General features: G+C 68.8%; 49 protein-coding genes, 1 tRNA gene and 1 pseudogene (2 of these 51 only partly in view). 19 read left to right on the plus strand and 32 right to left on the minus strand.

Annotation, left to right across the window (positions count from 1 at the left end):
* Together AC0IWM_RS12830 and AC0IWM_RS12835 are read right to left on the minus strand one after the other, a co-directional pair.
* Positions 1-1,569: the 5' portion of a monovalent cation:proton antiporter-2 (CPA2) family protein gene (locus AC0IWM_RS12830; RefSeq protein WP_471755500.1), read on the minus strand. The gene continues 345 nt to the left of window position 1, outside the view; only the first 1,569 of its 1,914 coding nucleotides appear in the window; its start codon is at positions 1,567-1,569; its stop codon lies beyond the left edge, outside the window.
* 189 nt (positions 1,570-1,758) lie between these two features.
* On the minus strand, positions 1,759-2,088 hold the full coding sequence (locus AC0IWM_RS12835; protein WP_471755502.1) for a DUF1127 domain-containing protein: 330 nt from the start codon (positions 2,086-2,088) through the stop codon (positions 1,759-1,761).
* A gap of 119 nt (positions 2,089-2,207) precedes the next feature.
* Between AC0IWM_RS12835 and AC0IWM_RS12840 the strand changes: the two genes are divergently transcribed.
* The 3 genes from AC0IWM_RS12840 to thrB all read left to right on the plus strand — a co-directional run bounded on the left by AC0IWM_RS12840 (position 2,208) and on the right by thrB (position 5,841).
* The gene (locus tag AC0IWM_RS12840; protein ID WP_471755504.1) at positions 2,208-3,632 is read left to right on the plus strand and encodes an aminotransferase-like domain-containing protein; all 1,425 of its coding nucleotides are present in this window, start codon (positions 2,208-2,210) and stop codon (positions 3,630-3,632) included.
* A 136-nt stretch (positions 3,633-3,768) separates the two neighbouring features.
* A complete protein-coding gene (gene ispH, locus AC0IWM_RS12845; protein WP_447676056.1) occupies positions 3,769-4,770 on the plus strand; it encodes a 4-hydroxy-3-methylbut-2-enyl diphosphate reductase in 1,002 nt (333 codons plus the stop codon).
* A gap of 90 nt (positions 4,771-4,860) precedes the next feature.
* Entirely contained in the window at positions 4,861-5,841 is a 981-nt protein-coding gene (gene thrB, locus AC0IWM_RS12850) for a homoserine kinase (protein WP_471755506.1), read from the plus strand.
* A 102-nt stretch (positions 5,842-5,943) separates the two neighbouring features.
* Here the strand turns inward: thrB and AC0IWM_RS12855 are convergent, their stop codons facing one another.
* Positions 5,944-6,426 carry a redoxin family protein gene (locus tag AC0IWM_RS12855; protein ID WP_471755508.1) on the minus strand — a complete coding sequence of 161 codons (483 nt, stop codon included), beginning with the start codon at positions 6,424-6,426 and terminating at the stop codon, positions 5,944-5,946.
* Between the two features lie 217 nt (positions 6,427-6,643).
* Between AC0IWM_RS12855 and AC0IWM_RS12860 the strand changes: the two genes are divergently transcribed.
* The gene (locus AC0IWM_RS12860) at positions 6,644-7,252 is read left to right on the plus strand and encodes a YqgE/AlgH family protein (RefSeq protein WP_471755510.1); all 609 of its coding nucleotides are present in this window, start codon (positions 6,644-6,646) and stop codon (positions 7,250-7,252) included.
* A gap of 10 nt (positions 7,253-7,262) precedes the next feature.
* Here AC0IWM_RS12860 and AC0IWM_RS12865 read toward each other — a convergent pair whose 3' ends face one another.
* Positions 7,263-8,234, minus strand: a complete 972-nt coding sequence (locus AC0IWM_RS12865; protein ID WP_471755512.1) for a hypothetical protein — start codon at positions 8,232-8,234, stop codon at positions 7,263-7,265.
* A gap of 440 nt (positions 8,235-8,674) precedes the next feature.
* Here AC0IWM_RS12865 and dnaK point away from each other — a divergent pair, with 440 nt between their 5' ends.
* The 4 genes from dnaK (at position 8,675) to AC0IWM_RS12885 (ending at position 13,175) form a co-directional block, all read left to right on the plus strand.
* Entirely contained in the window at positions 8,675-10,588 is a 1,914-nt protein-coding gene (gene dnaK / locus AC0IWM_RS12870) for a molecular chaperone DnaK (RefSeq protein WP_471755626.1), read from the plus strand.
* A gap of 154 nt (positions 10,589-10,742) precedes the next feature.
* Positions 10,743-11,903 (plus strand): molecular chaperone DnaJ, encoded by a 1,161-nt coding sequence (gene dnaJ, locus AC0IWM_RS12875; protein ID WP_471755514.1) that lies wholly within the window; start codon positions 10,743-10,745, stop codon positions 11,901-11,903.
* A 179-nt stretch (positions 11,904-12,082) separates the two neighbouring features.
* A complete protein-coding gene (locus AC0IWM_RS12880) occupies positions 12,083-12,718 on the plus strand; it encodes a class I SAM-dependent methyltransferase (protein ID WP_471755516.1) in 636 nt (211 codons plus the stop codon).
* 121 nt (positions 12,719-12,839) lie between these two features.
* Complete coding sequence (locus AC0IWM_RS12885) at positions 12,840-13,175, plus strand: hypothetical protein (RefSeq protein WP_471755518.1); 336 nt, start codon at positions 12,840-12,842, stop codon at positions 13,173-13,175.
* 70 nt (positions 13,176-13,245) lie between these two features.
* Here the strand turns inward: AC0IWM_RS12885 and deoA are convergent, their stop codons facing one another.
* The 4 genes from deoA to AC0IWM_RS12905 are packed head-to-tail and all read right to left on the minus strand — an operon-like array spanning position 13,246 to position 16,532.
* Entirely contained in the window at positions 13,246-14,559 is a 1,314-nt protein-coding gene (gene deoA / locus AC0IWM_RS12890) for a thymidine phosphorylase (protein WP_471755521.1), read from the minus strand.
* Positions 14,556-15,299: a deoxyribose-phosphate aldolase gene (gene deoC, locus AC0IWM_RS12895; protein WP_471755523.1), complete on the minus strand. Its 744-nt coding sequence runs from the start codon at positions 15,297-15,299 to the stop codon at positions 14,556-14,558. The genes deoA and deoC overlap by 4 nt, the downstream gene beginning before the upstream one ends.
* Positions 15,296-16,129 (minus strand): purine-nucleoside phosphorylase, encoded by an 834-nt coding sequence (locus tag AC0IWM_RS12900; protein ID WP_471755525.1) that lies wholly within the window; start codon positions 16,127-16,129, stop codon positions 15,296-15,298. The genes deoC and AC0IWM_RS12900 overlap by 4 nt, the downstream gene beginning before the upstream one ends.
* Positions 16,122-16,532, minus strand: a complete 411-nt coding sequence (locus AC0IWM_RS12905) for a cytidine deaminase (protein WP_471755527.1) — start codon at positions 16,530-16,532, stop codon at positions 16,122-16,124. Before AC0IWM_RS12905 ends, AC0IWM_RS12900 begins: the two co-directional genes overlap by 8 nt.
* Positions 16,533-16,679: 147 nt before the next feature.
* On the opposite strand from AC0IWM_RS12905, the gene AC0IWM_RS12910 reads away from it, so the two are divergent.
* Complete coding sequence (locus tag AC0IWM_RS12910) at positions 16,680-16,901, plus strand: DUF2093 domain-containing protein (protein ID WP_056473797.1); 222 nt, start codon at positions 16,680-16,682, stop codon at positions 16,899-16,901.
* Positions 16,902-17,193: 292 nt separating this feature from the next.
* Here the strand turns inward: AC0IWM_RS12910 and AC0IWM_RS12915 are convergent, their stop codons facing one another.
* The 8 genes from AC0IWM_RS12915 to AC0IWM_RS12950 form a co-directional block, all read right to left on the minus strand.
* Positions 17,194-17,418: a hypothetical protein gene (locus AC0IWM_RS12915; protein ID WP_471755530.1), complete on the minus strand. Its 225-nt coding sequence runs from the start codon at positions 17,416-17,418 to the stop codon at positions 17,194-17,196.
* An 87-nt stretch (positions 17,419-17,505) separates the two neighbouring features.
* Positions 17,506-17,856, minus strand: a complete 351-nt coding sequence (locus AC0IWM_RS12920) for a 4-fold beta flower protein (RefSeq protein WP_471755532.1) — start codon at positions 17,854-17,856, stop codon at positions 17,506-17,508.
* A gap of 7 nt (positions 17,857-17,863) precedes the next feature.
* Positions 17,864-18,214, minus strand: a complete 351-nt coding sequence (locus tag AC0IWM_RS12925) for a hypothetical protein (RefSeq protein ID WP_471755534.1) — start codon at positions 18,212-18,214, stop codon at positions 17,864-17,866.
* 62 nt (positions 18,215-18,276) lie between these two features.
* Entirely contained in the window at positions 18,277-19,092 is an 816-nt protein-coding gene (locus tag AC0IWM_RS12930) for a transglutaminase-like domain-containing protein (protein WP_471755536.1), read from the minus strand.
* Positions 19,093-19,171: 79 nt separating this feature from the next.
* Entirely contained in the window at positions 19,172-19,435 is a 264-nt protein-coding gene (locus AC0IWM_RS12935) for a hypothetical protein (protein WP_471755538.1), read from the minus strand.
* A 585-nt stretch (positions 19,436-20,020) separates the two neighbouring features.
* Positions 20,021-21,004 (minus strand): tetraacyldisaccharide 4'-kinase, encoded by a 984-nt coding sequence (gene lpxK, locus AC0IWM_RS12940; protein WP_471755540.1) that lies wholly within the window; start codon positions 21,002-21,004, stop codon positions 20,021-20,023.
* A gap of 10 nt (positions 21,005-21,014) precedes the next feature.
* Positions 21,015-22,331, minus strand: coding sequence for a 3-deoxy-D-manno-octulosonic acid transferase (locus AC0IWM_RS12945; RefSeq protein WP_471755542.1), 1,317 nt, complete (start codon positions 22,329-22,331; stop codon positions 21,015-21,017).
* Complete coding sequence (locus AC0IWM_RS12950) at positions 22,328-23,104, minus strand: lysophospholipid acyltransferase family protein (RefSeq protein WP_471755544.1); 777 nt, start codon at positions 23,102-23,104, stop codon at positions 22,328-22,330. The genes AC0IWM_RS12945 and AC0IWM_RS12950 overlap by 4 nt, the downstream gene beginning before the upstream one ends.
* 224 nt (positions 23,105-23,328) lie before the next feature.
* Here AC0IWM_RS12950 and AC0IWM_RS12955 point away from each other — a divergent pair.
* A pseudogene (locus AC0IWM_RS12955) lies at positions 23,329-23,916 on the plus strand (VIT1/CCC1 transporter family protein); the annotation flags it as partial.
* 99 nt (positions 23,917-24,015) lie between these two features.
* Positions 24,016-24,915: a metallophosphoesterase family protein gene (locus AC0IWM_RS12960; RefSeq protein WP_471755628.1), complete on the plus strand. Its 900-nt coding sequence runs from the start codon at positions 24,016-24,018 to the stop codon at positions 24,913-24,915.
* Positions 24,916-24,949: 34 nt separating this feature from the next.
* Here AC0IWM_RS12960 and AC0IWM_RS12965 read toward each other — a convergent pair whose 3' ends face one another.
* The 5 genes from AC0IWM_RS12965 to AC0IWM_RS12985 all read right to left on the minus strand — a co-directional run bounded on the left by AC0IWM_RS12965 (position 24,950) and on the right by AC0IWM_RS12985 (position 28,850).
* Positions 24,950-25,102, minus strand: a complete 153-nt coding sequence (locus AC0IWM_RS12965) for a hypothetical protein (RefSeq protein WP_200930052.1) — start codon at positions 25,100-25,102, stop codon at positions 24,950-24,952.
* 316 nt (positions 25,103-25,418) lie between these two features.
* A complete protein-coding gene (locus AC0IWM_RS12970) occupies positions 25,419-26,054 on the minus strand; it encodes a hypothetical protein (protein ID WP_471755546.1) in 636 nt (211 codons plus the stop codon).
* A 154-nt stretch (positions 26,055-26,208) separates the two neighbouring features.
* Positions 26,209-26,682, minus strand: coding sequence for a hypothetical protein (locus AC0IWM_RS12975; protein WP_471755548.1), 474 nt, complete (start codon positions 26,680-26,682; stop codon positions 26,209-26,211).
* A gap of 86 nt (positions 26,683-26,768) precedes the next feature.
* Positions 26,769-28,181 (minus strand): chromosome partitioning protein ParA, encoded by a 1,413-nt coding sequence (locus AC0IWM_RS12980; protein ID WP_471755550.1) that lies wholly within the window; start codon positions 28,179-28,181, stop codon positions 26,769-26,771.
* A gap of 402 nt (positions 28,182-28,583) precedes the next feature.
* Positions 28,584-28,850, minus strand: coding sequence for a hypothetical protein (locus tag AC0IWM_RS12985; RefSeq protein ID WP_471755552.1), 267 nt, complete (start codon positions 28,848-28,850; stop codon positions 28,584-28,586).
* Positions 28,851-29,181: 331 nt separating this feature from the next.
* Here AC0IWM_RS12985 and AC0IWM_RS12990 point away from each other — a divergent pair, with 331 nt between their 5' ends.
* Entirely contained in the window at positions 29,182-30,489 is a 1,308-nt protein-coding gene (locus tag AC0IWM_RS12990) for a polyhydroxyalkanoate depolymerase (RefSeq protein ID WP_471755554.1), read from the plus strand.
* Between the two features lie 83 nt (positions 30,490-30,572).
* On the opposite strand, the gene AC0IWM_RS12995 is transcribed toward AC0IWM_RS12990, so the two are convergent.
* On the minus strand, positions 30,573-31,358 hold the full coding sequence (locus AC0IWM_RS12995; RefSeq protein WP_471755556.1) for a PAS domain-containing protein: 786 nt from the start codon (positions 31,356-31,358) through the stop codon (positions 30,573-30,575).
* Between the two features lie 464 nt (positions 31,359-31,822).
* Here AC0IWM_RS12995 and AC0IWM_RS13000 point away from each other — a divergent pair, with 464 nt between their 5' ends.
* The 5 genes from AC0IWM_RS13000 (at position 31,823) to AC0IWM_RS13020 (ending at position 34,123) form a co-directional block, all read left to right on the plus strand.
* Positions 31,823-32,050 (plus strand): hypothetical protein, encoded by a 228-nt coding sequence (locus AC0IWM_RS13000; protein WP_471755558.1) that lies wholly within the window; start codon positions 31,823-31,825, stop codon positions 32,048-32,050.
* Positions 32,051-32,141: 91 nt separating this feature from the next.
* Entirely contained in the window at positions 32,142-32,315 is a 174-nt protein-coding gene (locus AC0IWM_RS13005; protein ID WP_471755560.1) for a hypothetical protein, read from the plus strand.
* Positions 32,316-32,536: 221 nt separating this feature from the next.
* Positions 32,537-32,803, plus strand: coding sequence for a hypothetical protein (locus tag AC0IWM_RS13010; RefSeq protein ID WP_471755562.1), 267 nt, complete (start codon positions 32,537-32,539; stop codon positions 32,801-32,803).
* Between the two features lie 162 nt (positions 32,804-32,965).
* Positions 32,966-33,847 (plus strand): alpha/beta fold hydrolase, encoded by an 882-nt coding sequence (locus AC0IWM_RS13015; RefSeq protein ID WP_471755564.1) that lies wholly within the window; start codon positions 32,966-32,968, stop codon positions 33,845-33,847.
* 120 nt (positions 33,848-33,967) lie between these two features.
* On the plus strand, positions 33,968-34,123 hold the full coding sequence (locus tag AC0IWM_RS13020; RefSeq protein ID WP_471755566.1) for a hypothetical protein: 156 nt from the start codon (positions 33,968-33,970) through the stop codon (positions 34,121-34,123).
* A gap of 231 nt (positions 34,124-34,354) precedes the next feature.
* On the opposite strand, the gene AC0IWM_RS13025 is transcribed toward AC0IWM_RS13020, so the two are convergent.
* Positions 34,355-35,365 carry an NAD(P)H-binding protein gene (locus AC0IWM_RS13025; protein WP_471755568.1) on the minus strand — a complete coding sequence of 337 codons (1,011 nt, stop codon included), beginning with the start codon at positions 35,363-35,365 and terminating at the stop codon, positions 34,355-34,357.
* 865 nt (positions 35,366-36,230) lie between these two features.
* Here AC0IWM_RS13025 and AC0IWM_RS13030 point away from each other — a divergent pair.
* Positions 36,231-36,440: a hypothetical protein gene (locus AC0IWM_RS13030; RefSeq protein ID WP_471755570.1), complete on the plus strand. Its 210-nt coding sequence runs from the start codon at positions 36,231-36,233 to the stop codon at positions 36,438-36,440.
* Positions 36,441-36,683: 243 nt separating this feature from the next.
* On the plus strand, positions 36,684-36,965 hold the full coding sequence (locus AC0IWM_RS13035) for a DUF2312 domain-containing protein (RefSeq protein WP_471755572.1): 282 nt from the start codon (positions 36,684-36,686) through the stop codon (positions 36,963-36,965).
* Between the two features lie 426 nt (positions 36,966-37,391).
* Here the strand turns inward: AC0IWM_RS13035 and AC0IWM_RS13040 are convergent, their stop codons facing one another.
* The 9 genes from AC0IWM_RS13040 to AC0IWM_RS13080 all read right to left on the minus strand — a co-directional run.
* Complete coding sequence (locus AC0IWM_RS13040; RefSeq protein WP_471755574.1) at positions 37,392-38,066, minus strand: response regulator; 675 nt, start codon at positions 38,064-38,066, stop codon at positions 37,392-37,394.
* Positions 38,059-39,189, minus strand: coding sequence for a sensor histidine kinase (locus AC0IWM_RS13045; RefSeq protein ID WP_471755576.1), 1,131 nt, complete (start codon positions 39,187-39,189; stop codon positions 38,059-38,061). Before AC0IWM_RS13045 ends, AC0IWM_RS13040 begins: the two co-directional genes overlap by 8 nt.
* 40 nt (positions 39,190-39,229) lie before the next feature.
* Positions 39,230-39,769 (minus strand): methanogen output domain 1-containing protein, encoded by a 540-nt coding sequence (locus AC0IWM_RS13050; RefSeq protein ID WP_471755578.1) that lies wholly within the window; start codon positions 39,767-39,769, stop codon positions 39,230-39,232.
* A 155-nt stretch (positions 39,770-39,924) separates the two neighbouring features.
* A complete protein-coding gene (locus AC0IWM_RS13055; RefSeq protein ID WP_471755580.1) occupies positions 39,925-41,271 on the minus strand; it encodes an HlyD family type I secretion periplasmic adaptor subunit in 1,347 nt (448 codons plus the stop codon).
* A 24-nt stretch (positions 41,272-41,295) separates the two neighbouring features.
* The gene (locus AC0IWM_RS13060; protein ID WP_471755582.1) at positions 41,296-44,133 is read right to left on the minus strand and encodes a calcium-binding protein; all 2,838 of its coding nucleotides are present in this window, start codon (positions 44,131-44,133) and stop codon (positions 41,296-41,298) included.
* A complete protein-coding gene (locus AC0IWM_RS13065) occupies positions 44,130-45,896 on the minus strand; it encodes a type I secretion system permease/ATPase (protein ID WP_471755584.1) in 1,767 nt (588 codons plus the stop codon). Before AC0IWM_RS13065 ends, AC0IWM_RS13060 begins: the two co-directional genes overlap by 4 nt.
* A 60-nt stretch (positions 45,897-45,956) precedes the next feature.
* A complete protein-coding gene (locus AC0IWM_RS13070; protein WP_471755586.1) occupies positions 45,957-54,806 on the minus strand; it encodes a peroxidase family protein in 8,850 nt (2,949 codons plus the stop codon).
* A 1,053-nt stretch (positions 54,807-55,859) separates the two neighbouring features.
* Positions 55,860-55,935: transfer RNA gene (locus AC0IWM_RS13075), tRNA-Ile, on the minus strand.
* A 114-nt stretch (positions 55,936-56,049) separates the two neighbouring features.
* Positions 56,050-56,305, minus strand: the 3' portion of a protein-coding gene (locus tag AC0IWM_RS13080) for a BLUF domain-containing protein (protein ID WP_471755589.1). Its footprint extends 185 nt past the window's final position; only the last 256 of its 441 coding nucleotides appear in the window; its start codon lies off the right edge, out of view; its stop codon occupies positions 56,050-56,052.

The raw sequence follows: 56,305 nt of genomic DNA on the forward strand, positions 1-56,305 counted from the left end.
CTGGAAGTCGACGTCCCGATTCATGAGTTCGACAGCGTGCATCCGGTCATAGGCCCGCACATAGGTGCGCACGCTTCCGAATTCCTCGTGCACGATATCGACGATCTTGAGCGCGGCCTCGGAGTCGTCGACACAGACGCAGACGAGTTCGGCCCGCCCAATTCCGGCGGCACGCAGCACGTCGAGGCGGGTGCCGTCACCGTAATAGATACGAAACCCGAAGCGCGCGGCGCTGCGGATCTGCTCGACGTCCTTGTCGATCACCGTGACGCTGATGCCCTCGGCGAGAAGCACCTGCGTGAGGATCTGGCCGAAGCGACCGAAGCCGATGACCAGGACGCGGGCCTCGGTACTCTCGATGGCTTCCGGCATCGCTTCGGGGCCTTCCGGGCGCCTGGCGAGCACGGCATCGAGAGCCTTCGCCGCCACCGGACCGACAAGCATGGTCAGCGCCGCGAGCGCCACCGCAAAGCGGGTGCTGGCCGGGTCGACGAGGCCGAGTTCTCCCCCTGCCGGCAGCAGCACGAAGGCGAATTCGCCGGCCGGCGCCAGGATGGCGCCGCCCCGCACCGCGTCGAGCCAGGGTGAGCCGAACAGGCGAAACAGGCCGGCCACGAGGGCGACCTTCAGCAGGATCGCGCCGGCCGTCGCACCGAGCAGGGTGGGCCATTCGGCCTTGAGCAGGCCGCCGTCGATCGACATGCCCACGCTCATGAAGAAGAGGCCGAGCAGCATGCCGCGGAACGGCTCGATATCGGCTTCGAGCTGATGGCGGAAGTTGGATTCGGCCAGCAGTACGCCGGCCAGGAACGCCCCCATCGCCATCGACAGGCCGACATGCTCCATCAGCATCGCAGTGCCGAGCACCACGAGGAGAGCGGCCGCCGTCATGACCTCGCGGGCGCCGCTGGCCGCCAGCAGACCGAAGAAGGGGTTGAGGCCGTAGCGCCCGACCAGCACCACGGCCAGGATCGCCGCGCCGACGGTGCCGGTGGATTGCAGGGCCGAGAGGAGCCAGCCGTCGCCACCGCCCGTGCCGGACGAGGCGACCAAGGGCATCAGCGCCAGGATGGCGACGACGGAGATGTCCTGGAACAGCAGCACCGCGAAGGCCCGCCCGCCATAGGGCGTTCCCATGTCACCGCGCTCCTCCAGCAACTGAAGGGCGACGGCGGTGGCCGAGAGCGCCAGCGCGATGCCGATGACGAGACTCGCCGAGGGCTTGGCGCCCATGAGGATGCCGACCCCCGCCAGGGCCGCCGAGCAGACGATCAGCTGGGCGGTGCCGAGACCGAAAATGTCCCTTCGCATCGAGACGAGCCGGGAAATCTGCAGTTCGAGACCGACGATGAAGAGCAGCAGTACGACACCGAGTTCGGCGACACTCGCGGCCGTTTCAGGCTCCGCGATCAGCGAGAAGCCGAAGGGCCCGATCACCACGCCGGCCACGAGGTAGCCGAGAACGGCACTCTGTCCGACGAGGCGGAAGATCGGCACGCCGATCACCGCCGCCGACAGGAACGTCAGCACGGGGGGAAGGAAGCTGACGTGGGTCGCGGCGCTTGCCATGAAAATCCGAGGTTGGATGGGAATCCAAGGCGGCGGAGGCCGGATCCGTTCGGAGCGATCCAAGCGTGCCAGCGGCCCCGTCTTAACCAGCGGGAGACCAGCCGTCACGTCCGTGGTGACGGGGCAGGCTCTCGCAAACACCCATGCAAGCCTCCCGCGGTGCGAATCGGCACTTTCCCAGACTCTGTCTCAGGCGCGTCGCGGCGGCCACTGACCACGCGGAACCCGGCGGCCGGCCCGGCGCTCGTCTCGGCGCCCTACCAGGAAGCTCGAAGCATCGCCTTCCAAGAGCAAGATCTCGGAATCGAGCACGTCCTGACGGACGAGGCCGATGTCCCGGAGTTCGCGGTCCGACATCACCGACAATTGCCGGACGACCCGGCGATTGATTGCGGTGCGCGACATCCCGGCGGCGGCGGCGGCCGCCCCACCCAGCAACCATGCCTTGACCGACGCCAGGGTGGTCGAGGTCCTACCATGAGCGACGGATGCAACGGGAGGAGTGGTGAAGCCGTCCATGATGCGCGTCCTTTCCTGATGCGCGTGTCGATGTCGGAACCATGCGGGCAGGCTTCTGGTCGAGACAGGGACAATCCAGTACGATATGACCGAATTGTCCGGTACGAGGAGCAGGACAGATGAAGGCCTCACCCCTGTCCGCGTCCACTTTGGTCGAGACTGTCGCGGCAGCGATCACGGAGCGGATCGCGAGCCGCCAGCTGATGCCGGGCGCTCGCCTGCCTTCCGTCCGCGCCTTCGCGGCGGCGATGGGCGTGTCGAAATCGACGGTGGTTGACGCCTACGATCGATTGGGTGCGGAGGGTGCCATCGTGGCGCGACGAGGCTCGGGTTTCTACGTGGCGGGTAAGACGCGTCCGCTCTGCCTCAAAACGGTGGGCCCGCAACTCGATCGGGCGGTGGACCCGCTCTGGATCACGCGCCAGTCCATGCAGGCCGGCCCCGACCTGGTGATGCCTGGCTCCGGCTGGCTGCCGCCCTCCTGGATGCCCGATGACGCGATCCGGCGCGGACTGCGCCAACTCGCACGCGGCTCGGAGACAAACCTCGTCTCGCACGACCAACCCCTCGGCTTCCCGCCGCTGCGCGCGCAGATCGCCCGTCGGTTGGCGGAGAGGGGGGTCGAGGCCGGGGCCGATCAGGTCGTCCTGGTCGACTCCGCGACGCAGGCCCTCGACTTGCTCTGCCGGTTTCTTCTCGAACCGGGCGACACCGTGCTGGTGGATGACCCCTGTTACTTCAACTACCACGGCCTGCTTCGCGCACAGCGCGCGCGTATCGTCGGCGTTCCGATGACACCGAACGGCCCGGACCTCAATGCTCTCGCGACTTTGCTGGCCGAGCACCGGCCGCGCTTCTACGTCATCAATTCTGCGCTCCAAAACCCGACGGGATCGACACTGGCACCGGCTATCGCGCACCGCATCCTGAAGCTGGCCGAAGTGCATGACACCCTCATCATCGAGGACGACATCTTCGGCGATTTTGAAGGTGAACCGTCCCCGCGGCTCGCGGGCTTTGACGGGCTGGAGCGCGTGATTCAGATCGGCAGCTTCTCGAAGACGCTCTCGGCGGCCGTCCGCTGCGGGTACATCGCGCTGCGCGAGGATTGGATGGAGCCCCTCATCGACCTCAAGCTCGCCATGAGCCTGGGCAACAGCTACCTGTCGGCGAGCCTCATGCACGGCCTTCTCACCGACGGGACCTACCGTCGGCACCTCTCGGAAGTGCGAGAGAAACTGGGGCGGGCGATGGCGCCGGCCCTGCGGCGGCTGGAGGGATGCGGACTGAGTGCCTGGCTGGAGCCGTCCGGCGGATTCTTCCTCTGGATGCGCTTGCCCGTCGGTGCAGATTCGGCGGACGTCGCCCGTCACGCCCTCGCGCGCGGGCTCGTTCTCGCCCCGGGGGGCGCCTTCAGCCCATCATCGCTCGGCAACAGTTTCCTGCGCTTCAACGTGGCCCAGTGTGCCGACCCGCGCATGATCCCCATGCTGGAGGCTTCCCTCGACGAATGCGCGGCGGCAACGTCCACCCAAGCGGCCTGAGGCTAATTTCCAGGGGACTTTCCGGGTCCTGCGCGCCACGCGGACCCGCTTTCATCGGACCGTGGGTGCCCGCGCAGGAGTTTTCCGCTATGACAGGTTGACAGGGGCGTCCCCGCCTCGCCACATCCCGGCTATCATGAGCGACGCGAATCTGACGACTTCCCCCGCCCCCGGCGATGCGGTCAAGCCGCCCCTGGAGATCCTGCTCTGTGCACCGCGCGGGTTCTGTGCCGGTGTCGTGCGGGCAATCGATGTAGTCGAGCGTGCCCTCGCCATCTACGGACCCCCGGTCTACGTTCGGCATGAGATCGTCCACAACAAGTACGTGGTCGAGAGCCTGAAGCGGAAGGGTGCCGTGTTCGTGCGCGAGCTCGACGAGGTTCCGGACGGCTCCGCTCCGGTGATCTTCTCGGCTCACGGCGTCGCCAAAACCGTGCCGCACAACGCGGATTCCCGCGGCCTCACCACTATCGACGCCACATGCCCGCTGGTGACCAAAGTCCACCGCGAGGCGGAGATTCACCACAAGCGCGGTCGCCACGTGCTGCTCGTCGGCCATTCCGGGCACCCCGAGGTGGTCGGCACCATGGGTCAGTTGCCGAAGGGCTCGATCACCCTGGTCGAGGATCTGGAGCAGATCGCTGCCCTGGAGCCGGAGAACCGCGACAACCTTGCCTGGGTGACGCAGACGACCCTGTCGGTTGACGACACGCACCACATTGTCGAGGCGCTGAAGAAGAAGTTCCCGACCATCACCGGTCCGCACAAGGACGACATCTGCTACGCCACCACCAACCGCCAGGAGGCGGTGAAGCAGGTGGCGCCGCTCGTCGACGCGGTCATCGTCGTCGGCTCCTCGAATTCTTCGAACTCGCAGCGCCTGCGCGAAGTCGCCGAGCGCGTTGGCTGTCCGATCACCCGTCTGGTGCTCCGCGCCGAGGAGATCGACTGGCCCGCCTTCGAAGGCATCCGCAAGCTCGGCCTCACGGCTGGCGCGTCCGCTCCGGAAGTGCTGGTGGAAGAAATCATCGATGCCTTCGCGGCTCGCTACACCGTGACGGTGGACACGGTCTCGACGGTGGTCGAGGACATGTCCTTCCCGCTGCCGCGCGAACTGCGCAGCGAGGCCGCCGAATAGGCGTGAGGCCTTCAGGAACACTAATCGTCAGCAGGGGCGCCGTTCGGCGCCCCTGTCCATTTCGTCCCCGAAAATTCAAGCGAACGTGACGTGGCTGTCTACACCGAGGTCCCCGACGCGGCGCTGACCGCCTTTCTGTCCGCCTACGACATCGGCATGCTGCTCTCCTACAAGGGCATTGCCGAAGGTGTGGAGAACACCAACTTCTACCTCCACACCACGGGTGGCTCGTTCATCCTCACGCTCTACGAGAAGCGGGTCCGGGCCGACGACCTGCCGTTCTTCCTCAACCTGATGGAGCACCTCGCCGCGCGGGGACTCGCCTGCCCGCAGCCAATCCGTGACCGCGCGGGCGTGGCGCTCGGAGAGCTCTGCGGGCGGCCCGCGGTCATCGTCACCTTCCTCGATGGCGTCTCGGTGAAGCGGCCCGGCCTGGATCATTGCCGCGCACTCGGCCGCGCCCTTGCCGGCCTGCACGCCGCTGGCGCAGATTTTGGCATGCAACGGGCCAACAACCTGTCGGTAGATGCCTGGGAACCGCTGTTCCGCCTCGCGGAACCCCAAGCGGACACCGTATCACTTGGACTCACCGACCGGGTCCTCGCCGATCTCGCCGTCCTGCAGGCCTCCTGGCCGACTGGCCTGCCATCTGGCGTGATCCACGCCGACCTCTTCACCGACAACGTATTCTTCATCGGCGATGAATTGTCGGGGCTGATCGACTTCTATTTCGCCTGTACCGACGCGTTCGCGTACGACTTGGCGATCTGTCTCAATGCTTGGTGCTTCGAGGCCGACGGCACGTTCCACCGCGACATGGGGGCGGCCCTAATCGCCGGCTACGAGGCAATCCGACCTCTCGTTCCGGCGGAGGTCTCGGCACTGCCGATCCTGTGCCGGGGAGCGGCCCTCCGCTTCATGCTGACCCGACTTGTCGACTGGCTCAACGTGCCGGCCGGCGCCTTGGTCCAGCCTAAGGATCCGCTGGAATATGACCGCCGGCTGACATTCCATCGCAGCGCGACCGATGCTCGAGACTACGGCCGGGCCGTCTCGGACCGGCGTTCCTGACTGTCTCCGCTTATCGATCGGCGATCCCTCCCGGCCTGCCTTCCGGCATCCCGGATGGTGCGGCTGAATGCCGACAGATATGCAGCATCCGCCGGCGAATGGTCAGATGACCTTGAGGAGCGCCTCAGCGCCGGAAAGCTCCGTCTTGGCCGGAGAGTCTTCTACGTTGAGAACGCGCACGACACCGTCCTCCACGAGCATGGCATAGCGCTTCGAACGGGTGCCGAGGCCGAAGCCGGCGCCGTCCATATCGAGGCCGACGGCCTTGGCGAATTCGGCATTGCCGTCGGCAAGGAACTCGAGTGCCTCGGCGCCGCTCGCCTTCTGCCACGCATCCAGCACGAACACGTCGTTGACCGAAGTGATCGCGATGGCGTCGACGCCCCGCGCCTTGATCTCGGCCTGCTTCTCCACGAAACCAGGCAGGTGATTGCGATGACAGCTCGGCGTGAATGCACCGGGCACGCCGACGAGAACGACGCGGCGGCCCTTGAACAGGTCGTCGGTGGTCTTGGCTTCCGGACCGTCCGCCCCACTCACGCGAAACGTGACCTGGGGGAGGTGGTCGCCAACCTGAATGGTCATCCGTCGTCTCCTTGAAGATCGTCGAGGCATCCGCACCAGCGGCGTCTCGGTCCTTGTCACATCGTTGCGCGCTGCCGGCACGACGTTCCGACACACGGAAAACCGTCTAGCTCGCGGGGGTTAGCCTGTCGAGGTTCGATCGTCGCAAAGCAATGGATATCGATCCGATGCCGTGCCGTGCCCTGGACAATGCGGCCTGCCCGCGTAGCATGGGTGGATGCAGTGTTCACAGGCCCGTGCGGGTGACCCCGCCTATCTCGACGGTCAGTTCCTCGTGGCGATGCCGGGCATGACGGATTCGCGCTTCGCCCGGTCGGTGATCTATCTGTGCGCGCACTCCGCCGATGGGGCGATGGGGATCATCCTCAACAAAGCCGTCTCTGACCTGAACATGCCCGATCTGCTGATTCAGCTCGACATCGCGAGCGAGACCGACGCGATCCGGCTGCGCGAGCGCGTAGGTCATATGCCGGTGCTGATGGGCGGTCCGGTGGACGCGAAGCGCGGCTTCGTGCTCCACACCGACGACTTCCACATCGATCAGTCCACGCTGATCATCGACGATGGAATCTGCCTCACGGCGACGGTGGACATCCTCCGGGCGATCGCGGCGGGAGAAGGACCGGCCAGCGCGGTCCTGGCCCTTGGCTATGCCGGCTGGCAGGCGGGCCAGCTGGAGAACGAGATCCTGGCCAACGGCTGGCTGGTCTGCCCAGCCGACCCCGACATGATCTTCCACACCGCCCTCGACGCCAAGTACGATCGCACGCTGCGCAACAACGGCATCGACCTGGCGATGCTCTCGGTCAGCGCCGGCCACGGCTGAGGATTCATGGCTATTGATCGGCGAAAGGCATGCTACCTGAATCCGGGTTCATGCCTTCGACCGGCGGTTTGCGTCGCGGGCGCGGCGGGGCCGCCGAGGCGCTCGGTGCCGCGGTGCTGGTGTTGACACCGAGGCGGGTGGCGAGAGCGAGGGCCCGCGCCTCGGTGAAGCGCAGGTTGCAAAACCCGTGCGCGCCCTCGCGGGCATAGGTTCGGCACATCTGCTCGCGATCGGAGGAGAAGGCCGCCTGCTCGGTCACGACGGGGCGGAGTTCCGGACCGCGCAGGCGCTGGCTCATCAGCTTGTAGTTCTCGCGCACTGCACGGTCGGCGCCCCCCCGTGAGGCCTCGAACTCGCCGGCCCGTGGGATGAGTGTCGCGGCGGCCGGTCCCCAGAGGCCGGTCGGTGTCGTCGCACAATCGGCTGCCGCGAAGGTGCAAACGGGACCGGAGAGCGACTGCACCAGAACGGCCCCCTCGAGCACATCGAGTCTCAGGGGACACTCGCCCCCCGAAACCTCGAACCGGCCTACGCCCTCGGGTCGCCCTTCCGACGAGAGAGGCAGCGGCGAGCCGGCGTTCAGCGGCACCTTGCAGGTCTCCACCGGCTGCGAAATCTTGTTCCCCGGCAGCACGATGCGCGCCGTGGCTCCAGTGCCCGCGCGCTCCAGCTTCAGGCTGCCGTTGAGCCCGTTGAGAAGCAATTCCTGCCCCATCACGTTGTCCTCGGACGGAGCCTTCAGAACAACGGGCTGTCGCGGAACCGGTGGCGCCCTGGGCGCCTCGACGGTGGACGGCGGGGCGGCGTCAATCGGCGCACCTGGCACCTGAGCGGGCGGAGCGCTAGGAACCCCACGCGGTGGCACGGGCGGCCTGGCCGCCCGCCCGATCCCGAACAATTCCTCGAAAAACGATTGCGCACAGGCCGGGTGCGGGACTGATGCCAGCACTGGCAGGAGAAGGAGTACGCGGATCAGACGCATCGAGACTTTCGGGCCCATTTCCGTGGAGGCGGCGGGATGCGCAGCCAAGCACGTTCACACACGACTTACCATGTGCGAACCAACCTGCCACGGCGGCGATGGTGGTTATCATCGATCAGGCTTCGGTGAGCGATGCCAGCTCCATGGGCAAGCGAACGGCCCTTAGGACGTCCGAAGGTCGCCCGAAGCCCAGGCCGATGAAGGGGATAACGCAGATCGAACGGTTCCGATGCACCTCGTCGCGGTGCATCGCCTTGCGGCGTCGCGACACCCTTCTTATATCGGCCGAGACGCGGGATTAAGACCCGGCTCTGCACCGTTCCGGGGTGCGAACCGGTGCCCAAACCCGTTCTCACACAATCAGTTTTGTACAGCCATGGGCCGAGCTGCTTCGGGGCTCGGCGGTCTGCTTGACCAAACGACAACAGAGGGATCCCACCATGGGTAAGGTAATCGGTATCGACCTCGGCACCACCAATTCCTGCGTGGCCGTCATGGAAGGCACGCAGCCCAAGGTCGTCGAGAATTCGGAAGGCGCGCGCACCACGCCGTCCATCGTCGCGTTCACCGACGAAGGCGAGCGTCTCGTCGGCCAGCCGGCCAAGCGTCAGGCGGTCACGAACCCAGAGCGCACCTTCTTCGCGATCAAGCGTCTCGTCGGTCGCACCTACGACGATCCGATGACGCAGAAGGACAAGGGTCTCGTCCCCTACAAGATCGTCCGTGGCGACAACGGCGATGCCTGGGTCGAGGCTGACGGTAAGAAATATTCCCCCTCCCAGATCTCCGCCTTCACTCTGCAGAAGATGAAGGAGACGGCCGAGGCGCATCTCGGCCAGCCGGTGACGCAGGCGGTCATCACGGTACCCGCCTACTTCAATGACGCTCAGCGCCAAGCAACCAAGGATGCCGGCAAGATCGCCGGCCTCGAAGTGCTGCGCATCATCAACGAGCCGACCGCGGCCGCGCTCGCCTATGGCCTCGACAAGAAGAAGGCCGGCACCATCGCGGTCTACGACCTCGGCGGCGGCACCTTCGACGTCTCGATCCTCGAGATCGGCGACGGCGTGTTCGAGGTGAAGTCCACCAATGGCGACACCTTCCTCGGCGGCGAGGACTTCGACAACCGCGTGGTCGAGTACCTGACGAGCGAGTTCAAGCGCGAGCAGGGTATCGACCTGACGAAGGACAAGCTTGCTCTCCAGCGCCTCAAAGAGGCCGCTGAGAAGGCAAAGATCGAGCTGTCCTCGGCGACGCAGACCGAGATTAACCTGCCGTACATCACGGCCGATGCAACGGGCCCGAAGCATCTCGCGCTCAAGCTCAGCCGTGCCAAGTTCGAATCCCTGGTGGACGATCTGGTTCAGCGCACGATCGAGCCTTGCCGCAAGGCGCTCAAGGACGCCGGCGTCTCGGCTTCCGAGATCGATGAGGTGGTTCTGGTCGGCGGCATGATCCGCATGCCGAAGATCCAGGAAGTCGTGAAGTCCTTCTTCGGCAAGGAGCCCCACAAGGGCGTCAACCCGGATGAGGTCGTTGCCATCGGCGCAGCGGTCCAGGCCGGCGTGCTCCAGGGCGACGTCAAGGACGTACTGCTCCTCGACGTGACCCCGCTCTCGCTCGGCATCGAGACGCTGGGCGGCGTATTCACCCGGCTGATCGATCGCAACACCACGATCCCGACGAAGAAGTCCCAGACCTTCTCGACGGCGGAAGACAACCAGAACGCGGTCACCATCCGGGTCTTCCAGGGTGAGCGCGAAATGGCGGCCGACAACAAGCTGCTCGGTCAATTCGACCTAATGGGCATTCCGCCGGCCCCGCGAGGCATGCCGCAGATCGAGGTGACTTTCGACATCGACGCCAACGGTATCGTGAACGTGACGGCCAAGGACAAGGCGACGAACAAGGAGCACCAGATCCGCATCCAGGCTTCCGGCGGCTTGTCGGATGCCGACATCGAGCGGATGGTCAAGGACGCCGAGGCGAATGCCGAGGCGGACAAGAAGCGGCGTGATCTCGTCGAGGTGAAGAACCAGGGCGAAAGCCTGATCCACGCCACTGAGAAGTCGGTCAAGGAGTACGGTGACAAGGTCTCGGCCGACGACAAGGGCGCCATCGAGACCGCGATCACGGCACTCCGCACGGCCCTTGACGGAGACGACGTGGAGGTCATCAAGGCACGCACTACTGACGTGATGCAGGCCTCGATGAAGCTCGGTGAGGCGATGTACGCCGCCAATCAGGCCGGTGAGGCGGGCGCCGAAGCCGGTGCTGGCGAGGCGAAGAAGGACGATGTTATCGACGCCGATTTCCAGGAAGTCGATGACAAGGACCAGAAGAAGCGGGCATAACGCCTGCATCTGAGGACGGGGCCGGAGCGATCCGGCCCCGTGCTATGTCCGGCTGGCGCCATGGGCGGAGCCGAGCGGGTATCAAGAGCACCGCGTGTGACGAGGACGGCGCGATCTCGTCGGATCGGCGCGCCGGTGGACTTTGAGGACGGGAATGTCGAAGCGGGACTATTACGAGATCCTGGGCGTCTCCAAGACCGCGACCGACGGCGAGATGAAAGTCGCCTTCCGCAAGCTCGCCATGACCTACCACCCCGATCGGAATCCGGGGAATGCGGAGGCGGAGCTCAAGTTCAAGGAAATCAACGAGGCCTATCAGTGCCTCTCAGACGGACAGAAGCGCGCCGCCTACGACCGCTTCGGCCACGCCGCCTTCCAGCAGGGTGGCGCCGGCGGCCCCGGATTCGGCAACGAGTTCGGCGACTTCATGTCGGACATCTTCGACAACTTCTTCGGCGACGGTCGGGCCGGCGCTGCTCCCGGGCGCGGCGGGACACGTGGAGGCCCGACCCGCGAGCGCGGCGCGGACCTGCGCTACAATCTCGAGATCTCCCTGGAAGAGGCCTTCAGTGGCAAGGCCGAGACCATCAAGATGGCCACCTCGGTCACCTGCGAGGTCTGCTCGGGCTCGGGAGCCAAGGCCGGATCCAAGCCGCGTCCATGCCAGACCTGTGGCGGCTACGGCCGCGTCCGCGCGGCGCAAGGCTTCTTCGCGATCGAGCGAACCTGTCCGAACTGCCACGGTCGTGGTGAAATGATCGACGATCCCTGTGGCGCCTGCAGCGGCGCGGGCCGGGTGACGCGCGAGCGCACCTTGTCGATTAACGTTCCGGCCGGTGTCGATGATGGCCTGCGCATTCGCTTGGCTGGGGAGGGCGAGACGGGCCTCCGCGGAGGCCCGGCGGGAGATCTCTACGTCTTCCTCTCGATCAAGCCGCACGAGTTCTTCCAGCGCGACGGGGCCGATCTGTTCTGCCGCGTCCCGATCTCGATGGTGACCGCGGCGCTATCGGGCGAGATCACCGTGCCGGTCATCGACGGCTCGCAGACCCAGGTCCGCATCCCCGCTGGGACCCAGACCGCGAAGCAGTTCCGCATCAAGGGGAAGGGCATGCCGGTGCTGCGCTCGCGTGATGTGGGCGACCTCTACATCCAGGTCTTCGTCGAGACTCCGCAGAACCTCTCGAAGCGCCAGCGCGAACTGCTTCAGGAGTTCGATCAGTCGGCCTCTGACGAGAACCACCCAGAGAGCGCGGGCTTCTTCTCCAAGGTCAAGGACTTCTTCGATGGGCTCGGTGGAGCGGCCAGGACGTAGACTTGCAATATCCTGCGGATCAAAATTCGTTCGGCCACGGTTATCGCATGTGGCGGTCTGGCACCGCTTGCGCGATCCTTGTGAGCGCTGGGGCGTGTTCGAGTGTTGCAAGCTTGACTGCCGGAGAGCTTCGTCGTCTAGCCTTTCCTTCCCAACCCGTGATCTGAGGACATAGGGTCTTGCCGCCGCTACGCCGCTCCAGCGCAAAAGCCGACCTCGCCTCCGGTGCCAGCCGTACGAAGCGGGACCCGCTGGAGGACGAGGCTCGCTTCCTGCGTTCTTGGTTCGAGCGGCCCCTCGTTACAGGGGCCGTAACGCCGTCGGGCAAGATGCTTGCCCGCACGATGGCTTCCTATGTCGATCCGCGCGTCGGTGGACCCGTGATTGAACTCGGTCCTGGGACTGGCCCCGTCACCGAGGCCTTGATCCGTCGCGGCATTGAGCAGGAGCGTTTGATCCTGGTCGAGTACAATCCCGACTTCTGCAAGCTGCTGCAGAAACGCTTTCCCCGAGCCACCATCCTGCGGGGCGACGCCTACAACATTCGCGAGACCTTCGGCGCGATGCTGACGGAGAAGGCGGCGGCAATCGTCTCGAGTCTGCCGCTGTTCACGAAGCCGCTGGAACAGCGCCTCGATCTCCTGAACGCTGCCCACGAGATGATGCATCCGAGCGCGCCCTTCGTGCAATTCACCTACGCCGTAGTTCCGCCGATCCCAGCACGTTGCGATGCCGGCACCTATACCGCCAGCCGCTCGAACCGGGTCTGGCTCAACCTGCCGCCGGCCCGCGTCTGGGTCTATCGGCGGCCATAAGCGCAACAGGGCTTTCCCGAACGCAGGCTGAAGGACGCCATCAGGCCCGGTTCAGTGCTGCCCTCCTATTCATGATCCGAGGGGTGCCATTCGCCTTCGCGATCGCAACAGGAGTTTCACGATGCCCACTTCACGCCCAGCCTCCTATCGGGGACTGAAGGCCCTGTTCGTCGCGATGAGCCTCGCCGGCGGTTTCGCAGCGACCACGGCGCAGTCCGCGCCCCTGGCCGCGCCCCTCCATGGCGATCCGCAGAGCGTCGTCACATCTGTCCAGTATTGGGGTGGCCACCGCGACTGGGGCCATCACCGGCACCATCATCACGATCACGGCTATGGCCACCATCGCCGCCATCACGGCTGGGGTCACCGCCATCACGGCTGGGATCATCACCGTGGCTGGGACCGGCACCACCATCACCACCATCATCACCGTGGACACGGCCGCTACGACTACTGAGCGCCACGGTCGTGGCGCTCGGGGCTCGGGGCTCGGGGCTCGGGGCTCGGCGCACGAGCTCAGCATGAGCCTATCCCGTAATCCGCTCCAGGATTGCGGGTCCTGGCCCGGACGGCGCCGGCGCAATGCGATACGCAGACCGCAGGATGGCTTCGGCACGCTCGGCCGTCTGGATATCCCGGGCATGGATCGTCGCGAGCGGCTGACCGCGGGCTATCCTGGCACCCACGCGCGGTAGATCGGTGAGGCCGACGCGCGGATCGATGTCGTCCTGCGGCCGGGTCCGCCCCCCGCCGAGCTCGATCACCGCGATGCCCAAGTCCCGCGCCGCGACGGAGGCGACGAAGCCGTCCGCTTCCGCCAGAACCGTCCGCACCACCGGCGACGGCGGCAGGTGAGCCCCCGTCCGTTCGACGAAATCGACCGGTCCTCCGAGCCCAGCGACCATCCGGGCGAAGATCTCGACCGCGCGTCCCGAATTCAAAGCCTCCTCCAGTCGCGCGGAGGCTTCGGCGAGGTCGCGGCTGAGACCGCCCACCACCAGCATCTCGGCGGCAAGCGCCAGCGTGACCGCGTGGAAGGCCGGCTCGCGGGCGCGGCCCGTCAGATAGTCGAGGGTGTAGGTAACCTCCAAGGCGTTTCCGGCGGCCGAGGCGAGGGGCGAATCCATGTCGGTGATCAGCGCCACCGTGCGCAGGCCCGCCCCGCCCGCGACATCGACGATGCTGCGCGCGAGGCCCTGGGCCTGCGCACGCTCGGCCATGAACGCTCCGGAGCCCGTCTTCACATCCATCACGAGTCCATCGAGGCCGGCGGCGAGCTTCTTCGACAGGATGGAGGCGGTGATCAGATCGAGGGACTCGACCGTTCCGGTCACGTCGCGGATGGCGTAGAGACGCCGATCCGCCGGCGCGAGGTCCGCCGTCTGCCCGATGATGGCGCACCCGACCTCCGCAGTGACCCGCCGGAAGCGGTCGAGACCCGGCATCGCGTCGTAGCCGGGGATACTCGCAAGCTTGTCGAGCGTGCCGCCGGTATGCCCGAGGCCGCGTCCCGAGATCATCGGCACGTAGCCACCGCAGGCCGCGACCATGGGCGCGAGCGCGAGACTGACGGCATCGCCGACCCCGCCTGACGAGTGCTTGTCGAGGACGGGCCCGGACAGGTCCCACCTCAGGACGGTGCCGGACTCGGTCATCGCCCGGGTCAGCGCCACGCGTTCCGACCGCGACAGACCTCGGAAATAGACCGCCATGGCGAAGGCGGCGGCCTGGCCCTCGGTGACCCGTCCCTCCGTCAGGCCGAGGACAAAGCCCGCGATCTCGTCGGGCGGGATCTCCCCTCCGTCGCGCTTGGCGCGGATGACTTCCTGAGGCAGCCTCATGGGGCGGCTTCGGCGGAGGCCGCGACCAGGGCCGCGTGCAGGCTGCTGGCGCCGAGGCGGAAGGTCCGGGGCGAGATCCAGTCCGGTCCCATGATCCGGTCCGCGAGGGCGAGGTAGGTTGCGGCATCGGCCACGCTGCGCAGGCCGCCCGAGACCTTGAGGCCGACGGGATGCCCCGCGGCGTGGTCCCGGATGGCGAGGAGCATCGCCTCGGCGGCCGCCGGGGTGGCGGAGAGCGGGCTCTTACCCGTGGAGGTCTTGATGAAATCCGCCCCCGCCTCGATGGCGAGGCGGCTCGCGGCGGTAATCGCCTCCGGGGCCGCCAGCGTGCCTGTCTCCAGGATGACCTTGAGCAGCCGACCGGCGTCGCAGACGTCTCGGACCGCGGCGAGCATGGCCTGCGACGGGCCGGTCTTGCCGGCCAGGAAGCTGCGATAGGGCAGGACGAGATCGATCTCGTGGGCACCGTCGGCGAGCGCCTCCGTCGTATCCTCGACGGCCCGTTCGATGTCGTCGCCGCCGGCCGGGAAGTTGATGACGGTGGCGACGCGCACTGGCGAGCCGGCGAGCAGCCGGGCGGCGCGGCTCACGTAATGCGGCCAGACGCAGACGGCGGCGACCGCGCTGGCCCGTGCGTCGTGGCAGAGCGTGTCGATGGCGCTTTCGGAGCAGGAATCGCCGAGGTCGGTGAGGTCGAGAAGGGGCAGGGCGCGCCCGGCGATGGAGGCGGCGTCGGTCATCGGGGAGCACTCGTGGACAGGCGGGCGACGAAGGCGGCGACGAGGCGGGCGAGATCGTCGCCGGCCCGGGCCGCGGCGGCCTTGGTCTCCGCGTGGTGGGGATCGCCGTCGCCGATGCCGGCGCCGAGGTTGGTCACCACCGAGAGGGCGGCGACGGGCAGGCCGTAGAAGCGGGCGAGGATGACTTCGGGGACCGTCGACATGCCGACGAGGTCGGCCCCGAGATGGCCGGCCATGCGGACCTCCGCCGGAGTCTCGAAGCTCGGGCCGGAGAACCAGGCATAGACCCCCTGGTGCAGGGCGATGCCGGATTCGCGTGCGGCTTCAAGGAGATGGGCGCGAAGGCCGGCATCGTAGGCCCCGACCATGGGCACGAAGCGGGCGTCGCCGGCCTCGCCGATCAGGGGGTTGAGGCCGGAGAGGTTGATGTGGTCGGTGAGCGCCACGAGGCTTCCGGGACCGACCGCCGGCCGCAGGGAGCCGGAGGCGTTGGTCAGGAGAAGCGCTTCTGCGCCAAGGACTTGGGCGACGCCGAGGGGCACCCGCATGACGGCGGCGTCGCCCGTCTCGTAGGCGTGGGCGCGCCCCTCGAAGACGAGGACCCGGCGCCCCGCGAGCCGCCCGGCATGGAGGCGGCCGCCATGACCGCTCACGCGCGGGGCCGGAAACCCCGGAATCTGCGCGTAGGATACCGAGAGGGTCGCGTCGAGGTCGCGCACGATTCCGCCGAGACCCGTCCCGGTGACGATGGCGCAGGCGAACGGTCCGCCCAACCCTTGCGCGCGCAGCAGGCCGGCGGCGGCCTGGACGCCCGGCTCCGGCTCACGCATGGGACACCAGGTTGTCCGGGCCGAAGGAATCGGGCAGCAGCGCCCCGACGGTGAAGGCGGCGCGGATGGCCGCCTCGTCGGCGACGTGGACCCGGACATCGGGCCCGGCGAATTCCCGGATGCGCTGGCGGCAGGCGCCGCAGGGGGTCACGAGGCCGGGACCCGGACCGAGGACCAGCATCGCGGCGATCCGGCGCCCGCCCGCCGCCACCATGGCGGCGATGGCGCCGGCCTCGGCGCAGGTCCCCACCGGATAGGCCGCGTTCTCGACGTTGCAGCCGGCATGGACGGCGCCCAATTCGTCGCGGAGCGCCGCGCCGACGGGAAAGCGCGAGTAGGGCGCATAGGCCCGCGCCTGCGCCGCGCGGGCGGCCTCGAACAGGCGGGACAGGTCCGGGCTCATCGGGGCGGAACGTTGCGCGGCATCGCCCGACTTAGGCACCAAGTGGGGGGCCTGTCGAGGGCCGGGTTCCGTCGCGGACATCCGCATCGACAGGGCGCGACCCGGCTCCTATGACGGAGCGGACAGGAGCCCGGAAGGCAGACGATCATGTTGGGACGTTTCGAGCGCGGAGCCTCCGGCGAGGCGGTGGTGGAGTACGGCGACGGCACCATGCGGGTGATCAAGCCCGGCAGCTTCGTGCGCTGCGCCGTGACGGGCGAAGCGATCGCCCTCGACGCCCTGCGCTACTGGAGCGCGACCCTGCAGGAGGCCTATGCCAGCCCCGAGGCGGTGATGAAGCGCCTCGCCGAGACCGGACGGCCGGGCTAGGATTTCTCGCGGATGATAGGAAAGCGAGCGGAGCGGTTCGTGATCCTTCGTTCTCGCAGAGCCTTCTGCGGGTGGGGCCGTATGTGCAGGCCGACCTTTACGACCGGGCCGGGTGGAAACGAGAGCCTTCGATTCGGGGCTGACGGTCCGGAGCCGGACGTTCGGCAAGCCTTCGCCCTGTCGCGAGCTTGCGCGTGACCCGGTGAGCGGGTCCGAGACAGGCGAACCGGACGGCAGCGACGGCTGCCGAGCGTCCTGAGACCCCCGATCCGGCCGATCGGCCGATCCTGACTTAGGACGGCTGCTCCTCGCCGACATGCTCTTCCTCGTCGGTCAGGTCGGGCTTTTCATCGGCATCGTCTCCGACCAACTCGTCGAGTTCGTCGATGAGGTCGTTCACCTGATCTTCGGTGGCGACGATCCGGAAGATCTCCCCATCCGAGGCTTCGAACGTCAATCGATAACCGCCCTCCGTCTCATCGGTCAGGACGCGAGCGAGCTTCTTCGTCGGTGCCATGCGGATTCCATTTCTCTGGACATCGCGTCACCGCAGGATCGCGCCGTGCAACCCGGCGCGGCGATGAGCGGATGGGTTCGGTATGAGTCAGATCAGGTCGGAAAAGACGCGATCGGACCACGCCGCCGATGCGGCGGGACGAGGCGGTGCGTGCTGCGGCTCGGCGCGCGCGGGCTTTACACCCCTCGGGCCGGGAGTCGTTTTCGCTTGCCGCTTGGGCTTCTGAGGGCCACCAACCGCGTCGTGTTCGAACAGGAGGCACGCTCCGTCCTCGTCCGAGATCCAGCCGCGATCCGCCCAGCCGATGAAGCGGCCATCGTAAGCGTAGACCTTATCGTCCTCGATGAAGGCTGCGGCTTTGCCGTTCCAGAGATAAAGCGAGTGTCCGTCGTGGCAGAAGACCGCCTCGCCGCCGGCTCTGTCAAAGAATTCGATCATGGATGGCTCAAGCCCCGATCTCGCTGTTGTGCAACGTGCGAAGGTCGACGTAGCTCATGGTCTCACTGCTCCAAGTCGGTCCGTCACAATCGTGCAGCCTCTTGGCGAGTGGCTTGTGCTTGTCGCCTTGATAGAAGCCCATGACGACGGTCTGGCCATCGGTGTCGTCGCGCTCGATCCGGTAGGCCGGCTGGGCGCCTGACCCAAGCCGGCTGAGACGAACGCGCAGCGTCGGATTGCGGGCCTGATCGGGGACCATGTTGAGGTAGACGCCTTTCAGATAATCGAGGCGGTCCGCTCTCCGTCCAGCGAGATCCGCGATCGAGACGTTCTGGGCGAGCATGTTGGGCTGAGTCATGAGGGATCTGCTTTCCGATGGATTCGAGGGGAAGGGGTCTGGCGGCACGGAGTGACGCCGCCTCATGAGGCGCTGGGGGCTTCCTCGGTGGTGACCTGGAACTTCGTCAGGGTGTTTGCTCCGAAGGTCAGCGTGAGGGGCACGTCGGCGGCGTCCCGGCCGTAGGAGATCAAGATGCGGCCGACCCGAGAGGCGTTGTTGCGCGGGTCGAACGAGTGCCAGCGGCCATCGAGATAGACCTCCATCCACGCCGCGAAATCGCCCGGTGCGTGGGGCAGCGGGAGTCCGATGTCGCTGACGTAGCCGTTGCAGTAGCGGGTCGGGATGTTGAGGCATCGGCAGAACGCGATGGCGAGGTGCGCGTAGTCGCGGCACACGCCCTGCTGTTCCTCGAACACGTCGAACGCGGTTCGTGTCGGCCGGGCATGTTCATAGCCGAACGTGATCCGATCATGGACGTAGTCGCAGATCGCCTGAACCCGGCTCCAGCCGGCGGGAAGATGTCCGAACAGGTCCCAGGCGATCTGCGAAAGCCGGTCGGTCTCGCAGTAGCGGCTGCCCAGCAGGAACAGGAGGCTGTCGGTCGGGAGCTTCGCGATCGGCGTCTCGGTGGCAGCGGGCACGGGCCGGTCGCCGCTGCCCTCGTCGCGCACGATCGTCTCGGTCTTCAGCGTGAAGGTGCCCGCCGGGGCCGTCATCCGCTGGCACCAGTTCCCATAACTGTCGCGGTAGCCCTCCAGCGGCACGGAGGGGCTGGTCACGAGGTGATCCGGACGCTCCAGGTCCGAGATCCGCGACGCGTGGACATTGAGCATCGCGATGACCGGCGTGGGCTGCGAAAAGCTGTAGGTCATCTCGCAGCCGACTAGGATGCGCATGGGCTCTCTCCAAAGAAGGAACGCCCGGGCCGTGAGCCCGAGCTCGATCGTCGACGGGCAACGGAGGACGTGGCTTGTGTCAGTGGAGGGTCGGCAGCGGTTCCAAGAACGCGCGCATGCCACCACCTTCCTCGACGGCATCGGTGAAAGCCTCGAGCGCGTCTTCGTCGGAGGCGAAGGTGGTGCTCCAGACGGTCGACCAACCTGTCTGATCGATGACTTCGAGGGTCCACGGATCCTGGGTATCCGCGAAGCGATAGACGTTCACCGTCACGGTGACGCCGTCCTGGGTCGCCCGACCCGTCAGGTCCGAGAATTCCATATCGGGCTTCTCGCTGGTCATGGGGTGTCTCTCTCGAACGACGAGTTCACCGCAGGAACCTGGAGGTGTCCCTATCTCATGAGCCGGATGGCCAGTCCTAGCAGAGTTCTCGAAGGAAAGGTTCGAAAATCTCAAAATCAACGCGCGATGGGCGCGCCGGGATTTTCGAACAGCGAAATCTTCGGACTCACAATTATGGAAATTAGGATGGTCACGAGCGAAGAAATTGCCTCTCTCGAACTTCCACCCGGGGCGCACACTCGGAATGGTGGGCTCTGAGCGGCCGGGACCGCGCGCCTCTTCGTTCCATCGGAGCGCCGCTGCCGAGAGAGAGGAAGCATGACGCGAAAAAAGGGTCGCGCTTCGGCTTGTGGCGGACCCGTCATCGCGATTCTGCGGGCGCACGGGACTCGGGTGCCGCCCCTCGCTGCATGAGCGGAGCTGAATGCGGGCAGACGCGCTTCGATCTTGACCGATCGGGCCGCCTGATCTTCCGACGGCCGCCGGAATTCAGTATTTCGTCCTCCGCGGAAAGCCCGCTCATCACCCTTTTGCGATCTATGCCTCCTCCGAGGCTTTCACCCCGAGCGGACCTGGCGCATCCCACTATCCCGGTGTCGCTCCCAGCAGGCTCCGCAACTGCACCCGCAGCGGGCCGTCGTCGGCGAAGGCGAGGGTGACAGGCAGGACCGCGACGCGGGCGGCGAAGGGGGCGGTGAGGCGGACATGGTCCTTCTCGGTGGTGACGAGGTCGGCGCCGAGGCGCGCCGCCTCGGCCGCGAGGGAGGCCTCGTCCGCGGCGTCGTAGGCGTGGTGATCGGGATAGGCGCGGCGGCCGGCGATCGTCGCGCCGGCCTCTTCGAGGCTCGCGAAGAATTTTTCCGGGCGGCCGATGCCCGCGAAGGCGAGGACGCGGCGGCCCGTGAGATCGGCGCCGGGGACCAGGCGGGCGCGGTGGACGGGCAGGCCGCGGGCCTGCGCCGCCTCCGCCACGGCCGCGCCGCGCGGTCCGGTCCCGATCAGCACCAGGCCGTGGACGTGGCGCCATTGCCGGGCGAGGGGCACCCGCAGGGGGCCGGCCGGGAAGGGCCGCCCGTTGCCGAGCCCGGCGCCGGCATCGACCACGGCCAGCGACAGCGTCTTGGCGAGGCTCGGGTTCTGCAGGCCGTCATCCATGACGATGACGTCGGCGCCTTCGTGGACGCAGAGGGCGGCGCCGGCCGGGCGGTCGCGGGCGAGGATGGTCGGCGCGGCCCGGGCCAGCAGCCGGGGCTCGTCGCCGGTCTCCTCCGCCGTCTGGCTCGACGGATCGACCCGGACCGGCCCGGCGAGGCGCCCGCCATAGCCGCGGGTCAGGAAGGCCGGGTTGGCGCCGAGCGCCCGCAGCCGGGCGGCCAGCGCCAGGGCGGTCGGGGTCTTGCCGGCCCCGCCCAGGGTGAAGTTGCCGACGCAGAGGACGGGGCAGGGGGCTTCGGCCCCGGGGCGGTCCATGCGCGCGGCGGTGTGCCGGCCGTAGAGGGCCCCGAGCGGCGCGAGCAGGCGAGCGGCGGGGTGGCCGGGCGCCGCGTCCCAGAAGGCGGGGGGGCGCATCAGCCGGCGCTCACGAGGCCGCCATGGCCTTCAGGGTCATCTGGGCGATGAAGGGATCGAGCACTTCCAGGGTGCGGGCGACGGCGCCCTCGAACGGCCGGAGCGCCTCCGCCCCCGCCCGGTTCATCGCCTCGATGCGGGGGCGGTCGCCGAGGAGGCCGTCGAGGGTCGCCGACAGGGCGTCGGCATCGGCCACCGCCAGGGCGCCGCCGGCCCCGTCGAGGGCGCCGTAGACCTGGGTGAAGTTGTGGACGTGCGGGCCGTGCAGCACCGCGGCCCGCAGGCGCGTCGGCTCGATCGGGTTCTGGCCGCCATGGGGCACCAGGGAGCCGCCGAGATAGACGATGCGGCTGAGGCGGTAGAACAGGCCGAGCTCGCCCAGGGTGTCGGCGACGTAGAGGTCGATGCCGCCATGGGGTCGGCCGCCCTGCGAGCGCCGGGCGCTCGTCAGGCCCTCGGCCCCGGCGCAGGCGGCGACGTCGCCGCCGCGATGGGGGTGGCGCGGCACGACGATGGTGAGGAGCCGGGGCCAGCGCGCCCGCAGGCGGGCATGGGCGCGGGCGGCCATGGCGTCCTCGCCCGGATGGGTGCTGGCCGCGACCCAGACGGGCCGGTCGCCGATGAGGTCGCGCAGGTGGGCGAGCTGCTGACCGTCCGCCGGCGGCACCTCGGAATCGTACTTGAGGTTCCCCGAAATGCTGACGCGGGGCGCACCGAGGCGGCGGAAGCGATCGGCATCCGCGTCGGTCTGGGTCAGGCAGATCGCGATGCGGGCGAGGAGGGCCTCGGCGGTGCGCGGCGTCCGCGCCCAGCCCTTCGCCGAGCGCTCCGACATCCGCCCGTTGACGAGGAGGAGCGGGATGCCGCGCCGGTGCAGGCCCAGGATCGTGTTCGGCCAGATCTCGGATTCGGCGACGAGGGCGAGGTCGGGGCGCCAATGGTCGAGAAAGCGGTCGACCCAGCGCGGCGCGTCGAGGGGCACATATTGGTGCACGGCCCCGGCCGGCAGGCGCCGCCCGATCAGGTCGGCCGCGCTGCGGGTGCCGGTGGTCACCAGCACCGAGAAGCCGCGGGCGATCATGCCATCGACGAGGCCGACCAAGGACAGGACCTCGCCGACGCTCGCCCCGTGCATCCAGACGAGGCGCCCGAGAGGCCGGGCCCGGCCGGGCAGCCCGCGCCGCTCGGCCAGGCGCCCGGGATCCTCCTTGCCCCGGCGCGCGCGCCAAGCGAGGAGGCCCGCCACCGCCGGTTCGCCGAGATAGAGCCCGGAGCGATAGGCCCGCAGGATCGCCGTCAGGGGCGGGGCCTTCGGCATCGCCTTCATGCCGGCTCCCCGACGCCGGGGCCGGCCCCGACCCGGTCGGGATGGGTGACGCGGTCGTGGGGGCCGACCCGGTCGGGCCGGCCGACCAGGGTGTAGGCCCGGTCGTGGACGCGGTTCATCTCGGCCTCCAGCCGCAGGCGCAGGGCCTCGAGGGCGTCCGGCTCGATCTCCCGCGGCACGGAAATCGGCTCGCCGAACACCATCGCCCCCCGTCCGAAGGGCAGGCCGAGGCAGGCCCGGTCCCAGCTGTCGAAGCGCCAGTGCCGGCTCGTCACCACCGCCACGGGGATGATCGGCCGGCCGGAGAAGCGCGCCAGGGTGAGGATGCCGGCATCGGCCCGGCGCGAGACCTTCGGCACGTCGGCGCTGAAGGCCACCGACTCGCCGTCCTTCAGGGCCCGCAGCATGGCGCGCAGGCCCTCGGCCCCGCCCTTCGCCTTGGCGTCCCGCAGGGCGCGGCCGCGGGCGCCGGAGGCCCGGATGACCCGCACGCCCATCCGGGTGAGCGCGATGGTGTTGATGTTGCCGTCGGGCGAGCGCGAGATGATCGTGGCGATCCGGTCGTGCGGCCGGCGCATGAACGAGATCATCGTGTGCTGGCCGTGCCACATGCCGGCGATGAAGGGGCTGAGCCCGTCGAGCCAGGCATCCGGCGCGGCCGGCTCCATCGTGAAGCGGTTGGTGCGCCGCACGAGCCGGAGGTAGCCGCCGGCGAGGATGCCGAGGGCCTGCTGGACCGCGGGCGCGCGGCCGATGCGTTTGACGAGGCTCATCACTTCGCTTTCGCGTCGCCGGCGCACCGGCGATGCCTTCGGGGAGGGGATGTCCACGGGGCCGGCCCGCTCGGCGCATGCGGGCGGACCGGGCGGGAAGCGGGCTGTCTAGCTCCGATCCCGCGGCCGGCGCAACGGCGTCCGGGGGGCTCGATCCGCCGTTTCGGAGACAGAAACCCGCCTTTGGCGCTTGTTTAGATCCATTCCAAGTTATAGATTGGAATCAATCCAAACAGTTCTCGGGCCGCGAAAGGGCGCTCACGATGCTGATCTCTCCCGTCCAGGGCGCGCCGGATCCGGTCGCCGCCATCGAGGCCGGCGCGGCCGAGGCGCACCGCGCCTTCGTCCTGCGCTACGTGCAGCCGGGCCTCGCCGGGCTCATCGACGGCTCGGTCTCGACCCTGGCGCCGATCTTCGCGGCGGCCTTCGCCACCCACAGCAACGGCGCCACCTTCCTGGTGGGGCTCGCCGCCTCCATCGGGGCGGGGATCAGCATGGGCTTCACCGAGGCGCTCTCGGACGACGGGCAGATCACCGGGCGCGGAACGCCCTGGATGCGCGGCCTGGTCTGCGGGGTGATGACCACGGTGGGCGGCCTCGGCCACACGCTGCCCTACGCGATCCCGTCGAGCTGGCCGAACGCCTTCGGCATCGCGACGGCCCTGGCGATCCTGGTGGTCATCGTCGAGCTGCTGGTGATCGCGGCGATCCGCACCCGCTACATGGCGACGCCCTTCTGGCGCGCGGCGCTGCAGGTCGTCCTCGGCGGCGCCCTGGTGCTGCTGGCCGGAATCGCCATCGGCAGCGCCTGAGGCGGCCGCACGGATTCGCGCCCCGAGGGTTGACCCCCGGGGCCGGATGGGGCGATGCGGAGCCCGAAATCCCGATCATCGACCATCCACCGGGGGATGATGTTCCGCCTCGCCCACCTGACCGATCCCCATGTGGGACCGCTGACGCGACCGCGCCTGCGCCAGCTCCTCAGCAAGCGCGCCACGGGCTACGTGAACTGGCAGCGCGGCCGCAAGGACGCCCACGACATGGAGGTGCTGGCCGCCCTGGTCGCCGATCTCCAGGCCCAGGGGCACGACCACATCGCCTGCACGGGCGACCTCTGCAACATCGGCCTGCCGAGCGAATGGTCGACCGCGAAGGTGTTCCTCGAAGCCCTCGGGGCGCCGGATGCCGTCAGCTTCGTGCCGGGCAACCACGACGCCTACGTGCGCGGCTCCCTCGAAGGCCTTCTCCTGGCCTGCGGCGCCTGGACGGCGGGGGACGACGGCATCCACGGGCACTTCCCGTACCTTCGCCGGCGCGGGCCGGTGGCGCTGATCGGTCTGTCCTCGGCGATCCCGACCAAGCCCCTGATGGCGAGCGGACGCCTCGGCCCGCAGCAGATCGCCGCGACCGAGGCCCTGCTCCGGACCCTCGGGGCAGAGCCCGAGCCGCCCTTCCGCGTGGTGATGATCCACCATCCCTCGCATCCCGGCGGCACGAGCGCCGGGCGCGAATTGAAGGATGCGGGGGCCTTCACCGCCATGGTCGCCCATGCCGGCGCGGAGCTGATCCTGCACGGCCACAACCACGTCCGCAGCGTCGCGTTCGTGGCGGGACCGGGGGGAGCGTCGATTCCGGTGGTGGGGGCCGCCTCGGCCTCGGCCCGGGGCGATGCCCGGCATCACCGGGCGAGCTACCACCTCTACACGATCACGCGCGGGGCGACGGGCTACGCCGTCGCCGGTATCGAGCGGGGCCTGACCGAGACCGGCATGATCGCGGATCTCGGTGCGCTCGCGCTGGCCCGGTCCTGAGGCGACGCCGCCCGGGCATCGCCTCGGGCATGTGTCAGGCGTCCTCCAGGACCTTCGCCTGGGCGTCGATGCTGGCCTGATAGCGCTCCGCCTGCAGGCGGGTCAGGCCGCTGACCAAGACGGCCTCGCCGCGATAGACCGTATAGGTGCCGTCATGCGTCGGCTTCACGCGAATCACGTTGGACATGGCTGTCACCCTGTCAAAAAAGGTTAGACGCGTTATTATTTTGGCGGAGTTGAAATCTTAACTTCCGGTTCAGACTACGCAAGTCCTCGGCATCCGGAACGGGCACAATTCGATCCCGCGGCGCAGCGGAAAGATTGGCATTCCACGCGTATCCAGAAAAACCGTCAACCTTCTCAACGAATGGCCACGCTTGCACCGCAGCATCGTTTCCGTGGGAGAGCGCGTGGCCCGACGGACCGGTTCGGGCAAGCGGAACGCCGGCGCGGCCATCCGTGCGACGCATCCGGCCCGGCACTGATTCTCGCGCGACGGCCGCTCAGCCGCCGCGGGAGGGCCGGACCGGGCCGCGGCCGAGATTGGCCTGCAGGAAGTCGCTGATCCGGCGCAGGTAGGATTCGAGGCCCCGAACCTCCGCCTCGGCGGCGCGGGCCTGCTGGCGGGCCTCGATCGCGGCCGCATCGGCCTCGCGCTGCGCCATCTCGGCCTCGCGGACCCGCAGCTGGGCCTCGCGCAGGCGGATCTCCAGCTCCATGGCCTGACGCCGCCAGGTCGCCGCCTCGGCGCGGACGCGGTCGAGCTCGCCCTGCTGCTCGACGCGCTCGCGGTGAGTGAGGCGGATCAGGTCGCGGGCCTGGTCCGAGATCGTGTCGACCCGCGCGTGCAGGGCCTGGATCGTCTCCATGCTGTGCTCGACGAGGCGCAGGGTCGTCGCCCCCAGCTCAGAGGCCGGGGTGGCCGCCGCAGGAGGCACCAGGGCCAGGGCCTGACCGAGGGGACGCTCGGGCGCCGCCCGCTCCTCCGCCTCGACCGCCTCCGTCTCGACCGCTTCCGTCTCGACCTCCTGCGCCTCGGCCACGCGCGCGCCGTGGCGCAGGGGCAGCCGGGCGCGCGCGATGGCGACCACGGGCGGCGGGAGAGGGGAGGCGGCGGAGGACAGGACGGCGGAGGGCATGGAAGCGGATTTGGAGGTGGATTCGGAGGCGAGCATGAAGGCGGGGACCCGGACGGGGAAACGGTCGTGACCAACGGTCTCGGGCGGATGCGGGTCCGCGGATCGCGGCTCCGGAGCCCCGCGCGTCGGGAGTGGGCGGCCTGGACCGGGCGGCCTAGACCGACGCGGCCTGGGCCGGGACGGTCTGCGCCGGGACGGGCTCGGCCGAGGCGGTCTCGTCCTGCGACGGGCGGCGGGTGAAGCCGTCCACCACCGCGTCATGCAGGCGGGCCAGCCATTCCTCGGCCTCCTCGGCCCGGCGTTCCGCGAGGTCGGCCCGGGTCTGGGCGGCGGCGACCTGGGCCTCCAGGGCGGTCGCCCGCTCCAGGGCGCGGGCGACCGTGCGCTCCAGCTCCTGCTCCAGCTCGGTGGCGCGCTCCTCGCTGATGCGGATCGCCGCCGTGGCCTCGTGGATGAGGTCGAGGGAGGCGGACCAGTCGCGCTTCCGCCCGATGCCGGCCTCGTTCGGGGAGGCCGGCTGCGGCCCCGGCTCCGGCGCGGCCGGGCCGCGGTGCGGGCTCGGCAGGCTGCGCATCAGCCAGGCCCCGGCGGAGGAGGTCTCTCGGTCGCGAAGGGCGGTCTCGGACATCTGGGCTTTCCTGCGCGGGGTCTGCGCCGCGCCGTCTCTCGATGGGGTGAAGGGGTCGGCGAGGCGGGGTCGGGTCGGGGGCGACCCTACTTCTCGGGCGCGGGCGTGAACGGGCGGACATTGCTCGGCTCGGCCGGGGCCGGGGCCTGGGCCGGCTCGGACCGCGCCGCCTCGTCCGCCGCGAAGCTACGGGCCGAGCGGCGCAGGGCCTCGTGCTGCTTCTGCAGGGCGACCCGGCTCTCGCGGGCGATGTCGAGGGCGCCCTGCGCGAGCTTGCGCTCCGAGCGCTCATGCTGGAGCTCCTCGATCAGGCGATGGTTGACGGTCTCGAAATCGGCGCGCTCCACCTCCTGGCGGTGGACGAGATGGTCGATGCGGTCGGACAGGCTCGAGGCCCGGCCGAGGGCCTGCTCCAGGGCCGCGTCCTTGGCGGCCATGGCCTTGGTCAGCATCTCGCAGCGGTGCTCGAACTCCGAACGGGTCCGCTGCATCTCGAGGAAGCGCTCGTTCTGGCGGGCGAGATCGGCCTGGGCGCTCTCCAGCCGGCGCTCCAGGGTGACGCGCTCGATCGAGGCCTCCTTGAGCCCGCGCTCGGCGGAGCGGCCGGCCTCGTCGCGCTCGCGCAGCTGGGTGCGCAGCTGGGCCAGCATCTGCTCGGTGGCGGCGAGCCGGCTCGTGGCCGCCTCCACCCGCATGGCGAGGCTCGCGCGCTCGGTGCGGTGATTGGCGATCTCGGCCTCGGACTGGGCCTCCGCCTTCCGGGCCGCGGCGATCTCGGCCGCCAGCTGCTGCTCGATCGTGTGCAGGGCGACGCGCCCGGCCTCGGCCTGACCCTCGAATTCCTGGGCGCGGGCGGTGAGTTCGGCGAGCTGCGCCGACTGCGCCTCGCTGAGGTTCTGGAGCCGGAGGTTGTCGCGATCGAGGGCGTGGCGGCTCTCGCGCAGATCCTGCAGCTCGCTGTCCGAGCGCGCGAGCGCCTGGTCGAGGGCCTTGGCCTCGACCCGCAGGGCCTTGCTCTCCCCCTGCAGGGCGCGGCTCTGCTCGGTCTCGGCGAACAGGCGCCGCTCCAGGTTCTCGGCCTGCTGGGTCCTGTCGCGCAGGGCGATCCGCACCTCCTCGGCCGCCGCGTCGCGGGCCTGGAGGCTGGTCTCCAGGTGGTGCAGCTGGATCTTGGAGGCCGCGACGTCGTTCGTCACCGCGGCGAGGCGGCCGGTGGCATCGGCGAGATCGCGCCGCAGCGTGGCGGCATTGCCCTGCTCCATCGCCAGCAGGGTCTCGAGTTCCGCCGTGCGGACCTTGGCCCGCGGCAATTCCTCGGTGATGGCGACGATCGGCACCAGCAGGGCGGAGAAATCCGTCTGGAGCGACTTCAGGTCGTCGAGCCGCTCCGACATCTCGGCGACGCGGAAACGCAGGCTCTCGTTGTGCTGCCCAAGAGAATCCAGTGAAAGGTCTTCGCTCTCCAATGGACGCTCAGACGTCTCGACCTCTTCACCCATGCGGATAAAAGGCACCTCGGGTATTGGAGTACGAGCCGGCGCATCGACCTGATGGGAAGACGTCGCCCTGCTTTCACTTGCGGTGGATTTGCGGAGTGAAAGCCAACTCATTTCTAGGGTCCATCCTCTTCGCGCACGGCCCGCGAGGTGGATTCATCAGGGTTGTAATTTCTTCCGCCTGTCAATCAGGCCACACGGTGCGTGTTGGCAAAATCTTAACGTATGGCTTTTGTGGCGCACGACCATGCGATTGCTGCGAGTGCTACGCTGTGCTTCACCGATGGGAAGATGAACCGTCGCACTTCGACCGGATGCTGCAGCACAACGGCACGCCAGGACCCAGACGGACTCACGCAAGCGTGAAGACGGAGCGGGGGACAGGATGGACCCGGCCCGCGGCACTCAGCCCCAGCCTTCGGACTTGCATCCGAGCGGCGGCTCCGCCGCGTCGGGCCGGAAATCGCCCCAGGACTCGCGGGCCGCGCGCCACGCCGGCAGATGGACGAGGGGCAGCCGCACCTCGACGACGAGGTCTTCCTCCAGGAGACCGGGGATGACCTCCGTGGTCGCGTCGGGAAACCGGGCGACGACGGCCGCCTCGATCCGCCTCAAACGCGGGAGCTGGTCCGCCGTCGGTTCGACGATGATGTGCTTGATGACCCGGATCATGCCCGGTCATCGCATGGCGGGACCGCGGCCGTCAGCCGGACAGGTTGTCCGGGCGATGCGTGCCGCCGGGCGCTGGATCGCGGCCCGCGCGGAGGGCGGCCCGCCGGATCACGGCCACCTCCGGAACTATGTTGCACAAACGCACCACCCCGAGGCATCTCGCCCGCTCCCCCAAAAGTCGGGGAACCACAGGGGCGACACTTGGTATACCCTTGCGCAGACTGCTCAAGGAACGCGCGTGCTGCCTAAACGCAACGCAACATAGTGCCGGAGCGTTGAGCACCGTCGGACGAGCGGCTCCGATCTTGGCGAGCCGGAAGGATAGACCCGTATGCTGTACCTGATGCGTGACGTCTGCGACCTGATGCTCATGCCGGCGCGTATGGCGGCCGGTGTCGCCAGAACGGCCTACCAGAACCCCTTCAGCCCCTTCGCCTACACATCGAGCAGCCGCGCGATGGCGGCCTCCTGCGAGTTGTTCGAACGCACGACGCGCAGCTACGCCAAGCCCCACTTCAACCTGCCTGCGGCCGAGCGCGTGGTCTGGGAGAAGCCGTTCTGCCGCGTCATCGCCTTCGGCGAGCCCTCGACCAAACCCAAGCTGCTCCTGGTGGCTCCGCTCTCCGGCCATTACGCCACGCTGCTTCGCGGCACCGTGAGCGCGTTCCTCGACACGCATCAGGTGTTCATCACCGATTGGGCCGACGCCAAGGAGGTGCCCCAATCGGCCGGCGCCTTCGATCTGGACGACTACATTGATTACTGCATGGCCATGTTCGAGGCGCTGGGACCCGACCTGAACGTGATGGCGGTGTGCCAGCCGTCCGTACCCGTCCTCGCGGCCATCGCCCGCATGGAGGCGGAGGATTCCCGGTGGTTGCCCCGCTCGGCGGTGCTGGTCGGCGGCCCCATCGACACCCGCCGCTCCCCGACCGCGGTGAACAAGCTCCCGCAGGAACACGCCATCGAGTGGTTCGAGCGGCACTGCATCCACCCGGTGCCCTGGCCGCAGATCGGCCACGGCCGCAAGGTCTATCCCGGCTTCCTCCAGCTCGCCGGCTTCCTGAGCATGAACCTCGACCGGCATCGGACCGCGCATTGGGACATGTTCGATCACCTCGTGCAGGGCGACGGCGACTCGGCCGCCAAGCACCGCGAGTTCTACGACGAGTACCTGGCGGTGATGGACCTCACGGCCGAGTACTACCTCCAGACCATCGAGAGCGTGTTCATCGAGCATCGTCTGCCGAAGGGCGAGATGCAGCATCGTGGCCGGCCGGTGGACCTCGCCGCGATCCGACGCTGCGCCGTGATGGCGATCGAGGGCGAGAAGGACGACATCACCGGCATCGGCCAGACGCGCGCGGCCCTGGACCTGACGCCGAACCTGTCGCCTGAGAAGAAAGCCTACCATCTCCAGATCGGCGCGGGTCACTACGGGATCTTCAACGGCTCGCGCTTCCGGGCCGAGATCGTCCCCAAGATCAGCGCGTTCATCGCGGCGCACGGCAACGCGGCGGCGAGCCGGGCCGAGATCCGCCCGGTTGCGGTCGCGGAGGCTGTCCTGCCGACCGTCCCGGCCTTCCTGGCAGATGCGGCGCAGGTCTCCACCGGCGTCCCGGCCGCCCTGCACGCCTAAGGTCGGCCCACCCCGTCCGAGACGGCCCTGCACCGCCAAAGGGGGGTGCAGGGCCGTCTCGCAGGCTCGGCGAACCCGCAGGGTCAGTGGAGCGACGTCGGCTGCGGCCAGAAGGCACGCATCCAGGCCGCCGCCGTCGAGTCACCGGGGGCCGTGCTTTCGGGGGCCATGCTTCCGGGGGCCATGCTTTCGGTCGTGCGCCGCTGGAGCTCGTCCAGGCGCCGGTCCAGGGCCGCCCGCCGCCGCTGCCGCCGCTGCTCGATCTGCTGCAGGATCGTCCGCTTCTCGGAAGCGGGGCCGGTCCAGCCTTCGAGGCGCTCGCAATCCATGCGGTACGCGAACTCGACATCGGCCCGCGCGGCCAGGGTGGATTGGAGATCGCGCGTCAGATCGTCGAAACCGGGCTCCGGTCCGTCCGCGCCGAGGGTCTCCGGGCGGTTCCGCCGTCCGAGATCGGTGATCTGCACCAGCTGGTTGGAGGCCGCGACCACGGCTCCGGACGCGTCCCGCAGGGGCGTCGGATAGGGCATGAACGGGATGCGCGTGCCATCCGGCCGCTCCAGCACGGCCTGGACGCCACGGACCAGCCGCCCTTCCTTGATCGCCACGGCCATCGGGCATTGGTCGAGAGGCAGCGGGGCGCCCTCTGTCGTGAAGATCCGCCACGCGCCGCACCAGCGGGTCTTGCCGAGCTCCGGACGGTAGCCCCAGAGTTCGGCCGCCGCATCGTTGTAGTAGGTCAGCCAGCCATCCGCATCGGTCGTGTAGAGCGGCGACCTGAACTGCTTGAACAGTTCGGCCCGCGAGGGCTCGTAGTTCCAGCCGCGATCTGGACCAACGAATTCGAATTCGTCGTCATCGGGAAACATGGCACACTCCTCGACCGGCGGGCACGAAATGCCCGCACCAAGCACTTCGGTCGCCCCCCTCTGTCGCGGGTGCCCGCCAGCCGTTCCCGCCCTCGAAAGGACGAAGCCGGCCCGTCGGTGACGCACGCGGCGTCGCACTCCAGATCGTCCAGCGCTACGGGATTGTGCCTCGGAGCTCCCGGGGGCGGTCGCTCCTGGACGCCATGACCGGCTCACGCCGACCTGGGCTCTCCCGTCTCGCTCTGCACGGACACTGGTTCGTCGCACAAACGCGATGCCGCAGCAACGGGGCTCGCGACAAAAATCTGAGCGGCCCGCCGCCAAGCATCTTCGTTGCCGGCGGCAACAGATCTCATTTTTCAATTCCCTGGAATACAATATTAGACGAGAAAATCCGATGAATGGGGGAGGCGGATCGACCTGAGTTGGCTCAGTTCTCGAGGATCGTCCGGTGGGAGATCCCGATGCGACGCCAAGAACCGCCCGTTCTGATTGTGACGATCTGGGGATTATTCGCGGTCCTCGCGCTGTTCGGCCAGGCTCGGATGCCGGCCGTGGGGTCGACGGTGTCGGCTCTGGCCGATGCGGAAAGCCCGTTCGCGATCATCGAGACAGCGCGCCTCGATCGGGATCGTGACACCGCACGGGCCGCCTCCGCACCGGCGACCGGCCCGCAATCCGCTCCCCGCTGACAACGCGGGATTCGGCGCTCCGCCGGGTCGGCGCCTTGGACGTGAGACCGGCGGCGATTCCTTGCCCGACGACCCTGAGGAGGTTCATCCGATGCGTAGGTCGACCCTGTTCGCCGCGGCCCTGGGCGTGGCCACCCTGGCCTTCTGGGCCGTCATGTTCACGAGCCCCCCGGTCTCCGAAGCGGGCGCCGTCCCGGGGATCGACATCCGGAACCTCACCCTCGCGGCGCATCCGAGGACGGCCGAACCCTACGACGCCTTCTGATCCCCCGACCGTCCAGCGGATCTCCGTCCGATCCGGGCTCGGGCAGGTGGCGCCCCGGCCCGATCGGGAGCGATGGCGGGTGCCCGGACGGGACGCCGTCCGCGTCGGCGGTCACGGACGCATGCGACATTCCGGGGAGCGCGTCCGGCACACCCGACGGCACCGCACCGCTTCGGGCGCTCGGACGCCAGCGTTGGCCCAACATATGCGAAGATTGCGGAATGACGCGCCTCGACGGCATCCGAGACAACACGTTCCTGGCCGGCCCCCTGACGGAGGAGAAAGTCGGCGCGGCCGTCGACGCCTTCCTGGCGGATCCCACCATCACGGCCTTCGCGTTCGAGGACGGTGCCCGGATCGACCTCACGGACGGCGCCACCCTCAAGGAATGGGCGTGCATCGCCGACGCGGACGCGATATCGGTCGCCCGATTGAAGCGCGGCGTCGTCCGCACCGCGATCCTGCTGGCCCGGCTCGACCGGGACTGACGTCGGCCGACATCGCTCCGGACGAGAGCCCGCCGGCGCAGATCCTCCGTTGCCCTCCGGAGCACGAGGCACCGATCGCGCCGGCTTGACCGCGGCGGGTCAGGGGTCGATGCCGGCCTCGGCTGAAACGGGAAGACGCGTGTGTCCCTGCGATGGATCCTTGTGACGGCTGGCGCGATCTTCGCCGTTCTGGCTCCGGTCCGGGCCTGGGCGCAATGGCGCACCGGCCGCAGCGCGAAGCGGGGCCGGCTCGCCGCGAGCCGGATCCGCGTCGACGGCCTGACGATGCAGGCCCGCGTCTCGGTCGACCCCGTCCCGGATGACCGGCTGCCCGTGATCCTCGTCCACGGCCTCGGGATGTCGAGCCGCTACATGGTTCCGCTCGCGCGCTGTCTCGCCCCCCACGTCCGGGTCTACGCGCCCGACCTGCCCGGCTTCGGCGCGAGCGAGAAGCCGGGACACGTTCTGACGGTTCGCGAACTCGCGGATGCGCTGGCGGCCTGGGTGCAGGCGGTCGGGGTGGAGCGCGCGGCCTTCGTCGGCAATTCGCTCGGCTGCGAGGTGCTGGTCGAGCTGGCCCTCCTCCATCCCCGGCTCGTCGACCGCCTCGTCCTGCAGGGGCCGACGCCGGACCCGGAGGCGCGCACTCTGGTTCGGCAGGGCGTCGGCTTCCTGGCGATCGCGCCGTTCGAGCGCTGGTCGCTCGCCTGGGTGGCGCTCTCCGATTATGCCCGGGGCGGGATCGGACGCTACATCCTGACCCTGCGCAGCATGGTCGACAATCGCATCGCCGAGAAGGTGCGCCGGATCGGGCAGCCGACGCTCGTGGTCTGGGGCACGCGGGACGACATCGTTCCCCGGGCCTTCGTCGCGGACCTCGCCGACGCCCTGCCGCGCGGCCGTCTCGCCGTCATTCCGGGCGCCGCCCACGGCATCAACTACTCGCATCCGGAGGCCTTCACCGAAGTCCTTCTCCCGTTCCTCCTCGCGGCGGCTGATGGGCCGGCCGAACGGGACCGAACCTCGGCGGTCGGCACAGCGTAGCGCATCGGTGGCGCGCTCGCCCCGCACCAGCCACCCCACGGGGCCGATCCGCTCGGCGTCGTCTGCGCGGCGCGCGTCGCGGTCCCCGGGAAGAATCTTCTCGCGCGACCGTCCGGCACCATGGGCTTCATCCTTCGCGGCGCCTTCAAGACCCGCTACGCGGAGGGCACGCTGCGCGAGAAGCTGTTCCCGGGCGGCGGGCCACTCCTCAGGGCGACCCATCCCGGCGCCGGGTTCCGCCGGGATGCTGCGGCGGCCTTGCTGGCGGCGTCGTGAGGTGGAAAACGGAGATTTCCGGCTTGCGGCGAACCGCCTGCCGCCATCGGTCGAACCCCTATCGGCTGTCTCCAGTCCGCCTGTGAGAGGCAGGCCGGCATCGAGCCACCCGCACCGGCCCGGCCAGGACGCAGAATTCAGGTTTCGTGGAATCCGGGAGCGGTCACCCGACCACTCGCTCCGGTCGGAAGATCCGGAGGCCCGATCCGTCGAGATCGAAGCGCGCCTGCCTCAGAAGACGGAGTGATCGCCGCGCTCGACCACGGCTTCGCCTCGAACAAGGCGCGCATAATAGTCGAACAGTGTCTGCGAACCCGTCGAAGGGGTGGCGCTCGCATCGTATCGGCCCGTCGCTGGATCCAGGACGAGCATGGATTCCGTCGCGTAGTAGCGCCCGATGCGGGCGAGCTCCGCTCTCGCGGCGAGGGACGGCACCAGGCGCCCGAACGCACTCAGACCCGCTATGATCACGTCCAGCAGCCTGACCGGGACATGCCTGAACCGCGGCTCGCGCCCGAGCAGGGCGAACAGCCGCTCGCCCTGTGCCTTCGGCGTGATCGCCTCGCCCGGTCCCCCGATCGGGAGGACGCGATTGCGCCGGTCCTCCCGATCGAGGCACGCGGCGAGATAAGTGCCCAGGTCGTCGTCGCTGATCGGCTTGCACGCCGTCAGCATTCCGTCACCGAACACCAGGAACGGCTTTCCGCGTCGCACGCGGTCGAGCTGCCCGGAGAGCGACTTGAAGAAGGCCGTGGGCCGCACGATCGTGTAGTCGAGACCGGATGCGATCAGCGCCCGCTCGAAAGCCAGTTTGGCGTGCTGAAAGGCGAGGACCGGTCTCTGGACGCAGATCGCCGAGAGAAGGACGACGTGCGTCACGCCCGCCGCCCTGCTCATCTGCAACGCGCTCATCTGCGCCCGATAATCGATCGCCCACGCATCGTCCGGCAATCCCGTGCGCGACGCGAGGCACGAGACCAGGACGTCGAAGGACTCACCGCGGAACCCGTCACGGTCGAGCGACGCGGGATCGGTGACGTCCGCGTACCGCACGGAGGCACCGGAGAGCAGCCGGGCAAGGTCTGCTTGCCCCGAAGGGTCGGCGCGCTTGGCGCTGCGTCTCACGAGGCATGAGACCGCGTGACCGCGGGCCACCAACGCCCGCACGGTCGCACGACCGATCGTGCCGGTCCCACCGAGAACGAGAACGCGTCTCGGTCGGCCCTCCTGCGGTCGATTCACGATCACACCTCCCGTGCCGGATCCGACCAGGTCCGACGGTTTTGAAGGCACGTTAGCATTCGCGACGGGACGGGTGGCCAATTCCCTGGAGCGTGGCCCTACCTGCGGCATGGCTCTGCGCGACGTCGCGGATGAGTCCGGGAACGGACGGGGCCTGCGGCCGACGAGCGTGCCGCAACGCTGCGCCAAGTCTCGCCGGCGCTCCGGACGGGTGGGACGGCTTGATGGCCTGGGCGCGAGCGGGGTCCGGGCCGGAAGCGTTCGTTTCAGCGTGTCCGGCGGTGGCGACGATCGACTCCGTCTCCCGGACCTATCGCCGCCTCACATCAAGGCCCATGGAAAAGCGGGCGATCCACGCAGTCCTAGCGGACAAGGGCAACCACGAGCGTGAGAGCACCGCTCAGCGCCAGGCAGGCTGAAATCGGCAAGATTCGCAACGTCTTGAAAAATGAACCTGGGTTGTCGTTGGCAGCGCGGCCGCACGTGCGCAGTCTGTAGCGATCGAGCGCAGGCTCTGGCGGAGTGATCCACTGCTCAGAAGCTTCGAGATTTCTGACGGCAGACATGCAGAAACTCCAATTTTTTCGCGAACGAGGACCGTAATCCAAGCGATACGCACGAACTCGGCTGTTTCTCGGGCGCGTTTCCGGACCGGATTAAGCAGATTGCCACCCCCCTGTCCATGCAAAATAGCGCGTCGAGGGCCGAGAGCTCCGAACTATACTACTTGAAAGTAGGGGCTCGGCCTGCCTTCGGGCCTGCGCATGCGTCCAGCGAATAACTGGTATTTGGCATCTGGCATACCAAAGGCGTGATGACGATGTCATAGATGCTGCACCGCAAACGACCACCTGGGCTCCGCACCATGATCACCCTGCTCCTCGCCGTTCTCGCTGCCGGCACTGCCAACGTCGCGCTGGTGGCCTTCATGGCTGATCGCCTCGGCCCCAAGGCCGGTGCCGCCGCTTCTGCCGGCGAGCTCGTCGCCACGAGCCAGGGCGCGTCTGCCAAGGCCGGCGCCATCAAGGTCGGAAACCAGAACGCTTCGGCTGGCAGGGCCGCGGTCGCCGCCTGAGCCAGCCTCGGCTCCCACCCAAGCTCCCAATCCAAGAGCCCTGCCAGTTCCTGGCGGGGCTTTTTTCATGCGCGCTGCGTCGCGCCGCGACCGGGCTCGACACGGACCGACGACGGCGACACGGGTGGCACGCGCGACGGCTCCCACGTCGCGAAGGAATTCACGCAGATCCCGCGGCGCGCTTTAACCTCTCGCTTACCCAAAGCCACGAGGTTGCGGGTCGGAACAGCCCAGGGAGAGAGCATGTCCGACACCATCGATACCGTTGGGGTTGCCGGCGACCGTATCCGCTCGATCATCGAGCGCGTCGAGAAGGTCGAGGAAGAGATCAAGGACCTCATGGAAGCCAAGAAGGAGATCTTCCTGGAAGCCAAGGGCGAGGGCTTGGACGTGAAGATCCTCAAGGAGATCTTGAAGCTGCGCAAGCTGGACCAGGATGCGCGGGACGAGCACGAGACGCTGCTCGACGTCTACATGCGTGCGATGGATGCTCCGAGCCCCGCGCCGATGGCCGAGGCTGCCTGAGCGGCCGATCGCGAACCCGACCCGGCGCCGCGCCGCCGTGGAGGTCTGAGGATCTCCACGGCAGTGCGCATCAGGATGGCGAGGGCTGAGATCCCGGCCTGCGCCAGCCGCGTCGCGCCGAGCGCTGAGTGACGGCCACGGGCGTCGACAGGGCAGGGGGCGGCGCGCGCCGCCCGAAAGCGGATGCGTCGCGGGTGGCCATGACTTCAGCATGTCGCGGCCCATCGAGCCGCACGCCCTGCGCCGATCCAGGCTTCCCGGGCCGTCGCCGCAGGTGATGCGCGGAGCGTTCCGAGGGGCAGCAGGAACGGAACCCCTCGAGGAATGCCGACATCGCCCTGAGGACGGCTTCGGAGACGGAGCCTCCGCAGAGGCGCGGTGACATCGTCGGCCATTTCGCCGAGGTCGCCGGTCACGAGCCCGGCCTCACCGAACCGGAATGTCACCCTGCAGCCACCCCTGCAGGATCGCGAACTGGACGATCTGGGCTCTGCTGGTGATGCCCAGCCTGCAGCAGGCCCTGGCCTTCTGGGTTTCGACGGCCTTGGCGGTGGCTCCGAGGCGATCCGCGACCTCCTTGCTGGTGAAACCGAACGCCACGAAGCGAAGGATGTCCCGCTCCCGGTCCGTCAGGGAAGCCCTGTCCTCGTCATGGACGGGACCGGCCACGAGGCGATGAGGCCCCGCGGAGCGGGCCGGCAGGCAGGGGTCGATATAGGTCCCCCCCGCGCAGACCGCCCGCACCGCCTGCGCGATGTTGAGGAAGGCCGAGCGTTTCAGGACGTACCCCCCCGCTCCGGCCTCGAACGCCTGATCGATGTAGACCCGGCTCTCGTAGACGCTCAGGATGATCGTGCGCGCCGGGCTTTGCCGCTCGCCGAGCCTCCGGATCACCGCGACCCCGTTCAGCTCGGGCATGGCGAGATCGAGGATGGCGATGTCGGGCGCCAGGTCCAGGGTGGCCTGGACCGCCGCAGTACCGTTGTCCACGGAGGCGACGATGACGACCTCGCCCGTCTGGGCGAGAAGGTCGGCCACGCCGTGACGGAACACCGGATGGTCGTCCGCCAGGACGGCCCGGATGAGGGTCCGCTCAGACATCCTCGGATGCCTCCTCCGCCAGCCGAATCCGCGCCATCACGGTGGTTCCGCATCCCGGCGAGGATTCCAGCTCCAGACTGCCGCCGACCAGGGCCATGCGTTCCCGCATCCCGACCAACCCGAGCTTGCCCTGGGCGACGAGGGCGAGGGACGAGGCATCGTCCGCCTCGAAGCCGATGCCGTTGTCGTCGACCGTGAGCGTGAGATGGGTGGGGCCGAACAGCAGCACGACCGAGACACTGCTCGGCGCGCCCGCGTGCTTGGCGACGTTCGTGAGGGCCTCCTGGGTCAGGCGATAGAGCGTGATGGCGACCTCGGTCGACAACGCCGCTTCGGGTCCGACCATCTCGAACTCGGTCGCGACACCGGTGGTCCGGCCCCATTCACCCACCAGATGACGCAGGGCCGTGACGACACCGAACTCGTCCAGCGCCGCCGGCCGCAATTCCAGGGTCACGCGCCGGAGGGCCTGCCCGATGTCCTGGGCTTGCCGCAGAAGTTGGTCGATCTCGGACTTGGCCTTGGGATCCGCCAGCTGCGAAGTGAGGCGCCGCAGCCCGAAATTGAGGGCGACGAGATGCTGTCCCGCATGGTCGTGGAGATCCCGGGCAAGCCGGCGCCGCTCGTCCTGTCCCGCGCGGTACAACCGGTTCAGCACCTTGTCGCGCTCGCGTTCGGCCGCCTCGCGCGCCGCCGCATCCTCCTCCAGGCGGCCGAGCAGGCGTCCCCGCTCCTCTAGGAGGACCTGCATCTGCCGCGCGCGGCGCCTGCGCTCCTGCATGATGCGCCGGGCGTCGTGAAGCTTGCCGGACAGGACCTTGAAACGCCGGTCGAAGGCCGCTCCGTCGAGGTGGAGCAGGACCGACACGCCTTCGCCCAATTCCCGGAGGCGTGCGCGGGCTCCGAGGCAGGTGTGGCGCTCCGGGACGCCGTCGACGCCCTCCAGGAACACGGCGCCCGGCACGAGGGCGCCCGTCGTGGCGCAGCAATCGAGGTAGCGGAGGAAGGCGTCCCGCCTCGGGCCCTGCGCCACCGGGACCTCCCCGACCCGCAGCGCGGGAAGGGACTCGCGGGCGGCCGAGTTGAGGGCCTGCAGCAAGCCCCCACGACGCACGATCAGCATGGGGCCGGGGACGAACTCGAAGAGCGCGTGGAAGTCGGACCTAGGCGTCGCCCCGTCCGTAATAGGCCTGCCCTCCCTCGCCGGGAGCGTCGGCATCGAGGTCGATGACGATCCGGCAGCCGTCGGCGCCGCGGGCGATGGTGTCTGCGAGGGTAACCCGTCCATAGCCCTGGCTCTCCGCAACCATGTGGCCGAACACGTGCGAGGTCATCTTGCAAAGCGACGGGCACGCCCTGGCGAGGTCGCCGAAGGGACAGCGGTGATTGCCGAGGACGATGCGGTCGTCGGAGTCCTCGATGACGTAGAACTCGCCGCCCAGCCGTCGCTTCAGGTCGACGAGGGCGCCCGGAAGCACCTTGCGGTTCAGCCGTGGCGTGCCCGCCGCCGCGAGGTACTGCTTCTGGATCTCCTCGGAGACCGCAAGGCCGACGAGGTTGATGAAGCCGCTCGCCTCGCGCGTCCCGACGGTGTCTTCGAGGGTCGTGCTCAACGCCTTGACGACCAGGGCGAGGTAGCCCTCGCGGTCGATCGAGATCGGCGCATCACCAAATTCAGAATCGCTGGTCGCTTGATTCGCCATAGCACGAAGCCCCCTTTGCACTTAGCTTCTCAAATCGATAGCACCGCCTTCCGGCAAAATCTACGTGACTGTACAGTAAACATGCAAGAACCCAGCATATGTCGTGCTGAAAGCATGAGCGCCGCGCAATCGTCGGTTACATCCTCCGAAGGGATCTATCGCTCGCGGAAAGTCCGGGTGAATTGGTCTTGGATCGGCTTGACTAGGTAAGACAGGGCCGAACGCTCCTCCGTGGCGACATGAACCTCCACGGGCATGCCCGGAACCAGGCGCTTACCTTGCCCGAGGCGGTCGAGTTCTCCCTCGTCGAGCTCGACGTAGCCTACGTAGTATGCGTCGTCCCTGGCCCCCTTCGTCGTCGAGGGCGAGACGTAGACGAGCCGGCCCTTCAGTTCCGGCGTCGTGCGCTGATTGAAGGCGGAGAACCTGAGTTTGGCCGGTCGTCCGACCCCGACCTGGTCGATGCTCGACGGAGCGATGTGGATCTCGACCTTCAGCCGGGCATCCTCCGGAACCACGGTGGCCAGCACGTCCGCCGGGGTGATGACGCCTCCGACCGTGTAGGTCTTCAACTCATGCAGGACGCCGCTGGCCGGCGAGCGGATCTCGGTCCGGGTGAGCCTGTCCTCCAGGGCCACGCGCCGGTTGGTCAGTTCGGAGAGCCTGGCGTCGACGGTCCCGAGCTCGCGCTGGGCCTCGGTCCGGGCCGTGTCTGAGATTGCCAGGAGCTGGACCCGGATCTCGCTCGACCGGACCTTCGCCCGCGCGATCGAGGCTTCGAGCGAGCCCTGCTCGCCGGTCAGCCGATGGCGGTCGCGGTTGATGGGCAGGAACTTCGAGGCCTCGAAGAGACGCTTGTCGACCAGGTCCTGGAGCTTGCCGTGCTCGCTCGTCAGGATGATCAGCTCCTCGCGCTTGGCATCCTTCTGCTTGACCAGGCCGGCGATCTCCTCGGTGACCTGGCCGATCTGGAGTTCGAGCTGCTGGCGCTGGCTGTCGCGGCTGGCGAGGTTGCCCCTGAACATCCGCAGCTCGCCGTCCACGATGGACACCGTCTCCGGTTCCGCACCCGCGAGGGCTGGCGGGATGGACACCGCGCGCAACCCGTCGCGCTCCGAGAGGAGGCGGGCCCTCTTGGCGGAAAGCTCGACGAGCTGCCCCTTCACGATGGCCAGTTCGGCCCGCGTCTGGGCATCGTCGATGCGGATGAGCACCTGATCCGCGACCACCGCCTGGCCGTCTCGGACCAGGATGGCACCGACGACGCCCCCGTCCCGATGCTGGACCGTCTTGGCATGCTGCTCGACGGTGACGGAACCCGGGGCCATGACGGCGCCGTTGAGGTCGGTCGTCGCCGCCCATCCCCCCACGCCGATCACGAGACCGATCCCGAGGGAGAACCCGACCAGGATGCGGGGCATGACCGAGAAGGACGCCTCTCCCTGCTGGTCGAGGTCGATGACGGATCGCGGGCGGGGACGGCCGACGGGTTGCGTGCGCATGATCTGGTCCTCCCGGGAACGCGGTCAGGTGGTCGGCGAGGTGGTGGCGATGCCGGCGGCGTGCTCCGGCGTCTCGACGAAGAGCAGCGTGTGACGCCCGTCGAGGACGATGGTCGTCTCGAACCGGTCGTCGTGGTCGAGATCGGCCGAGATGACCGTCACGTCGCCCGCGTCGAGGATGGCGGACTTGTACTGGATGCCCGCCATGGTCCCGTCGCTGCGCTCCATCGCCTCCGAGAGCGAGTGACCGGTCGTGGTCGGGCCTTCCTCGAAGAGCGTCCACTTCAGCAGGTCGACGTAATCCCCGACGGAAAAGTCGGTGATCTGGACGGCCCGGGTCGCCTCCGGCTTTCCCGCCACGGCGAAGGCGTATCCGTCGTTCCCGCCGCCGCCCGTCAGGACGACGTCCTCGTCCCCGATGACGAAGCGGTCGTGGCCGGAGCCGGACACGATGGCCTCCATCGATTCCACCCGGTCCGCACCGAGCTCCGTCCCCGACACCACATGGTGGACGAGGTCGACGAGCAGGTTCCCGGTCGCGGCGCCGACGTCGAGGGTGTCGAACCCTTCCCCGCCATCGATCCGGTCGTCGTCGCCGTCGAGGGCCAGGACGACCCGGTCGTTTCCCGCGCCCGCGCGGACGATGTCGCATCCGGCTCCGTCGAGGACCGTATCCGCTCCCGCGCCGCCCTCGAGGACATCGTCGCCCGACCGGCCGGCGAGGCGGTCGTCGCCGCCCCCTCCCGAAAGGCCGTCGTTCCCTTCGCCGCCCGAGAGGACATCGCCACCCGATCCCCCGATGACCGCCTCCAGGCCGGAGACCAGATCCTGGCCCGTCTCCGCGCCGCTCGACGTGCCGGCAGCGAGGTCGACCGTGACGCCCTCGCGGGTCGCCGAGAGGTCGAGGGTGTCCTGTCCGTCGCCCCCATCGAAGCGGTCGGCCTCTCCGTCCAGCGCCACCGCGACGGCGTCGTCGCCGGCGCCGCCGGACACGACGTCCGAGCCGGCCCCGTCCGAGAGGATGTCCGCCCCCAGGCCGCCATCGAGGCGGTCGTCGCCGCCCCCCCCGGCCACACGGTCCTGTCCGGCTCCGCCCGAGAGCGCCTCTCCCGCGGCGCTCCCGAGCAGGACGTCGTCGCCGGAGCCCCCCAGCACCGTCTCGATCGATACGAGGCGGTCTTGGCCGGTCTCGGTTCCCGAGGACACACCCGACGCGAGGTCGACCGAGACCCCCATGGTGGTGGCCGTGAGGTCCAGGGTGTCGGCGCCATCTCCCCCGTCGAGGACGTCCTCCTCCCCATCCCGGGCGGCCACGAGGACATCGTCCCCGTCCTGCCCCAGCGCGACGTCCCGACCGCCACCGTCCGCCAGGAGGTCGTCCCCTCCGCCGCCCTGCAGGCGGTCGTCTCCGTCGCCCCCCGATACGATGTCGCGTCCGAGGTCGCCGAAGGCTTGGTCGTTCCCGTCGCCGCCCTCGATACGGTCGTCCCCCGTATCGCCGAACAGGAGATCGGCCCCGCTCGCGCCCACCAGGACGTCGTTGCCTTCCCCGCCGTCGAGCAGGTCGTCCCCGGCATCCCCGAACAGCATGTCGTTCCCGGCTTCGCCGAAGATGCGGTCGTTCCCGGCACCGCCCGATACGACGTCCGCACCGGCGCCGGCGAAGATCACGTCGTCGCCCGCCCCACCCAGGACGGTGTCGTCGCCCGCGCCGGCGACGATATGGTCGTCGCCGTCCCCTCCGTCGATCAGGTCCGCCCCGGCACGGGCATCGATGACGTCGCTGCCGGCGCCGCCCTCGATGTCGTCCGCGCAGGGGGTCCCGAGGAGAATGTCGTCGCCGCCCGAACCGGCGATCGCGCTGCGGTCGACGACGTTGAAGCTGGCCGTCTGGGCGATGGCGAACTCGCCGTCCGTCACCTCGTAGGTGACGGTGACCGGACCGGGTCCGTCGCCGTCGAAGACCCAGCCGTCGCCGTCCCGGGCGAGCGATCCCGACGAGACGGTGACGTTGCGGACCGTCAGCGGATCGCCATCGGGATCCTGGACGTTCTGCAGGAGGTCGTTCATCGCGATGGCCAGGAGGGCGCAGGCCGTGGTGTCCGCCAGATGAACGGGTCCGGTGGCGACGGGCGCACGATTGCGCCGGCCTCCCGGATCGCCGGTTCCGTCCCCCGCCGGCGCCTTGTCGGTCGGACCCGCGCCGCCGCCGTCACCCCCGTCGCGGGGGAGGGCGCCGCGATCGCCCTGGGCGTCGGCCGGGTGCTCCGGGCCGGACGGCTTCGGCGAGTCCGGACCGGAGCCGTTCGGGAACGCGCCTCCCTCGGGATGCGGGTGGGTCTCGGAATCGGCTGCGCCCGATGGCTCGTCGTCCCGCCCCCCGCCGCTCCCGCCGTGAACGCTCCCGCCCGAAGGCCGTCCCCCGTTGTCGTTGGTGGGCCGCGGGATGACCGGCGAGGCCTTGAAGTCGCTGAGGTTCGGCTGGGGGTCGTGCCTGGCGAAGTGCAGCGCCTGGGCGTGCGGATGCGCCGAGTCGTATTCCGATGCCGGATTTTCCAGCAGGGGAGCGATCCCCGCCGATCCTGTCGGCCGGGGTTCGGACGGCACCTCGTCCGAGGCCTGCTCGGAGGCGGGCAGAACGACCAGACGGGGGCCGGCGGCGTGCGGCGGCTCCGCCGCCTCGGCCACCGCCTCGGCATGCACCGGCTGGTGGAAGAGCGATTTCAGGTAGGCGGCCAGGGCCGCGACCGCCAGGGCGAGGTAGTAGGGCGTGCCGGGCCTGGGTCCCGCCCCCTGGGAGGCATATTTCTGTGCGCCGTCCGCGCCGGTCTCCGTCTTGGTGCCCTTCGTCTCGATCATCATGCCGTCACCCGCCCCATCGAGGAGCGCTCCCTTGCGACATTGGCGGGCTCGGTTCCCTGGGCCACCTCGCGCGCGGCCTTGCCCAGGATGGCGTCCTTCGGACCGAAGGCGGTGAGCTTCCCGTCCTGGATCACCGCGATGGTGTCGACGGCCGCCAGCACGCTGGGGCGATGCGCGATGACGACCGCGATGCCTCCGCGAGCGCGCACGCCAAGGATGGCGTTCGCGAGCGCCGCCTCGCCCTCGCCGTCGAGGTTGGAGTTCGGTTCGTCGAGAACGAGGAGGAACGGGTTGCCGTAGAGTGCGCGGGCCAGCGCGATGCGCTGGCGCTGCCCGCCCGACAGGGACGTGCCGAACGGACCGAGCTCGGTGCGGTAGCCGTCCGGCATCCGCAGGATCATCTCGTGGACTCCGGCGGCCCGGGCGGCCGCCACCACCAGGGCCGGGTCCGCGTTCTCCGCGAGGCGGGAGATGTTCTCCTCCACCGTCGCGTCCATGAGGCAGACTTCCTGAGGCAGGTAGCCGACGATGCGCCCCAGGCTGTCCTCGTCCCATTGCGGGAGATCGGCGCCGTCGAGGCGGACGCCGCCGCGCAGCACCGGCCATATGCCCGTCAGCGCCCGGCTGAGCGTGGTCTTGCCGCCGCCGCTCGGGCCGATGACCCCGAGCGCCTGGCCCGCGTTCAGCTCGAAACTGATGTCCGACAGCAGCACGCGCCCCGAGCCCGGTGCCGCGACGGTGACCGAGCCGACCCGGAGCGAGGCCTGCGGCGGGGGAAGCGCCATCGGCTTCTCGGCACTCGCCAGGGCCACCAGGGTCTCACGCAGGCGGTCGAAGGCCGTCCTGGCCACCGAGATGGCCTTCCAGTTGCCGACCGTCTGGTCGATGGGCGCCAGGGCGCGCGCCGACGTGATGGACGCCGCGATGATCGACCCGGCCGAGAGCTCGCCGCCGATCACGAGGTAGGCGCCGAGGCCGAGGACGGCCGATTGCAGGATCATGCGCAGGACGCGGGAGACGGCCGCGAAGGTGCCGGTGATGTCCGTGGTCCGGGTCTGGAGTTCGAGGTGCTCGTTGTTCGCGATGCGGTAGCGGTCCACGGCGCGTTCGGCGAAGCCCATCGCCTTGAGGACGTCGGCGTTCCGGGCGTTCGAGTCGGCGATGGCGTTGCGGGCCACCACGGCCTGCTGCGTCGCCCCGGTCCAACGCCGGGTCAGCAACTCCGTCACGATGGTGAGGAGGGTCAGCAGGACCGCGCCGGCCACGGTCAGGGCGCCGAGATAGGGATGCAGCAGATAGACGAAGACGAGGAAGACCGGGGTCCAGGGCAGGTCGAACAGGGCCACGAGGCCCGGGCTGCCGAGGAACCCGCGCACGGTGTCGACGTCCCGGCTTCGTTCCATGGCCTCGGCCGACGAGAAGCCGAAGCGCGGCATGTCGATGGAGACGCGCTGCGCGAGGGGCGCGACCCGGCGATCGAGCTGGGCGCCGATCCGGACCAGGATCTGAAGCCTCAGCACGTCGAACATGCCTTGCGCCAGGTAGAGGCCGATGGCGAGCGTGGAGAGCCCGACCAGGGTCGGCAGGCTGCCGCTCGGGAGCGCCCGGTCGTAGACCTGAAGCATGTAGAAGGAGCCCGTCAGGGCGAGGATGTTGATGATGCCCGACATCCCGAACAGGAAGGCGAACGGCATCCCGAAATGCCGGGTGAGCCGCTCGGTGCTGCGTTTCCTGGCAAGTTGCTTCTGGTCCTTGGAGCGCATGTCGGGATCCTCCTGCGGCCGGGTGAACGGGTCGGGCCCCTGGGCGGGGCCCGACCGGCGTCAGAGCGCGAAGTCCGCGGCGGTGGCGGCGGGCGTTCCCTTGATGCTGAACTTGAACTCGGGTGCCGCATCGCCCCCCGTGTTCCCGGCCACCACGGTGTAGTCGCCGTCGGCCCGGCTCTCCTGGGTCACCAGCAACTGCCCCACCCCGGTGAAGGCGGCCCCGGTCGCGAGCGTGAAGGCCTGGTTCCCGGCGACGCCCTGGTTCGCGTCGATGCCGCTGAGGTCGACCTTGTCCCCGGGTTGGAAGCTCGCGATGGTGTCGCCGTTGGCCGCCGCGGCGGACCCGAAGTGGTAGACGTCGGCGCCCAGCCCGCCGTCCATGACGTTCACCGCGTCGCTGGCCGTGATGTGGTCGTCGCCGGACCCGGTCACGATGTTCTCGATGCCCCAGAGGGTATCGGATCCGGACTGGCTGCTGGCGACGCCGCCCCGGCCCGCGAGGCCGGTCCCGAGATTCGCCGTGATGTTGGCGGTGATGGCCGACATGTCGAGCGTATCGATGCCGACGCCGCCGCCCACCTCGTCACCCCAGTAGGTGTCGTCCCCGTCTCCCTTCTCCGCCACGATGAGATCGTCGCCGTCCCCGGCGATGACGGTGTCGTTGCCGCTTCCGGCGGTGACGAGGTCGTTTCCGGCCCCCGCGAGGATGCGGTCCGCGCCGCCGTCGCCGTAGACCATGTCGGCACCGGCGCCGGCGAGGATGTCGTCGTCGCCCGCGCCGCCGAAGACGACGTCGCGTCCGTCGCCGGCGTCGACGAAGTCGTTCCCGTCGCCTCCCCGGACCACGTCGGCCCCATCGCCGGCGAGGATGTTGTCGTCCCCACCCAGGCCGAGGATCGTGTCCGCGCCGTCCGTGCCGACCAGGACGTCGTCGAGGGCCGTGCCCGAGACGAGGTGGGCGGCAGGTTGCGGCGGAGGCGTCGTGCCGCCGCCCGTCGCGCCTCCGCCTTCGGCGCCGTGTCCGCCGTCCTGCCCGGAGCCTCCGGTCGCGGTCCCGCCATGGCCGTCGCCGCAGGCCGTGCCGTGATCCGCATCCCCGTCGTCGTCCTCACCGGTCCCGGAGCCCGAGCCTGTCCCGGAGCCCGAGCCGGTTCCCGAACCCGAGCCGGAACCGCTTCCGGTATCCGTTCCGGCACCGGAGCCCGACCCGCCGTGACCGGTGCCGGTGCCAGTGCCGGTGTCCTCCCCGGTGCCGGACCCGCCGCCTCCATCCCCGGTCCCGGTTCCCGTTCCGCCGCCTCCATCGCCCGTACCGTCGCCGGTTCCGGAACCGGATCCGGCCCCTGTCCCCGTTCCGGTCCCGGCTCCCGATCCGGAATCGCCCGGGCCGCCCTCGCGACCGACGGCGAAGATGTCCTCCTGAAGTCCGGTGAGGCCGGTGTTGCGAGCCACGATGTCCGAGAAGCTCTGGCCGTCGACCTGGTTCTGGTAGAAATCGAAATTGTCGAACCGGTCGGTGTAGTAGAAGCGGTCGCCCTCCTGCAGGCGGTCGAGCTGCTCGTGCAGGACGATCCAGAAGGTCTGGCCGACGACGCCGTCGTTGATGTGCTTCTCGGCCAGGCCGCCGACCCAGAGATCAACCCGGTCGATGCCCGAGACGTACTCGGTCCCGTCGGCGCGGATGTGGATGGCGATGTCGGGATTGGCCTCCACGAAGGCGGCACGCTGTTCCGAGGTGGCGAGCACCAGGTCTGGATAGGCCTGCTGGAACTGCGCGACGACCGCGTCGCTCAGCCCGTTCCGCGCCTGGAAGTCCGCCCAGGAGGCGTAGGGGGTGAGGTTGCCCGCATAGCCCACCGCCTCGTGGACGTAGGGGTCGGTCGACGCCATCAGGTCGGCCCGGACCTGGTTCAGCGTGCCGAGCCCGACATCGCGGCCGCGGGCCACGTTGAAGGCGAACAGGTCGGCGTTGATCCGCACCAGGTCGTTGCGCACCGCGTCGACGATGTTGAAGTCGACGGCCTCGGCCGGCTGTGTCGCGACCCCCGCGAGGATCGCGTTCGCCCCGAGCTGGGCGTAGCCCGGCTGCGGCACGTAGCCGGGAGGCAGAGGCGCCGTGAAGGCGCCCGGGTCGTTGGTCGGGTTGAGGAAGGCGTCGACGAGCTGCACCTGGTGCGGCTGGCCGTCGGCGCCCATCACGGTCAGGGTCTGGCCGATGAGCGAATGCCCGACGCGATAGACCGCGGAGGCGAATTCCTCGGAGATGCGCGCATCGACCCCGGGATTGTAGTCGCTGTGCCCGTGCGAGCCGCTCCCCTTCATCCCGCCGATCAGATGGTCGGCGAACTCGGTGAAGACGACGCGCTGGTACTCGGCCTCGTTGATCATCTTGGCCGCCTGGAAGACCTCTTCCGGGCTGCCCTGGAATCCGGATTCCATCAGGTTGTCGACGTGGAAGTTGTGGTTGCGCGCCCAGATGGTGTGGATCGCGGTGAGGCTCACGTTCTCGTTCGCCCGCCCGTCGCCGGCCACGAAGTGGTCGAGCAGGCTGACGAAGGGGTTCGTGTCGAGGAGCAGCGCGTTCCCGCTGCCCATGAAGTTCGAGGCGAAGGCGCTCACCGCCTCCGGGTCGAAGGCGCCCGCCGCGTCGAGCAGGGAGCCGGTCCTCGTCTCCGAGATGGCGAAGTTCGAGAAGTAGTCGCGGAAGCTGACCGAATGGGTCGGGCCCGGCAGCGAGGGGTCGTGGAAGATCGTGTTCGCGGCCCAATGGTGCTCGATCAGCGCGCGCAGGGTCGGCAGGAGGTTGAAGGCGGGATTGGACGGGTCCGGCAGCCCGGCCAGGAGGTGGGCGCCCACACCCTGGTGCCCGTCGCTCTCGCGGAGGAACTGCCCGACGAGTTCGTGCGAGCCGTAGGCCTGGTTCTGGTCGACGAAGGGGGAGGTCTTGTTCAGGTGCTGCGGGACGCCGTCCGGTCCGATTCCCGATACCTCGCCGCGGGTGAGGTCCGTCGGGTTGTCGCTGGTCGGGCTGCGGACGGCGCCGGGGCCGCCGATCTCGACGATGCCGTTGGCCGAGGTCTTGGGCAGGAAATCGAGGCCGTGGTCGAAATACTGCCCGAACGCCATGAAGAAGATGTTCGCGCCGCTCGCCTCGTGCGGCAGGTTCGGCTCCTGGGTCCCGAGGACGTTGCTGATGGCACGCGGGTCGAGGCCGGCGAAGAGCGGATTCAGGGCGTTGTTGCCCGTCGCCGGGTCGTAGGTGCCGTAATGGGCTTCGGTGAGCCGGATGAACGGCTGGTCGGCCGCCCCGTATTCCGGATGCGCCAGGTTGTTGCCGGCACCGGACAGGTGCCGGATGCCGGCCGCCCCGTTGGCGTCGTCGTCGCCTCCGGCGACGGGCTGCCCGGTGACGAGGCCTTTGAGCCCGGCGAGGTCGGAAACCGTCAGGGCGAAGGCGCCGCCCGGTCCGGGCGCCTCTCCGTTGCCGCCGGGCTGCTGTCCGCCGGTCGCCGGAACCGTGCCGAAGGTGGGCGTCCCCGTGCTCGCGAAGGTGATGCTGTGCGCGCCGTGCGTCAGGGTCGTCATGCCGTTGGCATGCGCCTCGACGTAATCGGCCCGCGTCGTGCCCGCCGCCAGTTCGATGACGTCCTGCGGACGCAGCGTTCCCACGATGGTGTCCGTGCCGCCGCTGGAGCGGAACACGATGCGGTGGGCCGATGTCAGGCCGGAGATGTCGACGGTGTCGTTCCCCTCGGTGCCGTCGATGGTCACGGTGTTGAGGTTCAGGCTCGTCGTCGAGAAGTTTCCGATCAGGAAGACGCTGTCGCCCGCCCCCGCGTTGGTCGGCGGGTTGGGGACCGAGACCGCGGCGGTCCCGATCCGGATCTCCTCGATCTCCTGCAGCTCGGCGATGATCGTGGTGACCGCACCGATGCCCGCCCCCGTGGTGCGGGTGACGACGATCTCGGTGCCGGGGCTCAGGGTGGCGACGTTGTTGCCGGCGACCTGTCCCCATGCCGCGATGGTGTAGACCCGGAAGGTCTCGGAAAGACCGAGGGTCCCGTTGACCACGAAGGTGTCTCCCACGGCCCCCTCGGTGCCGCCCCTCACCACGTCGCGTCCATCGTTGGCGACGAGGGTGATCGGCCCGAGCGCGGCGCCACCGTTCCAGGTCACGACGTCGTCGCCGGCTCCGGCATCGATGGTGTCGTTGCCGGTCCCGCCCTGGAGGGTGTCGTTCCCTGCCGCACCGTTGATGGTGTCGGCGCCGGCGCCACCGTCGACGAAGTCATCGCCGGCCCCGGCATTCACCGTATCGTTGCCGCCGTTGCCGAGGATGCGGTCGGCCCCCGCCGTGCCGTTGATCGTGTTGCCGGCGCCGTTGTCGACGATGTTGTCGCCGACCACGTCGGACGGTGCCGAGAAGACCCGCTCCGAATAGCCACCCTGGTCGGTGAAGCTCACCGCGACCCGGACCTGGAACCCGACCTGGGCCTGCTGCGGCGTGAACGTCTGGCCGGTCGCCCCGGCGATGTTCGTCCAGGTTCCGGCGGCCGACAGGAATTGCCACTGGAAGCCGAAGGTCGCGGGCAGGCCGTTCAGGTCGGCGATGCCCGCCACGTTGGCTCGGATCGCCGCCAGTTCGGTCGGCGTGGTGTCGTCGATGGTCGGCGCACCGGTCGCGGGCACGTTGGTGAGGAACACGGCCCCGTCCGCGAACTGCGCCCGCTCGATGTTGTGGAGCGTGTCGATGCCGTCCGAGAACCTCAGGGTCGGGCCGACGGCGAAGCCGGTGTGGTCGACCCGGAAGCTGCCGTCGCCGAGGTTGGTGATGGTGTAGTTGGCCCGCACGTCGGAGAAGACCGCCGTGTCGACGTCCGACCCGGCCCCGGCATCGAGGATCTCGCGGACGATGTTGAGCTGGCCCGGATTCACTGCCCGCGTCATCAGCGCGGTCTGCAGGCTCATCCCGCCGAGGTAGAGCGGACCGGTGCCGCTCGCGAGCCCGGCCGGTGTCGTGAACATCTGGCCCGCGAGGCTGTCGGCGGTGGCCACCTCGGTGCCGCCGGCGTCACGGATGCTGATCCGCACGTTGAGCCAGCGGTCGCCGTCGATGATGTCGTTTCCGGCCTTGCCGGTGATGGTGTCGCTGCCGGCGCCGCCGAGCAGGATGTCGCCCCCGTTCTGGGGATCGAACACGGTGGTGTCGGGCGCCAGGCTCGCGAAGGGCGTGGCGTCGCTGCCGATGGTCTGACCGCGGATCGCCCCCGGGGTCAGCTTGAGCAGGGCCTCCAGGCCATCGATGAGGGCGACGTTCTGCGAGAGCAGCATGCTGTCGGTCGCCGGCCCCCCGACGATGCCGCCGGCGGGGTCGCCGACCGCCCCGGTCGGCCGCTCGGTGCCGATCAGGGTATCGTTATGCTTCCAGCCCGAGGCACCTTCCACGGAGTCGTTGCGGTCGCGAAGGGTCAGAGCCTGCTGGTTGACGAAGCGGGAGATGCCGAGGTCGATGGTCCCGTCGTTCGGGTCGCCCTTCTGGATCGACCAATCGAACCCGAGCATGCCGTTGTTGCGCTGGATGCCGGAGCCCTGGACCATGATGTCGTCGCCGGACTCGCCGTCGTAGTCGGTGTCGTTGCCCTGTCCGTTGAGGACGTCATGGCCGATGATGATGCTGTTGAAGAACAGCTGCGAGTTCTCGCCCGAGAGGCTGTCGAAACCCTCGCCCCCCTCGATCCAGTCGTCGCCCTCGTTGCCCATCAGGTTGTCGGCGGCGCTGCCGCCCAGGACGAAGTCGTCCCCGCGCCCGGCGAAGACCTCGCCCGGATCGGTCGCGTGCGTGATGAAGTCCTTGCCCCCGCCGCCGAACAGGATGTCGAGGCCCGGTCCGCCCGAGATGGCGTCGTTGCCCTCGCCGCCCCGGATGAACTCGTCGCCGAAGGGGTCCTCGATGACGTCGTCGCCGTCGCCGCCGAAGATCTGGTCGGATTCCATCCCGCCGTTGAGGTAGTCGTCGCCGCCGTCGCCCCAGAGGGTGTCGATCCCCTTGTCGCCGATCAGGCGGTCGTTGCCCTCGGTCCCGCCGAGGACGACGTGCTCGCCGCCGCTGAACTTCAGCATCCCGCCATCGGCGTGGCCGTCGCCGTCGACATCGGCGCCCGGTGCGACGCGCACGACCTTCGGGTCCAGGATCTGCAAGAGCAGATCGTCCTGCACCGGGTCGTCCCCGACCTGCTTGACCTGGTTCAGTTCGAGGATGTGGTCGGCGCGCCCGAACAGCGCCCCGTTGAGGTGCGAGGATCCCTCGTCGCCGAGGTCGGTGTTGCGCTGGACCAGGGCCGAGAAGGTGTTGGCCTCCAGTTCGTTGAGGAGGTTCATGCCCTGCGTGCGGCTGAGATAGTAGAAGCGGTCGCCGTTCTGGAGGTTCTCCATCTGCGTCTCGAAGACGAAGTTGAAGGTGTTGCCCAGCATCCCGCCGAATTCCATCTTCTCCTCGGCCAGGCCGCCGATCCAGAAGTCGACGTCGTTCAGGCCGGAATTGGCCGCGTTCCAGGCGCCCGTGCCGGTGAGGAAGTCGAGCCGATCCGCGGGCGGCGCGATGGTGTGCGCGTCGTTCACCGGGGTCGACGGATCGTCCGGCACGTCGACCGAGACGCCGAACACCAGGGCGGTCGCCGCGGCGCGCTTGCCCGCGAGGGTGCTCTCCTGGGTGATGAGGTCGTGGTCGCCGTAGGCCGCGATGAAGTTGAGCACCGAGGCCGGGTTCTTGATGTTCTGGGCGAAGTCGATCCAGCTCGTATAGGGCTTGAGCTTGGCGTCGGCGGTCATCGCGTAGAATTCCGCGCGGGCCTCGTTGAGGGTCGGCACGCCCTGTTCGCGTGAGCGCGCGATGTTCAGGGTCGCGAGGTCGAGGGGAAGCCCGAGGAGGTTGTTGCGCAGGGCATCGACCACGAACTCGTCGATCTCGTTGCCGATCTGCCGGGTCATGCCGCGGATGATGGCACCGGCCGCGGCCGCGGTGTCGACGCCGCTCGCCGTGAAGGCCACCGGGTTGAGGAAGGCCTCGATCAGGCCGAGTTCCTGGGTTCCGGCGACGGTCAGGTCGGCGTCGACCGGCGTCATGTCGAACCCGATGCGGTCGACGGTGTCGGCCAGCATCGAATGCCCGAACCGGTAGACGACGTGCGCGAACTCGGCCGTGATGGCCGGGTTGAGGTCGGCGCTGTTGGTGAACACGAACGGGTCGACGTTGGGCTGGACCGTCCGGGCGAATTCCTCGAACACGAGGTGCTGGTACTGCATCTCGGTGACGAACTTGGCGGCCTGGAACAGGCGCTCGCCGTCCCATTGCAGCGCGGCGACCTGGGCCGGGGTGGTCGGCAAGGCGGTCAGGTCGACCCGCAGCCATTCGTTGACGAAGGCGAGGTCGCCCGAGGCCAGGATGGTCTGCTTGTTGGCCTCGACGAGCCGGTTGTGCTCCGAGTGGAAGATGGTGTGGACCGCGGTCAGCCCGATATTCTCGTTGCCGCGCCCGTCGCCGGTGATGAAGTGCCGGTCCAGAAGCTCGTTGTCGTAGGCGAGGTTCGCCCCGGTCTGAGGATTGACGCCGACCGCATTGCCGGTGAGCGTGTCCGCGTCGGCCGCCACCGCCTGCCCCTGGACGATGGGGTCCGCGGTATGGGCGATGTCGTCGAGGAAGGCGTGGCCGGTCACGACGGCGCCGACCGTGCGGATGCCCTCCGCCGTTCCCTCCTTGAACCAGGTGGTCGGATGGGTCGCGTCGGGCTGCATCAGCATCTGCGCGTAGCCGTGGGCGCCCGGGATGAACCTGCCGTAGGGGTCGGTCATCAGGACGGGCACGTTGTGGATGTCCGTGTCCACGAGCTCGATGCCCAGCATCGCCTTCGCCTGCGCCTTGACCTCCGCCCAGTTCGCGATGGCCTTGCCGTCGGCGCCGCCGTTGAGGAGGTTTCCGGTCGCCAGGGTGACGGGATTGGCGATGCCGTCGGTCGGGGTCACGTCGACCCGGACATACTCGCGCAGGAAGACCTGGTGCGAGGGATGGGAGGTGTAGGTCTGGTTCTGGTCGATCCAGGGCGTGGTGGTGTTGACCGCGGTGCGGATGTCGTCCGCCGTGCCGAGCACACCGTCGGCGCCCGGTCCCGCGACGGGCGTGGCGCGGGTCAGGACCATGAAGCGCTGGGCCTCCGGCAGGTCGTCGGCGGTGCCGAGCACCCCGTCGCCGCCGGCGATCAGCGGATCGTCGGGCATCAGCGGAACGATGACCGAGCCGTTGCCGCCTTTGGTGACGAGGTCGAGCCCATGGTCGAAGAACTGCCCGAACAGGGTCATCCACCCGTTGAAGGGCGGCGACAGGCCGATATCGGGCGACTGGTTCGGGATGAAGGCGACCTCGGTCGCCGTCGGGATGTAGCCGGCGGGTGGGGCCTCGCCGCCATGGGCGGCGGCATAGGCGGCCTGCGCGATGGGATTAGCGAACCAGGCGGCCACGGCCGCCGGGTTATGCGGGCTCATGTCGACGATGAGGTTGCTGGCCGTCCGGATGCTGGTGTCGATGACGGTCCCACCGACGCTGTAGTCGTTGTTGGTCACGATGCCGCCGGGAGCCGGCCCGTTGACGTCGAAGGCGCCCGTGCCGGTGGTGTACTGGGCCGACAGGAGCCGCGGAAACGGCTGGTCGGCCGCCCCGAGAAGGCTCTGGCCCGGCAGCAGGTTGTTGTTGCTTCCGTCGACCGCCCGCAGGCCGGCGGGAAGCAGGGCGGCGTCCGGTCCGATGATGTCCTGGAGAGTCCGCGTATTGCCCGGCGCCGCGAATTCCTCGGCGATCCGGATCTGCGCCAGGATATGACGGAGGTCGTTGGTGTCGACCGTGAAGGTGACGGACATGGCGGTCTCCATTGGCCATAGGGATGCGGCAGCGCAGGCCATGGCTCGCGGCTGGGTGGACGGGATTCACGTCCGGGCTCACGCCGTGGCGGAGACCGGCTTCGAGTTCGAAGGGCTAGGGGGCGTAGGCGCGTAGGGCGGACCGACGCCGCCGAACGCGGGCCGTTCGGCGCGGAAGACCGCGGGAGGCATCCCGGACTTCGTGTCCGGCGAAACCGGCGCGTTTCGCAGTGTCGCGTGCGGGGCGAGAAGCTGATCTGCGTGTCATCGCTTGCTCCCTTGAACCGCGTTCAAGCCCACGACTTCCGCCGTCGTCCTGTCCGACAGTTGCTAGGGCGAACCTTGCATGATTCCACCCCCGCGTGATCAGTAAAAAAACCCTTAACGATTGGGAAAAAACCTTCTCATGAGGGTTTTTCCTTCACTTAAATGCGCGTCTCACACGCTCGCGCGTCTTCGAGGATTACGTGAGATACGCGAAATGCGCGGCTCCAGCCTGCTTGTCGGCCACGGCCTGCCGACGTCTTCATTGCCGGGCATCGAAATCGATCGGACGTCGCTCGAATAGTCTTGGAATTCGGGCGATGACGCTCGCGCGAGTGAAATCTGGTCGGTCGACGGATCGAGGCACATGCAGCCCTGTTCCCGATCCGGCCATCGTAGGAGGGGTCTGGTGGAGGCGTTCGGGGGCCGATGCGACGGTCGCACGCCCGGCGTCGCCGGCACCAGGCTACTTGCCAGTTCAAGCGCCCGGCCCGACGCACGGCATTCCCGCGAGGCTGTTCTGAACCTGCGACGGCTGGAAACCCGGTGATGCGGCGCACGTCGCGCCGCGCCGACCCGGAAGGCATCCCCAGTCGACGCCGACCCGTTACCTCACACAGGTCAGCAGGTCTGCCTCATCGCTCCGTGCAGAACGTTCCTCGGCGGATCTTTCCGAGAGCTGCCATCGCGTCGTCGCCATCCGACGGGTAGCACCCGCGTGACGTGGGCACCTTGGCCAAGCCTCTGAATTTCCAGCCATTCCTGACTGATCAGGCACGCGAGGGGGAATGGTGGGCCCGGCAGGACTCGAACCTGCAACCAGACCGTTATGAGCGGTCGGCTCTAACCATTGAGCTACAGGCCCCACGAACGTTTCCGTAGAGGGAAAGGCCCCTCTCCGTCCAGTGCCAAGCGGCGCGGCCACCCCATTTCCGCCCATTCCGGTGACGCGTCCCCGGGGCGTTCGAAAACAGGCGGTTCAACGCGCGATTGCGGACGAGACGATGGTGAGCCTCGGCGGTTCCGCGGGCTCGGCCGCGAGCCGTCGAAAAATCCCGAGCACGTGCTCCGGCGATGCCTGCGTTGCCGCCCCACGGGCCACGTCGTCCTGGGACCACATCCACGTGCGTGCGGGATCGCTGCGCATGGCCCAGGCGGGAAAAAGACGCTCGGACGCAGACGCGTAGGATAGGCGATTGATCTCGAGGTGCCGATCGTCTCTGACGATCCGCGCA

This window comes from Methylobacterium sp. AC433, from assembly GCF_979253015.1.

What these genes read in the sequence shown, in the direction of transcription:
- AC0IWM_RS12835 (WP_471755502.1), bottom strand. Translation starts at nt 2,088, where the DNA reads ATGGACGGCTTCACCACTCCTCCCGTTGCATCCGTCGCTCATGGTAGG.
- AC0IWM_RS12840 (WP_471755504.1), top strand. Translation starts at nt 2,208, where the DNA reads ATGAAGGCCTCACCCCTGTCCGCGTCCACTTTGGTCGAGACTGTCGCG.
- ispH (WP_447676056.1), top strand. Translation starts at nt 3,769, where the DNA reads ATGAGCGACGCGAATCTGACGACTTCCCCCGCCCCCGGCGATGCGGTC.
- AC0IWM_RS12855 (WP_471755508.1), bottom strand. Translation starts at nt 6,426, where the DNA reads ATGACCATTCAGGTTGGCGACCACCTCCCCCAGGTCACGTTTCGCGTG.
- AC0IWM_RS12860 (WP_471755510.1), top strand. Translation starts at nt 6,644, where the DNA reads ATGCAGTGTTCACAGGCCCGTGCGGGTGACCCCGCCTATCTCGACGGT.
- AC0IWM_RS12865 (WP_471755512.1), bottom strand. Translation starts at nt 8,234, where the DNA reads ATGCGTCTGATCCGCGTACTCCTTCTCCTGCCAGTGCTGGCATCAGTC.
- dnaK (WP_471755626.1), top strand. Translation starts at nt 8,675, where the DNA reads ATGGGTAAGGTAATCGGTATCGACCTCGGCACCACCAATTCCTGCGTG.
- dnaJ (WP_471755514.1), top strand. Translation starts at nt 10,743, where the DNA reads ATGTCGAAGCGGGACTATTACGAGATCCTGGGCGTCTCCAAGACCGCG.
- AC0IWM_RS12885 (WP_471755518.1), top strand. Translation starts at nt 12,840, where the DNA reads ATGCCCACTTCACGCCCAGCCTCCTATCGGGGACTGAAGGCCCTGTTC.
- deoA (WP_471755521.1), bottom strand. Translation starts at nt 14,559, where the DNA reads ATGAGGCTGCCTCAGGAAGTCATCCGCGCCAAGCGCGACGGAGGGGAG.
- deoC (WP_471755523.1), bottom strand. Translation starts at nt 15,299, where the DNA reads ATGACCGACGCCGCCTCCATCGCCGGGCGCGCCCTGCCCCTTCTCGAC.
- AC0IWM_RS12900 (WP_471755525.1), bottom strand. Translation starts at nt 16,129, where the DNA reads ATGCGTGAGCCGGAGCCGGGCGTCCAGGCCGCCGCCGGCCTGCTGCGC.
- AC0IWM_RS12905 (WP_471755527.1), bottom strand. Translation starts at nt 16,532, where the DNA reads ATGAGCCCGGACCTGTCCCGCCTGTTCGAGGCCGCCCGCGCGGCGCAG.
- AC0IWM_RS12910 (WP_056473797.1), top strand. Translation starts at nt 16,680, where the DNA reads ATGTTGGGACGTTTCGAGCGCGGAGCCTCCGGCGAGGCGGTGGTGGAG.
- AC0IWM_RS12915 (WP_471755530.1), bottom strand. Translation starts at nt 17,418, where the DNA reads ATGGCACCGACGAAGAAGCTCGCTCGCGTCCTGACCGATGAGACGGAG.
- AC0IWM_RS12920 (WP_471755532.1), bottom strand. Translation starts at nt 17,856, where the DNA reads ATGATCGAATTCTTTGACAGAGCCGGCGGCGAGGCGGTCTTCTGCCAC.
- AC0IWM_RS12925 (WP_471755534.1), bottom strand. Translation starts at nt 18,214, where the DNA reads ATGACTCAGCCCAACATGCTCGCCCAGAACGTCTCGATCGCGGATCTC.
- AC0IWM_RS12930 (WP_471755536.1), bottom strand. Translation starts at nt 19,092, where the DNA reads ATGCGCATCCTAGTCGGCTGCGAGATGACCTACAGCTTTTCGCAGCCC.
- AC0IWM_RS12935 (WP_471755538.1), bottom strand. Translation starts at nt 19,435, where the DNA reads ATGACCAGCGAGAAGCCCGATATGGAATTCTCGGACCTGACGGGTCGG.
- lpxK (WP_471755540.1), bottom strand. Translation starts at nt 21,004, where the DNA reads ATGCGCCCCCCCGCCTTCTGGGACGCGGCGCCCGGCCACCCCGCCGCT.
- AC0IWM_RS12945 (WP_471755542.1), bottom strand. Translation starts at nt 22,331, where the DNA reads ATGAAGGCGATGCCGAAGGCCCCGCCCCTGACGGCGATCCTGCGGGCC.
- AC0IWM_RS12950 (WP_471755544.1), bottom strand. Translation starts at nt 23,104, where the DNA reads ATGAGCCTCGTCAAACGCATCGGCCGCGCGCCCGCGGTCCAGCAGGCC.
- AC0IWM_RS12960 (WP_471755628.1), top strand. Translation starts at nt 24,016, where the DNA reads ATGTTCCGCCTCGCCCACCTGACCGATCCCCATGTGGGACCGCTGACG.
- AC0IWM_RS12965 (WP_200930052.1), bottom strand. Translation starts at nt 25,102, where the DNA reads ATGTCCAACGTGATTCGCGTGAAGCCGACGCATGACGGCACCTATACG.
- AC0IWM_RS12970 (WP_471755546.1), bottom strand. Translation starts at nt 26,054, where the DNA reads ATGCCCTCCGCCGTCCTGTCCTCCGCCGCCTCCCCTCTCCCGCCGCCC.
- AC0IWM_RS12975 (WP_471755548.1), bottom strand. Translation starts at nt 26,682, where the DNA reads ATGTCCGAGACCGCCCTTCGCGACCGAGAGACCTCCTCCGCCGGGGCC.
- AC0IWM_RS12980 (WP_471755550.1), bottom strand. Translation starts at nt 28,181, where the DNA reads ATGGGTGAAGAGGTCGAGACGTCTGAGCGTCCATTGGAGAGCGAAGAC.
- AC0IWM_RS12985 (WP_471755552.1), bottom strand. Translation starts at nt 28,850, where the DNA reads ATGATCCGGGTCATCAAGCACATCATCGTCGAACCGACGGCGGACCAG.
- AC0IWM_RS12990 (WP_471755554.1), top strand. Translation starts at nt 29,182, where the DNA reads ATGCTGTACCTGATGCGTGACGTCTGCGACCTGATGCTCATGCCGGCG.
- AC0IWM_RS12995 (WP_471755556.1), bottom strand. Translation starts at nt 31,358, where the DNA reads ATGTTTCCCGATGACGACGAATTCGAATTCGTTGGTCCAGATCGCGGC.
- AC0IWM_RS13000 (WP_471755558.1), top strand. Translation starts at nt 31,823, where the DNA reads ATGCGACGCCAAGAACCGCCCGTTCTGATTGTGACGATCTGGGGATTA.
- AC0IWM_RS13005 (WP_471755560.1), top strand. Translation starts at nt 32,142, where the DNA reads ATGCGTAGGTCGACCCTGTTCGCCGCGGCCCTGGGCGTGGCCACCCTG.
- AC0IWM_RS13010 (WP_471755562.1), top strand. Translation starts at nt 32,537, where the DNA reads ATGACGCGCCTCGACGGCATCCGAGACAACACGTTCCTGGCCGGCCCC.
- AC0IWM_RS13020 (WP_471755566.1), top strand. Translation starts at nt 33,968, where the DNA reads ATGGGCTTCATCCTTCGCGGCGCCTTCAAGACCCGCTACGCGGAGGGC.
- AC0IWM_RS13030 (WP_471755570.1), top strand. Translation starts at nt 36,231, where the DNA reads ATGATCACCCTGCTCCTCGCCGTTCTCGCTGCCGGCACTGCCAACGTC.
- AC0IWM_RS13035 (WP_471755572.1), top strand. Translation starts at nt 36,684, where the DNA reads ATGTCCGACACCATCGATACCGTTGGGGTTGCCGGCGACCGTATCCGC.
- AC0IWM_RS13040 (WP_471755574.1), bottom strand. Translation starts at nt 38,066, where the DNA reads ATGTCTGAGCGGACCCTCATCCGGGCCGTCCTGGCGGACGACCATCCG.
- AC0IWM_RS13045 (WP_471755576.1), bottom strand. Translation starts at nt 39,189, where the DNA reads ATGCTGATCGTGCGTCGTGGGGGCTTGCTGCAGGCCCTCAACTCGGCC.
- AC0IWM_RS13050 (WP_471755578.1), bottom strand. Translation starts at nt 39,769, where the DNA reads ATGGCGAATCAAGCGACCAGCGATTCTGAATTTGGTGATGCGCCGATC.
- AC0IWM_RS13055 (WP_471755580.1), bottom strand. Translation starts at nt 41,271, where the DNA reads ATGCGCACGCAACCCGTCGGCCGTCCCCGCCCGCGATCCGTCATCGAC.
- AC0IWM_RS13060 (WP_471755582.1), bottom strand. Translation starts at nt 44,133, where the DNA reads ATGATGATCGAGACGAAGGGCACCAAGACGGAGACCGGCGCGGACGGC.
- AC0IWM_RS13065 (WP_471755584.1), bottom strand. Translation starts at nt 45,896, where the DNA reads ATGCGCTCCAAGGACCAGAAGCAACTTGCCAGGAAACGCAGCACCGAG.
- AC0IWM_RS13070 (WP_471755586.1), bottom strand. Translation starts at nt 54,806, where the DNA reads ATGTCCGTCACCTTCACGGTCGACACCAACGACCTCCGTCATATCCTG.